The sequence below is a fragment of the Brevibacterium sanguinis genome, assembly GCF_039528855.1.
GTDB lineage: Bacteria > Actinomycetota > Actinomycetes > Actinomycetales > Brevibacteriaceae > Brevibacterium > Brevibacterium sanguinis.
Genome location: NZ_BAAAMB010000010.1, coordinates 256,262 through 313,932, shown reverse-complemented (window position 1 = coordinate 313,932; position 57,671 = coordinate 256,262). Strand labels below are relative to the sequence as shown.

Annotated in this window: 48 protein-coding genes and 1 tRNA gene (2 of these 49 running past the window's edge); 34 read left to right on the top strand and 15 right to left on the bottom strand. The window is 70.0% G+C overall.

Annotated features, from left to right (window positions below):
• Positions 1-769 carry the end of a transposase gene (locus tag ABD154_RS13375; protein ID WP_344251416.1) on the top strand. The gene continues 812 nt to the left of window position 1, outside the view, so the window shows 769 of its 1,581 coding nt (coding positions 813-1,581); its start codon lies off the left edge, out of view; its stop codon occupies positions 767-769.
• 20 nt (positions 770-789) lie between these two features.
• Here ABD154_RS13375 and mgtE read toward each other — a convergent pair whose 3' ends face one another.
• The gene (gene mgtE, locus ABD154_RS13370; protein WP_198500568.1) at positions 790-2,121 is read right to left on the bottom strand and encodes a magnesium transporter; all 1,332 of its coding nucleotides are present in this window, start codon (positions 2,119-2,121) and stop codon (positions 790-792) included.
• Positions 2,122-2,345: 224 nt separating this feature from the next.
• On the opposite strand from mgtE, the gene udk reads away from it, so the two are divergent.
• The 3 genes from udk (at position 2,346) to ABD154_RS13355 (ending at position 5,154) form a co-directional block, all read left to right on the top strand.
• Positions 2,346-2,954, top strand: coding sequence for a uridine kinase (udk, locus tag ABD154_RS13365; RefSeq protein WP_137825150.1), 609 nt, complete (start codon positions 2,346-2,348; stop codon positions 2,952-2,954).
• Positions 2,955-3,028: 74 nt separating this feature from the next.
• On the top strand, positions 3,029-4,516 hold the full coding sequence (locus ABD154_RS13360; protein ID WP_344251415.1) for an HNH endonuclease: 1,488 nt from the start codon (positions 3,029-3,031) through the stop codon (positions 4,514-4,516).
• A gap of 83 nt (positions 4,517-4,599) precedes the next feature.
• The gene (locus tag ABD154_RS13355) at positions 4,600-5,154 is read left to right on the top strand and encodes a hypothetical protein (protein ID WP_137825149.1); all 555 of its coding nucleotides are present in this window, start codon (positions 4,600-4,602) and stop codon (positions 5,152-5,154) included.
• A gap of 46 nt (positions 5,155-5,200) precedes the next feature.
• On the opposite strand, the gene ABD154_RS13350 is transcribed toward ABD154_RS13355, so the two are convergent.
• Both ABD154_RS13350 and ABD154_RS13345 read right to left on the bottom strand, forming a co-directional pair.
• Positions 5,201-5,671: an SRPBCC family protein gene (locus ABD154_RS13350; protein ID WP_211978103.1), complete on the bottom strand. Its 471-nt coding sequence runs from the start codon at positions 5,669-5,671 to the stop codon at positions 5,201-5,203.
• A gap of 79 nt (positions 5,672-5,750) precedes the next feature.
• The gene (locus ABD154_RS13345) at positions 5,751-7,673 is read right to left on the bottom strand and encodes an FAD-dependent monooxygenase (RefSeq protein WP_211978102.1); all 1,923 of its coding nucleotides are present in this window, start codon (positions 7,671-7,673) and stop codon (positions 5,751-5,753) included.
• 185 nt (positions 7,674-7,858) lie between these two features.
• On the opposite strand from ABD154_RS13345, the gene ABD154_RS13340 reads away from it, so the two are divergent.
• The 6 genes from ABD154_RS13340 to ABD154_RS13315 are packed head-to-tail and all read left to right on the top strand — an operon-like array spanning position 7,859 to position 14,211.
• Positions 7,859-9,328 (top strand): fumarylacetoacetate hydrolase family protein, encoded by a 1,470-nt coding sequence (locus tag ABD154_RS13340; protein WP_211978101.1) that lies wholly within the window; start codon positions 7,859-7,861, stop codon positions 9,326-9,328.
• Positions 9,310-10,014: a GntR family transcriptional regulator gene (locus ABD154_RS13335; RefSeq protein ID WP_249120911.1), complete on the top strand. Its 705-nt coding sequence runs from the start codon at positions 9,310-9,312 to the stop codon at positions 10,012-10,014. The genes ABD154_RS13340 and ABD154_RS13335 overlap by 19 nt, the downstream gene beginning before the upstream one ends.
• Positions 10,011-11,516 carry a 5-carboxymethyl-2-hydroxymuconate semialdehyde dehydrogenase gene (hpaE, locus tag ABD154_RS13330; RefSeq protein ID WP_198500571.1) on the top strand — a complete coding sequence of 502 codons (1,506 nt, stop codon included), beginning with the start codon at positions 10,011-10,013 and terminating at the stop codon, positions 11,514-11,516. Before ABD154_RS13335 ends, hpaE begins: the two co-directional genes overlap by 4 nt.
• Before the next feature lie 11 nt (positions 11,517-11,527).
• Positions 11,528-12,640 (top strand): 3,4-dihydroxyphenylacetate 2,3-dioxygenase, encoded by a 1,113-nt coding sequence (gene hpaD, locus ABD154_RS13325; RefSeq protein ID WP_211978100.1) that lies wholly within the window; start codon positions 11,528-11,530, stop codon positions 12,638-12,640.
• 9 nt (positions 12,641-12,649) lie between these two features.
• Positions 12,650-13,435: a fumarylacetoacetate hydrolase family protein gene (locus tag ABD154_RS13320; protein WP_211978099.1), complete on the top strand. Its 786-nt coding sequence runs from the start codon at positions 12,650-12,652 to the stop codon at positions 13,433-13,435.
• Complete coding sequence (locus tag ABD154_RS13315) at positions 13,420-14,211, top strand: HpcH/HpaI aldolase family protein (protein WP_211978098.1); 792 nt, start codon at positions 13,420-13,422, stop codon at positions 14,209-14,211. Before ABD154_RS13320 ends, ABD154_RS13315 begins: the two co-directional genes overlap by 16 nt.
• A 38-nt stretch (positions 14,212-14,249) precedes the next feature.
• On the opposite strand, the gene ABD154_RS13310 is transcribed toward ABD154_RS13315, so the two are convergent.
• The gene (locus tag ABD154_RS13310; protein WP_211978097.1) at positions 14,250-16,136 is read right to left on the bottom strand and encodes an LPXTG cell wall anchor domain-containing protein; all 1,887 of its coding nucleotides are present in this window, start codon (positions 16,134-16,136) and stop codon (positions 14,250-14,252) included.
• Positions 16,137-16,506: 370 nt separating this feature from the next.
• Between ABD154_RS13310 and ABD154_RS13305 the strand changes: the two genes are divergently transcribed.
• Positions 16,507-18,204: a PrsW family intramembrane metalloprotease gene (locus tag ABD154_RS13305; protein WP_249120910.1), complete on the top strand. Its 1,698-nt coding sequence runs from the start codon at positions 16,507-16,509 to the stop codon at positions 18,202-18,204.
• The gene (locus ABD154_RS13300) at positions 18,201-19,391 is read left to right on the top strand and encodes a MarP family serine protease (RefSeq protein ID WP_198500576.1); all 1,191 of its coding nucleotides are present in this window, start codon (positions 18,201-18,203) and stop codon (positions 19,389-19,391) included. The genes ABD154_RS13305 and ABD154_RS13300 overlap by 4 nt, the downstream gene beginning before the upstream one ends.
• 13 nt (positions 19,392-19,404) lie before the next feature.
• Here ABD154_RS13300 and ABD154_RS13295 read toward each other — a convergent pair whose 3' ends face one another.
• The 3 genes from ABD154_RS13295 to upp all read right to left on the bottom strand — a co-directional run bounded on the left by ABD154_RS13295 (position 19,405) and on the right by upp (position 22,085).
• Positions 19,405-20,346, bottom strand: a complete 942-nt coding sequence (locus ABD154_RS13295) for an endonuclease/exonuclease/phosphatase family protein (protein ID WP_344251414.1) — start codon at positions 20,344-20,346, stop codon at positions 19,405-19,407.
• 103 nt (positions 20,347-20,449) lie between these two features.
• Positions 20,450-21,211 (bottom strand): winged helix-turn-helix domain-containing protein, encoded by a 762-nt coding sequence (locus ABD154_RS13290; RefSeq protein ID WP_198500578.1) that lies wholly within the window; start codon positions 21,209-21,211, stop codon positions 20,450-20,452.
• Positions 21,212-21,446: 235 nt separating this feature from the next.
• Positions 21,447-22,085 carry a uracil phosphoribosyltransferase gene (upp, locus tag ABD154_RS13285; protein ID WP_198500579.1) on the bottom strand — a complete coding sequence of 213 codons (639 nt, stop codon included), beginning with the start codon at positions 22,083-22,085 and terminating at the stop codon, positions 21,447-21,449.
• 60 nt (positions 22,086-22,145) lie between these two features.
• Here upp and ABD154_RS13280 point away from each other — a divergent pair, with 60 nt between their 5' ends.
• The 12 genes from ABD154_RS13280 to allB all read left to right on the top strand — a co-directional run bounded on the left by ABD154_RS13280 (position 22,146) and on the right by allB (position 36,355).
• Entirely contained in the window at positions 22,146-22,703 is a 558-nt protein-coding gene (locus tag ABD154_RS13280) for a tRNA adenosine deaminase-associated protein (RefSeq protein ID WP_344251413.1), read from the top strand.
• A 59-nt stretch (positions 22,704-22,762) separates the two neighbouring features.
• Positions 22,763-23,200: a nucleoside deaminase gene (locus ABD154_RS13275; protein WP_344251412.1), complete on the top strand. Its 438-nt coding sequence runs from the start codon at positions 22,763-22,765 to the stop codon at positions 23,198-23,200.
• Between the two features lie 58 nt (positions 23,201-23,258).
• Positions 23,259-23,349 (top strand) — tRNA-Ser (locus tag ABD154_RS13270).
• 250 nt (positions 23,350-23,599) lie between these two features.
• Positions 23,600-25,081: an NCS2 family permease gene (locus tag ABD154_RS13265; RefSeq protein WP_232623839.1), complete on the top strand. Its 1,482-nt coding sequence runs from the start codon at positions 23,600-23,602 to the stop codon at positions 25,079-25,081.
• A gap of 193 nt (positions 25,082-25,274) precedes the next feature.
• Entirely contained in the window at positions 25,275-26,720 is a 1,446-nt protein-coding gene (locus ABD154_RS13260; protein WP_344251411.1) for a xanthine dehydrogenase small subunit, read from the top strand.
• Positions 26,717-29,062: a xanthine dehydrogenase molybdopterin binding subunit gene (gene xdhB / locus ABD154_RS13255; protein WP_344251410.1), complete on the top strand. Its 2,346-nt coding sequence runs from the start codon at positions 26,717-26,719 to the stop codon at positions 29,060-29,062. Before ABD154_RS13260 ends, xdhB begins: the two co-directional genes overlap by 4 nt.
• A complete protein-coding gene (gene xdhC / locus ABD154_RS13250; RefSeq protein WP_344251409.1) occupies positions 29,059-29,844 on the top strand; it encodes a xanthine dehydrogenase accessory protein XdhC in 786 nt (261 codons plus the stop codon). The genes xdhB and xdhC overlap by 4 nt, the downstream gene beginning before the upstream one ends.
• 40 nt (positions 29,845-29,884) lie before the next feature.
• Positions 29,885-31,171 (top strand): guanine deaminase, encoded by a 1,287-nt coding sequence (guaD, locus tag ABD154_RS13245; RefSeq protein WP_344251408.1) that lies wholly within the window; start codon positions 29,885-29,887, stop codon positions 31,169-31,171.
• An 80-nt stretch (positions 31,172-31,251) separates the two neighbouring features.
• Complete coding sequence (locus ABD154_RS13240; RefSeq protein WP_344251407.1) at positions 31,252-32,085, top strand: hydroxypyruvate isomerase family protein; 834 nt, start codon at positions 31,252-31,254, stop codon at positions 32,083-32,085.
• The gene (locus ABD154_RS13235) at positions 32,082-33,059 is read left to right on the top strand and encodes a 2-hydroxy-3-oxopropionate reductase (protein ID WP_282959878.1); all 978 of its coding nucleotides are present in this window, start codon (positions 32,082-32,084) and stop codon (positions 33,057-33,059) included. The genes ABD154_RS13240 and ABD154_RS13235 overlap by 4 nt, the downstream gene beginning before the upstream one ends.
• Positions 33,059-34,855, top strand: a complete 1,797-nt coding sequence (gcl, locus tag ABD154_RS13230; protein ID WP_211978088.1) for a glyoxylate carboligase — start codon at positions 33,059-33,061, stop codon at positions 34,853-34,855. Before ABD154_RS13235 ends, gcl begins: the two co-directional genes overlap by 1 nt.
• Positions 34,856-34,969: 114 nt before the next feature.
• Positions 34,970-36,355, top strand: coding sequence for an allantoinase AllB (gene allB / locus ABD154_RS13225; RefSeq protein WP_211978087.1), 1,386 nt, complete (start codon positions 34,970-34,972; stop codon positions 36,353-36,355).
• A gap of 89 nt (positions 36,356-36,444) precedes the next feature.
• Here allB and ABD154_RS13220 read toward each other — a convergent pair whose 3' ends face one another.
• Positions 36,445-36,912: a peroxiredoxin gene (locus ABD154_RS13220; RefSeq protein ID WP_211978086.1), complete on the bottom strand. Its 468-nt coding sequence runs from the start codon at positions 36,910-36,912 to the stop codon at positions 36,445-36,447.
• A 2-nt stretch (positions 36,913-36,914) separates the two neighbouring features.
• A complete protein-coding gene (locus ABD154_RS13215) occupies positions 36,915-38,054 on the bottom strand; it encodes a glycerate kinase (RefSeq protein WP_211978085.1) in 1,140 nt (379 codons plus the stop codon).
• Positions 38,055-38,254: 200 nt separating this feature from the next.
• Here ABD154_RS13215 and uraD point away from each other — a divergent pair, with 200 nt between their 5' ends.
• From uraD to aceE, 4 genes are all read left to right on the top strand, one after another.
• Positions 38,255-38,749, top strand: a complete 495-nt coding sequence (gene uraD / locus ABD154_RS13210) for a 2-oxo-4-hydroxy-4-carboxy-5-ureidoimidazoline decarboxylase (protein ID WP_249120909.1) — start codon at positions 38,255-38,257, stop codon at positions 38,747-38,749.
• Entirely contained in the window at positions 38,746-39,069 is a 324-nt protein-coding gene (gene uraH, locus ABD154_RS13205; protein ID WP_198500594.1) for a hydroxyisourate hydrolase, read from the top strand. The genes uraD and uraH overlap by 4 nt, the downstream gene beginning before the upstream one ends.
• Positions 39,070-39,215: 146 nt before the next feature.
• Positions 39,216-40,100: a factor-independent urate hydroxylase gene (pucL, locus tag ABD154_RS13200; protein WP_211978083.1), complete on the top strand. Its 885-nt coding sequence runs from the start codon at positions 39,216-39,218 to the stop codon at positions 40,098-40,100.
• Positions 40,101-40,212: 112 nt separating this feature from the next.
• Positions 40,213-42,978, top strand: a complete 2,766-nt coding sequence (aceE, locus tag ABD154_RS13195; protein WP_211978082.1) for a pyruvate dehydrogenase (acetyl-transferring), homodimeric type — start codon at positions 40,213-40,215, stop codon at positions 42,976-42,978.
• Positions 42,979-42,981: 3 nt separating this feature from the next.
• Here aceE and ABD154_RS13190 read toward each other — a convergent pair whose 3' ends face one another.
• Positions 42,982-43,767, bottom strand: a complete 786-nt coding sequence (locus ABD154_RS13190) for an IclR family transcriptional regulator (protein WP_211978081.1) — start codon at positions 43,765-43,767, stop codon at positions 42,982-42,984.
• A gap of 156 nt (positions 43,768-43,923) precedes the next feature.
• On the opposite strand from ABD154_RS13190, the gene ABD154_RS13185 reads away from it, so the two are divergent.
• The 3 genes from ABD154_RS13185 (at position 43,924) to ABD154_RS13175 (ending at position 47,550) form a co-directional block, all read left to right on the top strand.
• On the top strand, positions 43,924-45,303 hold the full coding sequence (locus ABD154_RS13185) for an NAD-dependent malic enzyme (protein WP_211978080.1): 1,380 nt from the start codon (positions 43,924-43,926) through the stop codon (positions 45,301-45,303).
• 91 nt (positions 45,304-45,394) lie between these two features.
• Positions 45,395-46,744: a DUF6986 family protein gene (locus tag ABD154_RS13180; RefSeq protein WP_211978079.1), complete on the top strand. Its 1,350-nt coding sequence runs from the start codon at positions 45,395-45,397 to the stop codon at positions 46,742-46,744.
• Complete coding sequence (locus ABD154_RS13175; RefSeq protein WP_211978078.1) at positions 46,741-47,550, top strand: bifunctional allantoicase/(S)-ureidoglycine aminohydrolase; 810 nt, start codon at positions 46,741-46,743, stop codon at positions 47,548-47,550. The genes ABD154_RS13180 and ABD154_RS13175 overlap by 4 nt, the downstream gene beginning before the upstream one ends.
• Positions 47,551-47,656: 106 nt before the next feature.
• Here the strand turns inward: ABD154_RS13175 and mqo are convergent, their stop codons facing one another.
• Both mqo and ABD154_RS13165 read right to left on the bottom strand, forming a co-directional pair.
• Entirely contained in the window at positions 47,657-49,132 is a 1,476-nt protein-coding gene (mqo, locus tag ABD154_RS13170; RefSeq protein WP_211978077.1) for a malate dehydrogenase (quinone), read from the bottom strand.
• Between the two features lie 116 nt (positions 49,133-49,248).
• Positions 49,249-51,036, bottom strand: a complete 1,788-nt coding sequence (locus tag ABD154_RS13165) for an RNA polymerase sigma factor (RefSeq protein WP_211978076.1) — start codon at positions 51,034-51,036, stop codon at positions 49,249-49,251.
• A 454-nt stretch (positions 51,037-51,490) separates the two neighbouring features.
• On the opposite strand from ABD154_RS13165, the gene ABD154_RS13160 reads away from it, so the two are divergent.
• A complete protein-coding gene (locus ABD154_RS13160; RefSeq protein WP_211978075.1) occupies positions 51,491-52,567 on the top strand; it encodes a histidinol-phosphate transaminase in 1,077 nt (358 codons plus the stop codon).
• The gene (locus ABD154_RS13155; RefSeq protein WP_344251406.1) at positions 52,567-53,949 is read left to right on the top strand and encodes an FAD-binding oxidoreductase; all 1,383 of its coding nucleotides are present in this window, start codon (positions 52,567-52,569) and stop codon (positions 53,947-53,949) included. Before ABD154_RS13160 ends, ABD154_RS13155 begins: the two co-directional genes overlap by 1 nt.
• On the opposite strand, the gene mmuM is transcribed toward ABD154_RS13155, so the two are convergent.
• Positions 53,927-54,886, bottom strand: a complete 960-nt coding sequence (gene mmuM / locus ABD154_RS13150; protein ID WP_211978073.1) for a homocysteine S-methyltransferase — start codon at positions 54,884-54,886, stop codon at positions 53,927-53,929. The two genes, ABD154_RS13155 and mmuM, sit on opposite strands and share 23 nt — an antisense overlap.
• A 21-nt stretch (positions 54,887-54,907) precedes the next feature.
• On the opposite strand from mmuM, the gene tgt reads away from it, so the two are divergent.
• Positions 54,908-56,158, top strand: a complete 1,251-nt coding sequence (gene tgt / locus ABD154_RS13145) for a tRNA guanosine(34) transglycosylase Tgt (protein ID WP_211978072.1) — start codon at positions 54,908-54,910, stop codon at positions 56,156-56,158.
• Here tgt and ABD154_RS13140 read toward each other — a convergent pair.
• Together ABD154_RS13140 and ABD154_RS13135 are read right to left on the bottom strand one after the other, a co-directional pair.
• The gene (locus ABD154_RS13140; protein WP_249120908.1) at positions 56,149-56,919 is read right to left on the bottom strand and encodes a queuosine precursor transporter; all 771 of its coding nucleotides are present in this window, start codon (positions 56,917-56,919) and stop codon (positions 56,149-56,151) included. The two genes, tgt and ABD154_RS13140, sit on opposite strands and share 10 nt — an antisense overlap.
• Positions 56,900-57,671: the end of a M3 family metallopeptidase gene (locus ABD154_RS13135; protein ID WP_211978071.1), read on the bottom strand. It continues 1,889 nt past the right edge of the window; only the last 772 of its 2,661 coding nucleotides appear in the window; its start codon lies beyond the right edge, outside the window; the stop codon is at positions 56,900-56,902. The genes ABD154_RS13140 and ABD154_RS13135 overlap by 20 nt, the downstream gene beginning before the upstream one ends.

Sequence of the window (57,671 nt, the reverse complement as noted above, 5' to 3'; positions counted from 1 at the left end):
GAACTGGCAGGCCGGACGGCAGACCGAGGCGCCGAAAACTTCCACGAGTTCTGACTCAATGGAGATCTCCTCGTGGCTGCCGAGCGCGACCCGCTCGATCACCGAGCACCTCGCGATCGCCTTGCGCGAGGAGATCATCGACTCCGGCTACGAGCCCGGGGACCGGATCAGCCCGAAGCTGCTCTCCCGCCGCATGGAGGTGCCGCGGTCCTCGGTCGACGCCGCGCTGAGGCGGATGGTCGATGACGGACTGCTCGACGGCACCCGCGGCGGGGCGAGGATCCCGCTCATCACGACCGTCGACGTCCTCGACCTCTATGCGGCGCGGATGGCCGTCGGCGAGGTGCTGCTGCGGTCCCTCGCTCTGCGCCCGCAGCGGTTCCTCGTCCCCGTCCAGCTCGCCCTCCGGCAGGTCGAGGCCTCGGCGGCGACGCGCAGCGGCATCGACGTCGAGGATGCTGACCTCCACTTCCAGCAGGAGCTCGCGCGCGCCTCGGGGCTGCGGCAGAGCGCGCGGGCCTTCGAATCGCTCACCCTGCGTCTGCGCCTCTTCATCTCCGTTTTGAGGCTCGACTACTCCCCGGCCAGCGACCGGATCCTCGCCGACGACCGCGGCATCTTCCGGGCACTCTCCCGCGGGGATGCGCGGGAGGCCATCGAGGTGTGGCGGGGCAAGGTCGACAACGCCGTGCGCCACATGTCCGGACTCCTCGCCCGCCGTCGCTTCGACCACGAGCTGTGGGCGCAGCTGACCCAGCACTTCGGCTGACCCGGCCTGTCGCGCAGCGCTCACAGGCCCATGATCGTGATGGCGATCGTGAAGTAGACGAGCAGTCCGCTGGCATCGCAGAACGTCGAGATGAACGGCGTCGACACGACCGCCGGATCGACGCGGCACGCCTTGGCGGCCAGCGGGATCGACCCGCCGACGAGGGCGGCGATCGGACAGTTGACGATGAGGGTGAGACCGATGATCGTTCCGATGTCGAGGCCGTAGAGCGGGGAGGCGATCGCGAACGCGGGGACGGCGAGGAGGACGCCGAGGGTCAGGCCCGTCGTGAACTCCTTGGCCGCGACCCGCGCGAAGTCCCGCAGCCCCACCTCGTCCATCGCCAGCGCCCGGGTCACGGTCGTCGCCGCCTGCGAGCCGGTGTTCCCGCCGATCCCGGTGAGCAGGGGGATGAAGAGGGCAAGGGCGACCACCTCGGCGAGTGTCGATTCGAAGATCTCGAGGACGTGGACGGTGAGCACGGCGGACACGGCGAGGACGAGGAGCCAGACGATGCGGGTGCGGGCGATCGTGAGGATCGGGGTCGGCAGGTACCGGCGGTAGAGCGGCTGGGTGCCGCCGGAGAGCGCGAAGTCGGCTTCGTCGGCCTCGGCGATGATCCGGGCCGCGTCGTCGATCGGCACGATCCCGACGAGGCGGTTCTCGCTGTCGCACACGGGCAGGACGGGCACGCCGTCGCGCAGGGCCGCCCGGGCTGCCGTCTCCTGGTCCTCGCTCGTGTGCGTGACCGTCTCGAGCGGGTCCATCGCCGAGGTGACCGGGGCGTGCGGGTCGCACCGGAGGAGTGCGAGCGCGTCGAGGGTCCCGATGAGGGTGCGGTCGGCGGTGAGGACGGGGAGGAGGCGGACGTCGGCGAGATCGACGTCGGCGGCGCGGATCCGGTCGGCCACCTCGGCGACGGTGTCGTCTGCCCAGGCCACGACGGCCGTCGGAGACATCCGGCGGGCGATCGAGTTCCGGTCGTAGCCGGCGACGGCCATGACCGCGTCGAGGTCGGCAGGGGCGACCGCGGAGAGCAGCTTCGTCGCGACACCGGCGGGGAGCTCGTCGACGAGGCGGCTCTGGTCCTCGGGGTCGAGGTCGGCGAAGATCGTCGTCAGCTCCGTGGTGCCGAGCGCGGTGATGAGGTCGGAGCGCGTGCCGCGGTCGAGGCGGTCGAAGACGTCGACGGAGACGGTCTTCGGCAGGAGTCGGAAGACGACAGCCGCCTCGGTGGCGGGCAGCTGTGCGATGAGGTCGGTGGTCGCCGATGAGCCGAGGCGGCGCACGGCTGCGGCCAGGCGCGGCAGGTCACGGTCAGCGGTCAGGGTGCGGATGGTGGACGCGTCCATATTCGTCTCCGGGCAGTCGTCGATCGACGCCTGCGGAGGAGAGATCGGACGGCAGGCGTCAGGGCATGGGGGAGGGGCGGCACAATCGAGAGTCGGAATCCATCGACGACCACCTCCTTGACGCGGCTCCGGCAGCTTTCCTCCACCCTATCGGAGGGGTCGGACACGAACCGCATCGGGTAGATTTGGGGAGACATTCGGCCGAGACGAGGGAATATGCGACCGTGGAGATTCTGACTGTGGGCGTGGCCGGGGGCACCGGCAGCGGGAAGACGACGCTGACCCGGGCGCTGCTCGCCGAATGCGTGGGCGTGTCCTCGGTGCTCTACCACGACAACTACTACCGCCGGCAGGACGATCTCACCTTCGCCGAGCGCGAGCGCGTCAACTACGACGACCTCGACGCCTTCGACAACGACCTCTTCGTCGACCATCTCCTCGCGCTGCGCAGCCAGCGGTCGGTCGAGAGCCCGATCTACGACTTCTCCAACCACAACCGGAGCACGGACACGACCGTCGTCCAGCCCTCCCCGGTCATCATCGTCGAGGGCATCCTCATCCTCGCCGAGCCGCGCATCTGCGAACTCCTCGACATCAAGCTCTTCGTCGACACCGATGCCGACGTCCGGCTCCTGCGGCGGATCAAACGCGACGTCATCGAACGCGGCCGGACGCTCGAATCCGTCGAGGAGCAGTACCTCGGCACCGTCAAGCCGATGCACGAGCTCTACGTCGAGCCCTCGAAGCGCAACGCCGATCTCATCGTCCCCGAGGGCGGCCACAACATCGTCGCGATGGACATGATCATGCGGAGGATCAAAGCCGGGGCGTGACGCCCGGGTGGAGTGTCGTCCCAGGTCACCGGGGTCGGCGATTCCATGTCAGGACCGTGTCCTAGGGTGCGGTCATGGACTTCGAACCTGCCCCCGCCGGTGGGGCGCCTGCCCCGGACGGGGCGTCGGACTACCTCGCCGAGGTGGCCCGGCTGGGCAGATTCCTGCGCGGTGCCGCGGTGGCGGAGTCCGAGGACGACGCGCTCGCGCGGATCACCGCGCTCGAGGAGCTCACCGCGACGATCGCCGCCGCCCAGTCGGCTGAGGCCGTCGCCTTCGCCGAGCTGCGCCGGGACCGGGATCGGCTGAACGGTCTGCCCGTCCAGGAGTGGGGTGTGCGCGCCGGGGACGAGGTGGGACTGGCCAAGCGGGTCTCGCCGGGGTCGGGGCGGAAATTCCTCACCGCCGCCCAGGCGCTCGTCACCGAACTGCCCGGCACCTATGCGGCGCTGGCGGCCGGGGAGATCTCCGCGGACCGGGCGCGGATCGTGGTCGAGGAGACGGCGACGCTCGACCCGGGGGACCGGCGCCGGGTGGATACGCGGATGCGGGAGAGCCTCGGCCAGTCGGGACCGCGCGGTCTGCGCACCGAGGTGCGGGCACTGGCGATGCAGGTCGACGCCGCGGATGCCGCGAAGAAGGCGGAGCGTGCCGCCGCTCACCGGCGGGTGTCGATGACAACGCTCGCCGACGGCATGGGGCGGGTGAGCGCGATCCTCCCGCTGCCGCAGGCCGTGGCCGTGTGGACGGGGCTGAAGGCCGGCGCGGATGCGGTGATCGCCGCCGGGGAGGCGCACGGTCGGAGGCACCCGCAGATCATGGCCGACGGGTTCGTCGAGCGGCTGACCGGGCAGACGAGGGCCGCGGCGGTGCCGACGGAGGTCCATGTCGTCATCGACGCCGAGTCGCTCTTCGCCGACGGGATGGTGCCTGCGTGGATGCCCGGATTCGGGCCGCTGCCGGCGGAGTCCGCGCGGACGTTCCTCGCCGCGAACGAGGCGGAGGTGTTCATCAGGCGGATGTTCACGAGGGTGACCGACGGTCAGCTCGTCGGCACCGAATCGCGCTCGCGGGCCTTCACCGGGCGGCTGCGGCAGATGGTGATCTTCCGCGACGATCGGTGCCGGACCCCGTGGTGCGATGCCCCGATCAAGCACGCCGATCATGCTCAGCCCTTCGCCGCCGGCGGTGACACCTCGTGGGAGAACGGCTCAGGACTGTGCGCCTCCTGCAACTACGCCAAGGAGCACCCCGGGTGGTCGCACGAGGCGACCGCGACGGGCCTGACGGTGACGACCCCGACCGGGCGGAGGTACGCGACGACGACCCCGCCGTTCCTCAAACGGATGAAGCATCCGCGGCGGTCGAACCGCGGGATGGCCGGCACCGGTCCTCCAGACGGCGGTGCGAGTGACTGGCGTCGGGTCTTCGCCGGTCTGCTCGAGCCGGACGCGGCCCCGGCGTGGTCGGTGAGAGACCCGGTGCGCCCGCCGCCGCGGCGACGCGCCCGCTCCCACGCCGAGGAGGTCCTCCGCACGCAGATCCGCGCTCGCGCCGGATGACGCGGCCGGGTGAGACGGCCGGGTGACAGTTCTGCAACATCCTCGTCACCGGCCGGCGGCAGGTGAAACCGAGGATGGTGGTCATGAACACCGTGGACCGCCCCGCACCCGTCGGCACGCAGCTGCTGCCGCGCGGTCGACGGTCGCGGTGGGTGGCGCGGTGGCTGCCGCTCGTCGCGCTCGCGTCCTGGGTGGCGATGATCTGGGTGCCCGTGCTCGACAGCGGGAACCATGAGGGTCCCCGCCTCGTCATCACCTCGCTCGGCGAGCAGCCGATCGCCCCGGAGACGAGCGATGTCGCGTTCCTGCTGCCGTGGATCGCGATCATCGCGTGCGCGGTCACCGCATGGATCTCACGCTCACTCGTCATGTGGTCCCCGGCGGCGGTGATCCTCGGGCTCGTGCTCCTCGTGGCGCTCACCCTCATGCTGCTCGACCCGCCGTTCTTCATGTGGGACGGGATGGACGAGCAGGGTCGCTGGGTCGGCGGGATGGAGATCGGCTATCCGGCGCCCGGGGCGGTGCTGTGGGCGCTCGGCAGCACGGCCCTCATCGTCGGCGGCATCTTCGGCCTCTACGGCAGCCGGCACTGCCGTCACCGCAGGCACGCCGAGAAGTACTCGGGCTCGCGCTTCTGAGGTCGACAGTCGGAGACGGCGGTGTCGCCTGCCGAAAGTGGCTGCGTCAGCTCCCGGAGACGGCGGCGGCCAAGCGGTTGAGCGACTCGTCGAGCTGGTCCTCGCTGACGACGGGGAACAGGGAGAGCAGCTTCGGGTCGTCGACCTTCGACCAGTCGTAGGTCAGCGTCACCTCGGTGCTGTCGGGGCCGACCGCATTGAGCTCGTAGACCCATTCCCAGCCGCCGGGCTCCTTCGGATTGTCCGACTGAGCCGGCTGCCACCCGACCATCTTGTTCGCGTCGTACGCGGTGACATGGTTGTGCATCCGGTAGTCGCCGCCCATCGCGTCGGCGAACATGTTCATGACGAAGACGTCGCCGACGCCCTGGATGCGCTGGGACTTCTCCGCCGCCCGCACCATCCCCGAACCGTCGAACTGCTCGTGGTTCTCCGGGAGGGTGAGGACGTCGAAGATCTCCTGTGTGGGGTGGTCGATGACACGGGTGACTGTGATGCTCTTCTCATTCGTAGCCATACGACCACCCTGCCACAGGCGCAGTGCCAATCCGAGGCCTTCGCCCCGGTCATCAGCCAGCTCTCAGACAGGCCGGCTCTCAGCTCTCGGGGAGGAAGACCCCGGCGAAGAACTTCCCGATCTCCTCACGGGCGCTCAGCGGGTAGATGCCGGCGACGTACTGGTCGGGCCGCACGACGACGACGGCACCGTCACGGCTGATCTCGCGGGTGTCGAAGATGTCGTCATCGGGCAGGGCCGCGTAGATGTTCTCGAGGTACTCGAGGCTGTACTTCCCGACGAAGGGGCGGAAGACCGGGGGCACGTCGGTGAAGTCGAACTCCGTGTGCGGCTGCTGGTAGATGACCTTGAGCTCGACGAGGGCGTCAACGTCCTCGCCGGTGCGGCGGTAGGCCACGAGCGGGGAGGCGGGATCGGATTCGAGCCAGTCGGCGAGGCCGGGAACTCCGTTGAGCGCCTCGGCGTCGGTCTCCTGACCCGGGGTCGCCCCGTCGGCGAAGACGTAGATCCGCCAGCGGCCGTCGGCCTTCGCCTCGTGCCCGAGGTGGAGGGGGTAGGAGTCGACGACGCGGTTGACGCGCGCGGACTTGAAGCGCTTGCCGACGGGGAAGCCCGCCGCGAGCTCCTGGTTGGCCGTCGAGGCAGTGATCATCGACTCCGTGTACTCGGTCATGAAGCCGGCGGGGAACTCCGCGGTCTTGACGTAGAAGTCCTCGAGGTAGGCCTTGTCCGGCAGCTGATCCTGCGGGGTGGCCATGAGCGTCGACCACTCCTTGTCGAAGTCGATGAGGTTCTTCGCGGTGACCTGGCGCTCAGCGGAGTAGGTCCGCAGCAGCTCGGACGACGACCGGCCGGTCGCGACCTGCCCGAGCTTCCAGGCGATGTTGAAGCCGTCCTGCATCGAGACGTTCATGCCCTGACCGGCCTTCGCCGAGTGCGTGTGGCAGGCGTCGCCGGTGATGAACACGCGCGGGCACGGGGAGTCCGGGACCGACTCGTCGGTGTCGTCGAAGGCGTCGGTGAGGCGGTGGCCGACCTCGTAGACGCTGTGCCACGCGACGTTCTTCACGTCGAGCGAGTAGGGGGCGATGATGGCGTTCGCCTTCGCGATGATCTCCTCGATGCTCGTCTGGCGCACCTTGCGCGCATCATCGACGGGCACCTCGCCGAGGTCGACGTACATCCGGAAGAGATGACCGCCCTCGCGGGGGATGTGGAGGATGTTGCCGTGCTTCGACGAGATCGCGCACTTCGTGCGGATGTCGGGGAAGTCGGTGTTGGCGAGAACGTCCATCACGCCCCACGCATGGTTGGCCTGGTCACCGGACATCGTCCGGCCGATCGCCGAGCGCACCCCGGAGCGGGCGCCGTCGCTGCCGATGACGAAGCCGGCGCGGATCGTGCGCTGCTGGCCGGCGCGCTCACCGGCGGTGTAGCGCACGGTCACCGACACCGGGTGCTGGGGATCGGCGGCGGTGGCGGGATCCTCGACGGAGAGGTCGACGAACTCGATGCCGTAGTCGGGTTCGATGCGGGCCGGGGACTGCTTGGCGAACTGCGCGAAGTAGTCGAGAACGCGGGCCTGATTGACGATGAGGTGCGGGAACTCGCTGACGCCGGTCTCGTCGTCCTTGGGACGGCCGGTGCGGATGATGTGATCGGGGTTCTCGGGATCCGGATTCCAGAAGGCCATCTCCGTGATGTGGTAGCCCTCGCGCATGATCTCCTCGGCGAAGCCGAACGCCTGGAACGTCTCGACCGAGCGCGCCTGGATGCCGTCGGCCTGGCCGATGACGAGGCGCCCGTCGCGCTTCTCGATGATCCGGGTGTTGACCTCGGGATATTGGGCGAGCTGTGCGGCGGCGACCATGCCCGCCGGTCCGCTGCCGACGATGAGGACGTCGACCTCGTCGGGCAGGGCTTCGGGTCGGTCGATGCCGTACCCCGCCGCCTCCTCGATCCGCGGATCCGCGGACACGTAGCCGTTCTGATGGAAGTGCATATCAGCCTCCGGTTTCTCACACACCCTCGTGCGTCTCGAGTGATCCATCACGCACACTGTGATTGAGATCGTATCAGTTCATATACGATCAAGCACGCGAATCCAGGAAATCACGACAAGCCCTTGTCCAGTGGCAAAGCATCGTATACGATTCAATCAATCAACGACGAGAGAACGAGGTTTCGATGTCGACTGCAGTGCCCTCCCGCCCCGGCAAGATCATCGCCGTCCACGTGGCGTACGAGTCCCGTTCGGCCCAGCGCGGCAAGCGCCCCGCCGCACCCTCGTACTTCCTCAAGGCCGCGAGCTCGGTCGCCCCGAGCGGAGCGACGATCGAGCGCCCCGCCGGCACGAAGCTGCTCGCGTTCGAAGGCGAGATCGCCGTCGTCATCGGCAGCCCCGCCCATCGGGTCACCGCGCATGAGGCGTGGGATCACGTCGCCGGCGTCACCGCGTCCAACGACTTCGGTCTCTACGACCTCAAGACCCCTGACAAGGGGTCGAACGTGCGCTCGAAGAGCCGCGACGGCTACACCCCGCTGGGTCCGAACCTCATCCCCGCCGCCGAGGTCGACCCGCAGGAGCTGACGATCCGGACGTGGGTCAACGGCTCCCTCGTCCAGGACGACGACACCGGCCCCGACCAGCTCATCTTCCCGCTCACCCAGATCATCGCCGACCTCAGCCAGCACTTCACGCTGGAATCCGGGGACGTCATCCTCACCGGCACCCCGGCCGGCTCGACCGTCGTCGCCCCCGGCGATGTCGTCGAGGTCGAGGTCACCGGCGCCTCCTCGGCGTCGGGGGAGCAGCTGAGCTCGGGACGCCTGCGCACCGAGGTCGTCGAGGGTCCCGGCGACTTCGACGCAGCGCTGGGCAGCACTCCGGCCGTCACCGAGGCGCTCGCCGCCGATGCGTGGGGCTCCCGCGAGGAGGCAGGCCTCCCGCCGGAGGACGACGGATCCCTGCCCGCTGGGCTGCGCGAGAAGCTGGAGAAGGCGCCGACCGCGGGTCTGTCCGCGCAGCTGCGCGCCCGCGGCCTCAACAACGTCGTCATCGACGGGGTCCGTCCGCTCAAGCCGGGCACGACGCTCGTCGGGGTCGCCAAGACCCTGCGCTTCGTCCCCAACCGGGAGGACCTCTTCAAGTCCCACGGGGGAGGCTACAACGCGCAGAAGCGCGCCTTCGACTCCCTCAAGCCCGGCGAGGTCATCGTCATCGAGGCCCGCGGCGAGTCCGGATCGGGCACGCTCGGTGACATCCTCGCCCTCCGCGCGAAGTCCCTCGGCGCCGCCGGGGTCGTCACCGACGGGGGCGTCCGCGATGCCGCCGAGGTGGCCGGCATCCTCCCCGTGTTCGCGACCGCGAAGAACCCCGCGGTGCTCGGTCGCAAGCATGTGCCGTGGGAGTCCGATGTCGCCGTGGCCTGCGGCAGCGCCACCGTCCTGCCCGGCGATGTGATCGTCGGCGACGACGACGGGGTCATCGTCATCCCGCGTGACCTCGCCGAGGAGGTCGTCGACGCAGCGCTGGAGAAGGAGACCGAGGACGGCTGGGTCGCCGATCAGGTCGCCGCCGGCAATCCCGTCGACGGTCTCTTCCCGCCGACCGGTGAGTGGAAGGCGAAGTTCGAGGAATGGAAGAGCTCACGATGACCGCCGAGGCCGCCCCGCTCGGCCAGCGCCTGAGCAAGGCCGAGCTCGCGTACAACTGGATCCGCGAGCGCATCGGGGACCACACGTTCGACGCCGGCGACAAGCTCGTGCTCTCGCAGATCGCCGTCGACCTCGACACCTCCGTCGTGCCCGTGCGGGAGGCGATCCGCAGGCTCGAAGCCGACGGTCTCGTCACCTTCGAGCGCAATGTCGGAGCGCGGGTGGCGATGGTCGACCACGGGTCGTACGTCCAGTCGATGGAGGCCGTCGCGATCCTCGAGGGCGCGGCGACGGCGCAGGCGCTCACCCACATCACCGATACTGACCTCGCCGCCGCCGAGGCGCTCAACGAGCAGATGCTCGCCCTGCTCGACGACTTCGACCCGGTCGAGTTCACGCGGCTCAACCACGAGTTCCATGCCGCGCTCTTCGCCCGCTGCCCCAACGATCGCCTCCGCACGCTCGTCGGCGTCGAATGGGACCGGCTCGCCCACCTGCGCAACTCGACGTTCTCCTTCGTTCCCGAACGCGCCCGGGAATCCGTCGACGAGCACTCCCGGATCATCGCACTCATCCGAGCGGCCGCCTCGGCGGATGAGGTCGAACGCGTCGTCCGCGCCCACCGCACCGCCACCCTGCACAGCTACCAAGAAGCCACCACAGCAACAGAGAGGGACAAGTCATGACTGCGTCCACCACTGCTCCCGCCAACCTGCCGGAGAAGATCCGCCACTACATCGACGGCGAGTTCGTCGACTCCCTCGACGGCGACGAGTTCGACGTCATCAACCCCGTGACGAACCAGCCCTACATCAAGGCCGCCTCGGGGAAGAAGGCCGACATCGATCGCGCCGTCGCCGCGGCGAAGAAGGCCTTCGAAGAGGGTCCGTGGCCGACGATGCTCCCGCGCGAGCGGGCCCGCGTGCTCAACCGCATCGCCGACATCGTCGAATCCCGCGAGGACGAGCTCGCGGCCATGGAGTCCTACGACTCCGGGCTGCCGATCACCCAGGCCAAGGGCCAGGCCCGCCGGGCCGCGGAGAACTTCCGCTTCTTCGCCGACCTCATCGTCGCCCAGACCGACGACGCCTACAAGGTGCCCGGACGGCAGGCCAACTACGTCAACCGCAAGCCCAAGGGCGTGGCCGGGCTCATCACCCCGTGGAACACCCCGTTCATGCTCGAATCGTGGAAGCTCGGCCCGGCGCTGGCGACCGGAAACACCGTCGTGCTCAAGCCCGCCGAGTTCACCCCGCTCTCGGCGTCCCTGTGGCCGGGCATCTTCGAAGAGGCCGGCCTGCCCACAGGCGTGTTCAACATGGTCAACGGCTTCGGCGAAGAGGGCTTCGCGGGCGATTCCCTCGTCAAGCACCCCGACGTGCCGCTCATCTCCTTCACCGGTGAGTCCTCGACCGGCCAGGCGATCTTCGCCAACGCCGCCCCGTGGCTCAAGGGCCTGTCGATGGAGCTCGGCGGGAAGTCCCCGGCCGTCGTCTTCGCCGACGCGGACCTCGACGCCGCCGTCAACGCGACGATCTTCGGGGTCTTCTCCCTCAACGGTGAGCGCTGCACCGCCGGGTCGCGCATCCTCGTCGAGGACTCGATCTACGACGAGTTCGTCGAGCGCTATGCCGCCCAGGCGAAGCGGGTCAAGGTCGGTCTGCCCTCGGATCCCGACACCGAGGTGGCCGCTCTCGTCCACCCCGAGCACTACGAGAAGGTCATGTCCTACGTCGAGCTCGGCAAGGAGGAGGGCCGCCTCGTCGCCGGCGGCGGACGCCCCGAGGGCTTCGAGGACGGCAACTTCGTCCAGCCCACCGTCTTCGCCGACGTCACCCCCGACGCGCGCATCTACCAGGAGGAGATCTTCGGCCCCGTCGTCGCGATCACGAAGTTCTCCTCCGACGAGGAGGCGCTCGAGCTCGCCAACGACACGAAGTACGGGCTCGCCGCGTACATCTGGACCTCGGACCTCAAGCGCGCCCACAACTTCGCGCAGGCCGTCGAATCCGGCATGGTGTGGCTGAACTCGAACAACGTCCGCGACCTGCGCACCCCCTTTGGCGGCGTCAAGGCCTCGGGCCTCGGCCACGAGGGCGGATACCGCTCGATCGACTTCTACACCGACCAGCAGGCCGTGCACATCAACCTCGGCGAGGTCCACAATCCCGTCTTCGGGAAGCAGTGAGAGGAAAACCCATGTCCGACCCCATCACCACCCCCACCGTCCCCGCGCCCGACGTCGTGCGCTGTGCGTACATGGAGATCGTCGTCACCGACCTCCAGCGCTCCCGCGACTTCTACGTCGACGTCCTCGACCTGCAGGTCACCTGGGAGGACGAGAACTCCGTCTACCTGCGGTCGATGGAGGAGTTCATCCACCACAACCTCGTCCTCCGCAAGGGTCCCGTGCCCGCGGTCGCCGCGTTCTCCTTCCGGGTCCGCAGCCCGGAGGAGGTCGACGCCGCCGAGGCGTTCTACCGTGAGCTCGGCTGCCCCGTCGAGCGGCGCAAGGACGGCTTCGTCCGCGGCATCGGCGACTCCGTGCGCGTGCAGGATCCGCTCGGCTTCCCCTACGAGTTCTTCTACGACGTCGACCACGTCGAGCGGCTCGCATGGCGCTACGACCTCTACTCGCCCGGTGCGCTCGTCCGCCTCGACCACTTCAACCAGGTCACCCCGGACGTGCCGCGCGCCGTGAACTACATGGAGGACCTCGGCTTCCGCGTCACCGAGGACATCCAGGACGATGAGGGCACCGTCTACGCGGCGTGGATGCGCCGCAAGCCCACCGTCCACGACACCGCGATGACCGGCGGCGACGGACCGCGCATGCACCACGTCGCGTTCGCCACCCACGAGAAGCACAACATCCTCGCGATCTGCGACAAGCTCGGCGCGCTGCGGATGTCCGACTCGATCGAGCGGGGACCCGGCCGGCACGGGGTGTCGAACGCCTTCTACCTCTATCTCCGCGATCCCGACGGGCACCGCATCGAGATCTACACGCAGGACTACTACACCGGCGACCCCGACAACCCGCGGGTGACGTGGGACGTCCATGACAACCAGCGCCGTGACTGGTGGGGCAACCCGGTCGTGCCCTCGTGGTACACCGACGCCTCGACGGTCCTCGACCTCGAGGGCAACCCCGTGCCGCTCACCGCCCGCACCGACGACTCCGAGCTGGAGGTGACGATCGGCGCCGACGGGTTCTCCTACACGCGCCGGGAGGACGCCGAATCCGACTTCGGAGCCCACTCGGGCGCCGAGGACGGCGAAGAGGAATTCAAGCTCGGCCACCAGCTCTGAGGAGGGGACATGCTCGAAGACGCCGTCATCGCGGGCATCGCCGATGAGCTCGCGGAAGCGGAGAGGACGCGGTCGAAGATCGGTCTGCTCACCGCCGCCCACCCGGACATGACCGTCGAGGACTCGTACGCGGTCCAGCGGGAGTGGCGCCGGCGCGGCGAAGCCGCGGGACGGCGGATGGTCGGGCACAAGATCGGTCTGACGTCGAAGCCGATGCAGCAGGCCACCGGCATCACCGAACCCGACTACGGGACGATCTTCGCCGACCAGGTCTATGAGACCGGCGCGGTCATCGACCACGCGCAGTACTCGGGAGTCCGCATCGAGGTCGAACTCGCGTTCGTCCTCGGTGCCGACCTCACCGGCCCCGACGTCACGCTCGTCGACGTGCTGCGGGCCACGGAGTACGTCGTCCCGGCGCTCGAGGTCCTCTCCTCGCGCATCGAGATGGAGGGGCGCACGATCGTCGACACGATCTCCGACAACGCGGCCCTCGGCGCGATGGTCCTCGGCGGGCGGCCGGTGGCCGTCGACGCCGTCGACCTGCGCTGGGTCGCAGCCCTGCTCTACCGCAACGAGACGATCGAGGACTCCGGTGTCGCCGCCGCCGTCCTCGACCATCCGGGCCGCGGCATCGCGTGGCTGGCGAACAAGCTCGCCGACCACGGGGACAGCCTGCGGGCGGGCGAGACCGTGCTCGCCGGCTCATTCACGCGACCGATGTGGGTCCACCCCGGCGACACCGTCCACGCCGATTACGGAGATCTGGGAGCCATCACATGTCGTTTCGAGTAGACCTGCCGCCGACGTTCGCCGACCGGATCCGCGGGCTCGCCGACGGCGACCACCTCGCGGGGATGTGGGTGAGCTCGGGGTCGCCCGTGGCCGCCGAGATCGCCGCGTCCTCCGGGCTCGACTGGGTCCTCATCGACGGTGAGCACTCGCCGATCGGCCTCGAGACGACGACCCGGCTCCTCCAGGCGATGAACGGCTATCCGGCCACCCCCGTCGTCCGCGTCCCCGTGTGCGATCGGGTCCTCATCAAGCAGCACCTCGACCTCGGCGCCCAGAACCTCCTCGTGCCGATGGTCGACACCGTTGCCGACGCCGAGGAGGCCGCCCGGGCCGTGCGCTACCCGCCTGCCGGGGTCCGCGGGGTCGGGTCCGCGCTGGCGCGGGCCTCACGCTGGAACACCGTGCCCGACTACCTCACCCGGGCGGCCGACCTCGTGTCCCTGACCGTGCAGATCGAGTCGGCGACGGCCGTGGAGAACGCCGCGGAGATCGCCGCCGTCGACGGTGTCGATGCCGTCTTCGTCGGGCCCTCCGACCTCGCCGCCTCGATGGGGCTGCTCGGTCAGCAGACGCACCCCGATGTCACCGCGGCGGTGCGCGCGACTTTCGAGGCGGTGCGGGCCGCGGGCAAACCCGTCGGCGTCAACGCCTTCGACCCGGTGCAGGCGCGGGCCTACCTCGATGCAGGGGCGTCGTTCGTCCTCGTCGGCGCCGATGTCAGCCTGCTCGTCGCCGGTGCCCGCCGCTGGGCCGAGGAGTGGTCCGGTCGGGACTGAGTCAGCGGCGCTCCGCGACCTCTTCCGCGCCGGTGGCCTCATCGTCTCCGCCGACCGGTGACGAGCAGCGTCGCCGCTCCCACCCCGATGAGGACGATGCCGGCGCCGATGAGCAAGCCATGGCCGGTCGCTCCCGTTCGCGGCAGCTCTGAGACAGGGCCCGGGGCCTGAGGCCGGTCCGCGACCGGAGTCGTCGGGGGAGAGCTCGGCGGCACAGGTTCCTCCGAGGGCACAGGTTCCTCCGGTGGCGCCGGCTGCTCCGGGGGCGAGGGCGCGGTCGGGGGAGGACTCGCGGTGCCCTCCGCCACCCGTTCCACGGTCTCGGCGGGGATGCCCCATTCGCTCGTCCAGCCGCGGTGGACGTCGTCCTCGGCAATCGTCGTCACGAACGTCACCCAGCCGACGGGCATATCGATCGGCTCCGTGCTCACCGTCGCGCTGCCCTCCTGATCGGCGACGACGGTGATGTCCTGGGCGGCGATCTCGGTGCCCGACGGTGTCGCCGACTGCTCCGGTTCCTCGTCGGTGCGATAGGCCGTGACCGTGAGCCTCGCCTCGGCGCCGGGCCGCAGCCCGGTCACCGCGACCTCGTCGGTCACGGTGTCGCCGTCGAGCCGGGCCTGGGTCTGCGCTGTCGGGGTCCACGGGGTGAAGCCCGTCTCCTTCGGCTGGCCGTGGATGCCCGTCCACTCCCTCGTCGAGTCGTCGGCGGCGATGGTCTCGGTGAAGTAGACCCAGCCGCGGAAGTCCGCGGGGATCCGAATGCCGGGGGACTCGTGGGTGCCGTTGCCGACGTCCGCCGACGTCACGGATCCGACCACCTCGGCGTCGTCGTTCCTCTTCCCCACCTCCGGCTTCGACGTCGTCGCCCACAGCTCGTGGACGACGTCGACGGTGTGGTCGCCGATGAGACCGGACACGGTGAACGTGTCGGTGACCGTGTCCCCGGGGGAGGGGTTCGCCTCCGAGATCTCCGTGACCACCCGCGGCTGCGAGGTCAGGTCGACCTCGGCGGAGTCGGTGAGCGTGATGGGTTCGCCCGGGGTGATGACCCGCTGCACCCGGGTGCCCGACGTCGGCTCGTAGAGGGCGACGGTGTCCGGGGCGACGCTCGCCGAGGCGCTCACCCTCACCGTGCCCGGACCCTCGGCGGTCAGCGTCGTCGTCGCCGGAGCCGTCCCGCTCGTCAGACTCGCCGGGCCGTCGGCGCCGGTGACCTCGAGCGTGATCGGCACATCGGGCACCGCGGTCCCCGACGCCGTCGTCAGGGCGGCGGTGAGCGTGACCCGGTTCGTCGTCGGGAACGACGGCGTCGGGTCTGCGGGGGCGCGAGCGAAGTCCCCCTCGCCCGCGGCATAGGGTTCGAGGATGGGGATGTCGAGGACCGGTTCGAGCGCGATGGTCAGCGTGTAAGGTCCTGCCATCCGCTTCGCCTCGGCCATGATCGTCTCGTACTGCTGCGCGGCCCCCTCGAACTCCGCACCGAGGTCGCCCGGCTCCTGCGGCGGGACCGTGTGATCGTGGTCGATGCGCTCATCGGTCCGGGCGATCGCGCTCAGCGCCGCCTGCACATCGGGATCCGGTGAATCCGCGTACGTCGCCAGCGCCCACGCCGTGACCGGCGCCGTGACCTCCTGCGCCGTCGCGTCGGCGAAGAACTCCGGCAGCGGCGACTGCTTCCCCGCGTCGATGCAGTACGCGAACGTGTCCGGGAACGTCCGATACGCCCCGTACCAGGTCTTTCCCTCGGGCGCTTCGTGCCAGATCCCGGGACCGTAGGCGTCGGCGCTGCTGAGCATCGGCACCTCGCCGAGCTCGGCACTCGCCCCGTGCGCGGGCCCGGGGGAGAGCCCGGCGCAGGAGAGGACGGCGACGATGAGGAGGACGAGGACGGACAGGGGCGTGGGTCGTCTGCGAGTTTTCATGCCCCGATTGGACGCCCCACGACAGAGTCCTGACCAGACCCCGACAACCCCCTGTGGAAACCGGTGCCGGCGTCCACAGGAGAATGAGCGCGAGTCGACAAGGCAGGTTCACGGCTGGGGACGCGAGTCGGCGGCGCGGCCGGGCGCGGCCGGCGGGCTCCTCAGCCCTGCAGAATCGGGCAGCGACGACGGCACGGCCCTCCCGCCTCGGTGCCGGGAATCCACAGTCAGATGCACGCAAGTGACCGGTGCCGGCTGTTGCTGAACGGACACGTCGCTTTAGGGTGCGTGTCAGTGTTCGACCGTAGACTGATGGGGCAGTCAACGCTCTGAACAGCGGCTTCGAGCGCCCCATGGAGAAGGACGGACTATGTCGGAACAGGTCGGCCCAGGACAGGCGGGCTCGAACCAGGGCCCCGGCCCGCACGGGAACGGCCCGCACGGGAACCGCCCGCACGGGAATCCGCAGCCCGGACCGCGGCAGGCGATGGGCCCGCAGCAGTTCCCGGGACGACCGCCGATGGCAGGCCCGCCGATGGCAGGCCCGCCCGTGGTCGGGCCGCCGATGGCAGGACCGCCCGGTTTCGTCCGGCCGCCCCAGGTCGACCCGCGGCGCAGCGATGAGCGCTTCCGCCCGCGCCCGCAGGAGGAGCAGCGCCCGCAGGAGGAGCAGGCCCGACGCCCGCAGCAGCGCCGCGGCGATCCCGCCGGTCGACCCGTCTATCCCGGCCCCCCGGTCCACCACAGGCAGCCGGTCGGCTCGCAGCCGGGGATTCCGCACCCGGGGCAGGGACCCCGCCGAGTCTACGAACAGCCGCGCTTCGCCCCGACCGTGACACAGGAGATGCGGGTGCGCGCGTCGATGCAGACCCCCGATCACCGGGTGTCGGAGACCCCGTGGACGGGAGCGGTGCGCCGCACCCAGCCGCCCGAGGAGCCCGGTTCGACGACGAACGTCGTCCGGCTCGCGATCGCGATCCTCGCGCTGTGCGCCCTCGTCTTCGGCCTCCTCGTCATGGCCGTCGCCGGCGGCTTCCAGTTCGGGGCCAGGCTCTTCGCCCTCATCGGGCTCTCGGCGATCCCGCTCGTCGGGATCATCGCCTACGTCCTGTGGCTCGACAGGTGGAAGCCGCAGCCGAAGATCCTCCTCGGCCTCTGCCTCCTCTGGGGCGCGGTCGCCTCGGTCATCCTCACCCTCTTCGTCTCCCTCGTCGGCGAGGTCGCCCTCTTCCTCGTCGGGGTCGGCGAGATGCCCGACGTCTTCGCCACCGTCGTGCAGGCCCCGATCGTCGAGGAGACGATGAAGACCTCCCTCCTCGTCGTCCTCGTCCTCGCCGCCCGCCGGCACTTCGAAGGCCCCCTCGACGGCCTCGTCTACGGTGCCCTCATCGGCGCGGGCTTCGCCTTCACGGAGAACATCCTCTACCTCGGCACCGCATGGCAGGAGAGCACCTCGGGGCTGTGGGTCACCTTCGTCCTCCGCTGCCTGTGCTCGCCGCTGCTCCACACCGCGTTCTCGAGCTGGGCGGGGGTGACGATCGGCTTCGCCGCCCGCAAGTGGCCGTGGTGGGCCGTCGTCCTCATGTGGCTGCCCGGACTCTTCATCGGCATGTGCCTCCACGCGATCTGGAACGGGTCGATGACCGGCCTCCAGCTCATCAGTCCGATCGCCCAGATCGTCGGACTCATCGTCCTGAGCTTCATCCTCACGACCTGCTGGGTCGTTCTCGGGCTGCTGCTGCGCCGCAGCGAGCGCCTCCACACGCTCAACATGCTCGGCGACTACGCGAACTCCGGGTGGCTCTCCCACGCCGAGGCGGACATGCTCGGCACGTGGAAGGGCCGGAAGTCCGGCCGCCGGTGGGCCAAGTCGTTCCCCGGCGGCAAGGCGGAGATGGCTGAGATGATCCGGCTCGCCGGGAAGCTGTCGACGACGCGCATGCGCCTGCTCGCCGGCATCGGCGGCGGTCGTGAGAAGGAGATCGAGAACTTCGAGCTCCGCGAATTCGCCGGAGCCCGCGACCGGCTGCTCGCCGCCTCCCGCGGCGAGGCGAAGGCCGTGTCATGATCATCGTCGACATCATCATCGTCCTCCTCGGCATCGGCGCCCTCTTCGCCGGATTCCGGCAGGGCTTCGTCGTCGGACTGTGCACGGTCGTCGGCTTCGTCGTCGGGTGGATCGCCGGACGGCTGCTCTCCCCGCTCGTCGAGAACCTCTCCGCCGGCACCTCGGCGATGGAGAATCCCGGCGTCGTCGCGCTGCTCGCGGCGATGCCGCTCGTGCTCAGCGTCCTCTTCGCCTTCGCCGGCAACGGGATCGGCACGTGGATCAAACGCGCGATGGACTCCGAGCTCGGGCAGGGCATCGACGCGATCGGGGGCACCGTGACCGCTGGCGTCGTCTACGTCCTCGTCATCTGGCTCGCCGCCGGCTTCATCCGCGCCACCCCGCTCGTGGGGCCCAACCAGTGGGTCGCCGACTCCGGCGTCATCGCCGCGATCGACCGGACGATCCCGTACTCCTCGCAGAGCGCGCTCGGCGATCTCGCCTCGACCCTGCGGGCCACGGGCTTCCCGCAGGTCTTCTCCGGGCAGACCGAGGAGATCCGCGGGGTCGGCGAACCCGACGCCGACATGGTCGAGGTCGGACGCAGCGTCGAGGAGTCGGTCGTGAAGATCACGACCACCACGACGACGTGCCGGGCCGGCTCCGAGGGCTCCGGCTTCGTCTACGACGACGGGCTCGTGGCGACGAACGCCCACGTCATCGCCGGATCGACGAGCCTCGCCGTGCAGGTCGGCGGGACCGGGCGCCCCTATTCCGCCGAGGTCGTCGAATTCGATCCGGAAGCCGACGTCGCCGTCCTCCGGGTCCCCGAGCTCGACGCTCCCGCCCTCGAGTTCGGCAGTCCGCTCGGACCCGGGGACGACTCCGTCGTCGTCGGCTTCCCCGCCAACGGCCCCTACACGATCTCCCCGACGCGGGTGCGCGAGCAGATCAACGCCCGCGGCCTCGACATCTACGACCAGAGCAGCGTCGTGCGCGACGTCTACTCGCTGCGCGGCATCGTCCGCGAGGGCAATTCCGGGGGACCGCTCATCGACTCCGGCGGCAATGTCGTCGGCATGGTCTTCGCCCGCTCGGCCACCGACGAGGAGACCGGCTACGCGCTCACCCGCGCCGAGATCCGCGACGAACTCCAGGCCGGCGCGGCGAACACGACCCCGGTGCCGACGGGACAGTGCACGAGCTGAGCCCGCGCGCAGCTCAGGCGAGATCGAGCCCGGCGATGACCGCGCGGTGGTCGCTCGTGCCCTCCCCGAGGACCCTGTCCGAGGTCGCGGTGAACCCGCGGTAGAGGATGTGGTCGAGGCGGGTGACGGGGAACTGCGCCGGCCACGTGAAGCCGAAGCCCCCGCGCGCCTCGACGCGGGTGTCCTGAAGCGGCGGGACGAGCTCGTCGAAGTTCCGATCCGTCGACGCGGTGTTGAAGTCGCCGGCGACGATGATCTGCTCCGCGTCATCGCCCTCGATGACGGTCGAGAGCCGGCGCAGAGCGGCGTTGCGCATTCCCTCCTGGCCCGGCCGCACCGAGGGCATGTGGACGGCGTAGAACCGGATGTCGCCGTGATCGGTGGCGATCGTCGTCGCGAAGGCGCGCGGCCACTGCAGTCCGAGGTCGATCTCCTCCGGCGTCGACATCGGCCACTTCGACCACACGCCGAGGGTGTCGATGACCTCCGAGTGGGCGAACGAGGCATTGAGCTCGTCCTGGATGATCTGCCCGGACAGTGACGCGAGCTCCTGCATCGTGACAATGTCGGGATCGGCGGCGACGATGTTCTGCGCCGTGGCCGTCGGCTCCGGCAGGCGGGCCCCGACGTTCTGCGTGGCGACGGTGAGGTCCGGGGTGCCGGCATCGCGCGCCGGCAGGAGCGGACCGCCGAACATCACGCCCCACACGAGCGCGGGGACGAGCACGCCGATGACCGAGAGCACGGAGAACCGGAAGAGCATCATGAGCAGGACGAGCCCGATGATGATCCCCGTCCACGGCAGGATGCTCTCGACGAGCAGGGCGATGCCGCCGCGGGCGGGCAGCAGCTCGTGGAGGACGAGGAACGCGGAGTAGAGCAGGCCGACGACGAGTGCGGTGATGCCCTTCGCGGACTTCCGTGCGCGCGCGGGCCTGGGGTATGGCTGATTCATCGATTAGGAATCTTAACCGCGAACCCTGGCCTCCTGCTGGACGGGCCGTGCGACGTGCGTCTCAGTGCTGGTTCACCGATGGGCTGGATCACCGATGGCCGGGTCACCGATGTGCTGTGGCCGACCACACGGTGACGTCGGGATGCGTGTCGTAGCGGTAGCCGGCGCCGCGCATCGTGCGGATGACCGAGGAGTGCTCGCCGAGGCGGCGGCGCAGTCGGCGGATGTGGACGTCGACGGTGCGCTCGTCCGGTTCCTCGGCCCCCGACCACACGGCGGCGATGAGGGCCTCGCGCGGCAGCGTCTCATCGGCATGGGAGACGAGGGTGGCGAGGAGGTCGAACTCCTTCGTCGTGACATCGACGAGATCGCCGTCGATGCGGACCTCGCGGCGCGGGATGTCGATGCGCAGGCGCTCGGCGGGTCCGGCCTCGGTCTCGCGCAGGGTCGGCGGATGGATGCGGTTGGGAATCCGGGAGCGCACCGGGCCGTGGCTGCCGGCCGGGGTTCCCGACGCGGCGGGGGAGCCGTTGGCGACGGCGCGCACGGCGTCGATGTCGCTGCCGCGGCCCTCGGGGGCCAGGGCGATGACGGCCTGGGTCTCGGCCTGGGAGGCGAGCTCCTTCGCGTACGCCTGGAGCTCACCGGCGATCGCGGAGAGGTTCGTGCCGTCCGCGGCGGCCTTCGACTCGTCGAGGCCGATGTAGACGATGATGCCGCGCGCCGCCTTCGGCGAGGGCACGACCCCGGAGGGGCCGTAGGTGTGCGGCGGGTTCTGCGGGTCCACGGCGCTCAGCCTGGCACCGGCGCGGCGCACCGCGACAGCGCTGCGGGGGTGGACGTAGTTCGGTTCGGGATTCGGCATGTCTGTCCTCTGGGTGATGCGATGGAGTCCGCTGCGCGACGTGTCTGCACTCGTTCGCAGCCGGACAGCGGAAGGGCGATCACCGACGACGAACGCAGGGCATACACATCGATGCCGCGCGCATTCGCGCTTCGTGATTCGCAGAGGTCATGCCTTCATTATTCGTCACATGCGCGCACCCGGGCAAAGGATCGCCGGGTTCTGAGACGAGTGTGAAGTTTTGTGACGAGATCGTTCAGTCGACGATGCCGTACATCCGGTCGCCGGCGTCGCCGAGGCCGGGCACGATGTAGCCGAGCTCGTTGAGGCGCTCGTCGAGGGCGGCGGTGTAGATCTCGACGTTCGCCGAGGCCCCGTAGTCGCGTTCGATGCGCTCGACGCCCTCCGGTGCGGAGACGAGGCAGACGGCGGTGACGTCGCGGGCGCCGCGGGCGAGCAGGAAGTCGATGGCCATCGCCAGGGTCCCGCCGGTGGCAAGCATCGGGTCGACGACGAAGATCTGACGTCCGCTGAGGTCGTCGGGCAGGCGATCGGCGTACGCGGTCGGCTCGAAGGTCTCCTCGTCGCGGACCATCCCGAGGAAGCCCACCTCGGCGGTGGGGAGGATGCGCAGCATCCCGTCGAGCATGCCGAGGCCCGCGCGCAGGATCGGGACGACGACGGGACGGGGTTCGGCCATCCGAGTCCCGGTGAACGTCGCCACCGGTGTCGTGACCTCCCGGTCCTCAACGGCCAGGGACCTGGTCGCCTCGTAGGCGAGCAGCATGACGAGCTCCTCGGTGAGCTGCCGGAAGCGCGCGGAATCGGTGTTCTCATCTCGGAGAACGCTGAGCTTGTGGGCGATGAGGGGGTGGTCGGCTACGTGAAGGCGCATACTCAGATGGTACGGGAATCGGCTGTGGTGAAAGCCGGGGGAAGAGTCCACAATGGAGTCATGTCCTACTTCACTGAGATCCTTGCCGAGTCGAGCGACGGATTCCGCGCTCTCGATGTCGACGTCCGCGACGCCACGGACCTCGACAGCCTTGTCGACATGATGCGGAGTGCGGGAACCGATGACGGGGAGGCCGTCGCCGTCATCGAACACGAGGACGAATGGTTCGGTCTCGTCCGCCTCGCCGCGGACAACGAGGTCAAGGTCTTCATCTCGGATCTCGGCGCCGCCGAGCTCAGCCCGTTCGCGGAGATCTTCGCCGACTACCTCGACTCCCCGGACGACGCGTACGAGGCCGAACCCGAGGAGGAGTTCGGGCTCGATGCGGAGGAGCCGGACGCCGATGACGAGGACGACGACGTCGAGGACGAGGTCGAGATGCTCGACTTCGACGGCGACGGCGAATGGGGCGGCGACGCCGACATCTTCGCCGACCGCGGTCTGACTCCCGCCGACCTCATCGAGCAGGTCGAGAAGTACCCCTCGGATCCGGCGCGCGTCGTCGCCCACGTCGGGGAGACCGTCGGCTTCGCCGATCAGCTCGAGGCCGCCCGCTGAGCCACGACACCCGTGCCGATGAGCTCGGCTTCGGCGGGCATGCGCACTTCTCCGCGTGGATGGCCCTCGCCCTCGCCGAGGCGGCCCGGGCACCCGCGCACGACGACGTTCCCGTCGGGGCCGTCGTCCTCGACCGCGAGGGTCGGGTCATCGGGACCGGCCACAACCGGCGGGAGGTCGACGAGGATCCGCTCGGCCATGCCGAGCTGCTGGCCCTGCGGCAGGCCGCCGCGACGACCGGGCGGTGGCGCCTCGACGGGTGCACCCTCGTCGTCACCCTCGAGCCGTGCGCGATGTGCGCCGGAGCGCTCATCGGCGCCCGGGTCGCCCGCCTCGTCTTCGGCGCCTTCGACGAGAAGGCCGGAGCCGTCGGGTCGGTGTGGGATCTGCCGCGCGATCGGGCGGCGCTCCACCACCCCGAGGTCTACTCCGGGGTGCAGGAGAGCGCGGCGGCGGCCCTGCTCAGCGACTTCTTCACGGCCAAGCGGGGGACGTGACCGCACTCACCCCGATCCGATTTGGCCCGCTCCCGGCACCGACTGTATTGTTGTCGGCGGTGGCGTGTCCGAGCGGCCGAAGGTGCAACACTCGAAATGTTGTGTACGGTAACCCCGTACCGTGGGTTCAAATCCCACCGCCACCGCCAATGAAAACCCCTGGTCAGCCGGGGGTTTTCGTGTGTCCGGGCCCGTCGCGGCCAGGGTCTCGAATGGGTTGCACTTCGCCTGTGACGATTGACACACCGACCGTGAGACGCGAGACTGTCGGGATGAAATAGAAATATTTTTCCGCATCATGGAAGGATACTTCTCTTTCGTTGCGCATGTTCAAGGCGCAGGGCTGCGACGACGATGTCACAGCCGACCAAATCGAACAGTTTGAGGTGGTCCATGACAATGGCAGACAAAGAAGTGTCGAACGACGACCAGCGGCAGGACACGGACGCCGCCGCCCGCAGTTCGGGCGCACTGGACAGATTCTTCGAGATAACCAAGCGCGGTTCCTCGGTCAAGCAGGAGATCCGCGGGGGCATCGTCGCCTTCGTCGCGATGGCCTACATCGTCGTGCTCAACCCGCTCATCCTCGGCGGCTCCGCCGACGTCGCCGGCGGCACGCTCGACTTCGCTCAGCTCACGGCCGTCACCGGACTCGTCGCGGGACTCATCACGATCCTCTTCGGCGTCATCGCCAAACTGCCGTTCGCGCTCGCCGCCGGCCTGGGGATGAACAGCTTCCTCGCCGTCTCCGTCGTCCAGGAGGTGACCTGGGCCGAGGCGATGGGACTCGTCATCATCAACGGCATCATCATCGTCCTCCTCGGCGCCACCGGCATCCGCACGGCGATCTTCAACGCGGTTCCCCACGCGCTCAAGATCGCCATCACGGTCGGCATCGGCCTCTTCATCGCATTCATCGGGTTCGTCAACTCCGGCTTCGTCACCCGGACCCCGGCCGGTCCGCCCGTGCAGCTGGGACAGGACGGGTCGATCACGTCGCTGCCGACGCTCGTGTTCATCGGCGCCCTCATCCTCATCGGCGTCCTCGTCGCGCGGAAGGTGCCCGGCGGCATCCTCATCGGCATGATCGTCGCGACGATCGCCGCGATCATCATCCAGGCGTTCGCGAAGCTCGGCACCGTCGGCGACCCGGTCAACCCCGACCCGGCCGGCTGGAACCTCAGCGCACCGCAGCTGCCCGACCAGATCGTCGCGCTGCCCGACTTCGGGCTCATCGGCGCGTTCGACCTCTTCGGAGCCTTCGAGCGCATCGGCGTGCTCGCCGCGACGATGCTCGTCTTCACCCTCGTGTTCACGAACTTCTTCGACGCGATGGGCACGATGACGGGTCTGGCCCGCAGCGCGGGACTCCAGACGAAGGACGGCATGTTCCCCCGCATCCGCAGCGCCTTCGTCATCGAGGGCCTCGGCGCCGTCGCCGGCGGTGGCGCGTCCGCCTCGTCGAACACGGTGTTCGTCGACTCCGCTGCCGGCATCGCCGAAGGCGCGAGAACCGGACTGGCCGCGATCGTCACCGGTGTGCTCTTCCTCCTCTCGATGTTCTTCGCCCCGCTCATCGGCGTCATCCCGATGGAGGCCGGCGCCGCCGCCCTCGTCGTCGTCGGCGCCATGATGGTCACGCAGATCCGCGAGATCGACCTCAGCGACTTCCGCACCTCGCTGCCGGTCTTCCTCACCATGGTGACGATGCCGCTGACCTACTCGATCGCCAACGGCATCGGCGTCGGCTTCATCTCGTGGGCGCTCATCCACGCGTTCAGCCGTCGCGGACAGCACGTCCACTGGCTGCTGTGGATCGTCTCCGCCGGATTCGTCCTCTACTTCGTTCGCGGCCCCATTTCGGCTATCTTGGGAGGATGAGCATTGTGACGGAGCACACCGCGTGGGGGAAGGGGCAGATCGCCCACGGCGACTGACGCCCGCGGGGCGATGACGCCCCGCCGACCGCTCTCCGCTGCTGTTCGCATGGATAACCAGAAGTCTCGGAGAGCCAGCGCAACTGTTCCAACCATGCACTGTGCGCCTCCTCGCTGAGGCGCAGGAGGTGAGTGCGATGTCAGCGTCGACCACAGAACGCTCGGCCTGTCGGATCTCGGTCAACGGCACCGATCGCGACTTCGACGGTCCCACCCATACCAATGCCCTCGACTTCCTCCGCGGCGAGGGCCTGACCGCAGCCAAGGAAGGCTGCGCGGAAGGCGAATGCGGAGCCTGCGCGATCCTCATCGCGCGACCCGACGGCGACGGCACGACCCGCTGGACGTCGGTGAATTCCTGTCTCCTGCCGGCCGCGGCCCTCGACGGCCAGGAGGTCATCACGGCCGAGGGACTCTCGGCCGGTGACCACATCCACCCCGTCGCCGAGGAGATGGCCGTGCGCGGGGGATCCCAGTGCGGCTACTGCACACCCGGCTTCATCTGCTCGATGGCCGCCGAATACTACCGCCCCGGGCGGGAGGAGTTCGATCTCCACGCGCTCTCGGGCAACCTCTGCCGCTGCACCGGATACCGTCCGATCAAGGACGCCGCACAGGCACTCGGCACCCCAGAGGCCACCGACGCCCTGGCCGCCCGGATGGCCGACCCCGCCCCCGCCTCGGCGCCCACCGATCTCCACCGCCCCGACACCCCGACCGGGGACCTGGGCCGCTATCGCCGCCCTGCCGACCTCGCCGAGGCGCTCGGCATCCTCGCCGACGACCCCGACGTCCTCCTCGTCGCCGGCGCCACCGACTGGGGTGTCGAGGTCAACATCAAGGGCGTGCGCGCGAAGTCGCTGCTCGCCATCGACCGGTTGCCCGAGCTGCGCGGCATCCGGCGCACCGCCGACCACATCGAGATCGGCGCCGCCCTGACCCTGAGCGAGGTCGAACGCGGACTCGCCGGCAGCGTGCCGCTGCTCGGCAAGCTCTTCCCGCAGTTCGCCTCCCGTCTCATCCGCAACGGGGCGACGATCGGCGGCAACCTCGGCACCGGGTCGCCGATCGGGGACACCCCGCCGGCCCTCCTCGCCCTCGAAGCCGAGCTCGTGCTCGCCTCGCGCGACGGTGAGCGCACCGTGCCGCTCGCCGACTACTTCACCGGCTACCGGCAGACCGTGCGGAAGCCCGGCGAACTCATCTCCGCGGTGCGGATCCCCCTGCCGCTGGCACCCCTGACGTCGTTCCAGAAGATCGCGAAGCGGCGCTTCGACGACATCTCCTCCGTCGCGATCGGCTACGCCGTCGACGTCGTCGACGGGGTGGTGGTCAAGGCCCGCATCGGCCTCGGCGGAGTGGCCGCGACACCGCTGCGGGCCCGGGCGACGGAAGCCGAGCTCGAAGGCCGGCCCTGGACGCTCGAGACCGTCCACGCGGCGGCGGAGACGCTCGCCGCGGAGGGCACGCCGATGGACGACCACCGGGCGAGCGCGCAGTACCGCACGGCGATGCTCCGCTCCTCCCTCGAGCGGTTCTACGCCGAACAGCTCGCCGCGATGACCGAGGAGGCCGGACGATGAGCCAGCTGTCCCAGCGCCCCGCCGACCCCGTCGTCGGCGAGAGCCACCACCACGAAAGCGCGTTCGGCCACGTCACCGGCGCCGCCCTCTACACCGACGACCTCGTCGGGCGCCTGACCGGCGTCCTCCACGCGTTCCCGGTGAGGTCCGAGCACGCGCACGCGCGCCTCGACTCCCTCGACACCGCCCCCGCCCTCGCGGTGCCCGGGGTCGTGCGGGTCATCACCGCCGCGGACATCCCCGGCGTCAACGACCAGGGCGTCAAACACGACGAGCCGATGCTGCCCGTCGACGAGATCATGTACTTCGGCCAGCCCCTGGCCTGGGTCCTCGGCGAGGACCTCGAAGCCGCGAAGGCCGGAGCGCAGGCGGTCACCGCGGAGGTCACACCGCTGCCGTCGCTCGTCACCGTCCCCGAGGCGATCGCCGCCGGCAGCTTCCACGGCATCCAGCCGACGATCGACAAGGGGGACGTCGACGGGGCCTTCGCCGACGCCGCACACGTCTTCGAAGGGGAGTTCGAGTTCGCCGGCCAGGAGCACTTCTACCTCGAGACCCAGGCCTCGCTCGCCCACGTCGACGAGAACGGCCAGGTCTTCATCCAGTGCTCGACCCAGCATCCGACGGAGACCCAGGACATCGTCTCCCATGTCCTCGGGATCCCCGCCAACGAGGTGACCGTCCAGTGCCTGCGGATGGGCGGAGGATTCGGCGGCAAGGAGATGCAGCCCCACGGCTACGCCGCCCTCGCCGCCCTCGGCGCGAAGCTCACCGGCCGCCCCGTGCGGCTGCGGCTGAGCCGCACCCTCGACATCACGATGACCGGCAAGCGCCACGGCTTCCACTCGACCTGGCGGATCGGGTTCGACGACGACGGGCGGATCCTCGCCCTCGAGGCGACGCTCACCGCCGACGGCGGGTGGAGCCTCGACCTCTCCGAACCCGTGCTCACCCGCGCGATGTGCCACATCGACAACGCGTACTGGGTGCCCAACATCCGCGTCCACGGGCGCATCGCGAAATGCCACAAGACCTCGCAGACGGCGTTCCGCGGGTTCGGCGGACCGCAGGGGATGCTCGTCATGGAGGACATCCTCGGCCGCGTCGCCCCGCAGCTGGGCATCGACGCCGCCGAGCTGCGCCGCCGCAACTTCTACCAGGCCGGACAGGACACCCCGTACTACCAGCCCGTGCGCCATCCCGACCGGATGGAGGCGTGCTGGGATCAGGTGCTCGCCGCCGGCGACGTCGAGACCCGACGGGCGGAGATCGCCGAGTTCAACGCCGCCCACGACGACGTCAAGCGGGGGCTGGCGATCACGCCGGTGAAGTTCGGGATCTCCTTCAACCTCACCGCCTTCAACCAGGGCGGGGCCCTCGTCCTCGTCTACAAGGACGGCTCCGTCCTCGTCACCCACGGCGGCACGGAGATGGGTCAGGGCCTGCACATGAAGATGCTCCAGGTCGCGGCGACGAGTCTCGGGGTCCCGCTGTCGACGGTGCGGCTCGCGCCCACGCGCACGGACAAGGTCCCCAACACCTCGGCGACGGCGGCGAGCTCCGGCTCCGACCTCAACGGGGGAGCCGTCAAGGACGCGTGCGAGCAGATCCTCGGTCGGCTCAGGCACGTCGCCGCGGGCCTCCTCGGGGCGCCCGCCCACGAGGTCGAGATCAGCCGCGGCATCGTCAGCGCTCTCTCGTCGGCGAAGACGATCACGTGGGAGGAGCTCATCAACACCGCGTACTTCCAGCGGATCCAGCTCTCGGCCTCCGGCTTCTACCGCACCGAGGGACTCCACTGGAACCTCTCGGAGATGCGCGGGGAGCCGTTCAAGTACTTCGCGTACGGGGCGGCCGTCAGCGAGGTCGAGGTCAGCCGCTTCGACGGCTCGTACACGCTGCGCCGCGTCGACATCGTCCACGACGTCGGGGATTCGCTCTCCCCGCTCATCGACCTCGGCCAGATCGAGGGCGGCTTCGTCCAGGGCGCCGGGTGGCTCACGCTCGAGGACCTGCGCTGGGACGACAGCGACAAGCCCAGCCGCGGACGGCTGGCGACGCAGGCCGCGAGCACGTACAAGATCCCGAGCTTCTCCGAGATGCCCGAGGTCTTCAACGTCGCGCTGCTGGAGAAGGCCCACGAGGAGGGCGCGGTCTACGGCTCGAAGGCCGTCGGCGAACCCCCGCTCATGCTCGCGTTCTCCGTCCGCGAGGCCCTGCGGGAGGCCGTCGGCGCCTTCGGGGCCCCGGGCACCGTCGTCGAACTCGCGTCCCCGGCGACCCCGGAGGCCGTGTTCTGGGCACTCGAGGCCGTCCGCTCCCGGGAGCCCGTGCCGTCATGACCTGGATGGACACCGCAGCCGAGCTTCGCAGCGCTCGGGTGCCGGCCGTCCTCGTCACCCTCGCCTCGGTCCGGGGGCACGCTCCCCGGGAAGCCGGTGCGAAGATGATCGTCTCCGCCGATGACCTCTTCGGGACCATCGGCGGGGGCAATCTCGAGATGACGGCCGTCACCCGTGCCCGCGCACTCCTCGACGGCGGGGAGAGCGAACCCGAGATGCTCAGCCTGCGGCTCAACGACAAGGCCCCGGCGCAGTACGGGCGGCAGTGCTGCGGGGGAGAGGTCACCCTCCTCCTCGAACCGCTGCCCGTGCCCGCCGTCGTCGCGATCTTCGGGATCGGCAACATCGGGCTCGAACTCACCCGCATTCTCTCCCGCCACGACATCGACCTCCATGTGTCCGATTCGCGGCCCGAGCAGCTGAGCGAACTCGACCATCTCGAAGCCCCGGTGGCCGCCGTGACCCGCCACTTCGCCGTCGTCGGCGAAGAGGTGCTGATGAGCCTGCCCGCCGGCGCGCACGTGCTCATCATGACCCACGACCACGCCGAGGACCTCCACCTCTGCGCCGCCGCGCTCACGCGCGGAGACTTAGGCTCCATCGGCCTCATCGGCTCGAGCGCGAAATGGCAGCGCTTCCGCCGGGCCCTCCAGACCGAAGGGCATGCGCCCGAGGCCGTCGACACGATCATGTGCCCGATCGGCCTGCCCGCAGTCAGCGGCAAGCGCCCGGCGACGATCGCCGTGAGCGTCGCCGGCGACCTGCTCAGCCGCCTGCCCTGACCCGATCCATTCCACCTTCCAGACTTCAGGAGTCCACCCCATGCAGATCTTCCGTGCCCGCATCCTCGACACCCCGACCGATCCGTTCACCGGCGGCACCCTGCGCAGCGACGCCGATGTCGCGCTCGTCGTCGACGCCGGCCGCATCGTCGCCCGCACCGACTTCGCGACCGCGCGGGAGCGCCACCCCTACGCCGAGGTCGTCGACCTCCGCTCAGGGGTCCTCCTGCCCGGGTTCGTCGACACCCACGTCCACTACCCGCAGGTCCGGGCGATCGGCCACCTCGGCAAGCCGCTCCTCGACTGGCTCGACGAGGCGGCCCTGCCCGAGGAGTCGAAGCTCGGCGACGACGCCTACGCCCGTGCCGTGGCCCACGAGTTCCTCACCGGCCTGACCTCGGCGGGGACCACCTCGGCGATGGTCTTCGGATCGCACTTCGCCTCCGCCGTCGACATCCTCTTCGCCTCCGCCGCCGAGGTGGGGCTGAGGATGACGACGGGACTGGTCACCAGCGACCGCAACCTCCCCGAGGTCCTCCTCACCGACGTCGACCGCTCGGTGGCCGAGAGCCAGGAGCTCATCGACCGCTGGCACGGGAGAGGACGGCTGCGCTTCGCGGTGACCCCGCGGTTCTCCTTCTCCGCCGGACCCGAGCTGCTCGCCGCCGGCGGCGGTCTCGTCAGGGACAACCCGGGCATCTGGGTGACCTCCCACCTCAACGAGAACCGCGACGAGATCACCGGGGTCGCAGAGATCCATCCCGAGTCCCGCGACTACCTCGACACCTACGATCGGGCCGGGCTGCTCGGCGCGCAGACGATCCTCGCCCACAACGTCCACCCCACCGACCGGGAGCTGACGCGGATGGCCGAGGTCGGGGCTGCGGCCGCGCACTGCCCGACGTCGAATTCCGCCCTCGCGAGCGGATTCTTCCCGCTGCGCCGCCACCTCGACGCCGGGGTTCCGGTCGCGCTCGGCTCCGACGTCGGCGCCGGCATCGGGTTCTCCCTGCTCAAGGAGGGCGTGCAGGCGTACTTCATGCAGCAGCTCGACCCGGCCGGAGGCGTCCCGCTGACGTCGACGCACCTCCTTCACCTTGCGACGACGGCCGGGGCCGCAGCGCTCGGGCTGGACGCCGAGGTCGGCGACCTGTCGGTGGGCAAGCGCTTCGACGCCGTGTGGATCGACCCGGCGGCCGGGCAGCCGCTCGACGTCGGCATCGCGCATGCGGGCTCCGATGAGGATGCGCTGGCGAAGATCTTCGCCCTCGGCACCCCCGCCGACGTCTCCCGCGTGTGGATCGACGGCGAGCTCGTCAAGGGCTGAGTCTCCGGTGCAGGGGTCTTGACTCTCCGCGCCGACGATGCGTATGCTGATTTCATCCAACGGAAACTAACTTCCGTAATATGGAAACTCGCAGAGTCGCGAAGGAGACCCCGATGTCGTTCGACTTCACTCAGGCAGACAGCTACATCCTCAACTGCTCCACCCTGCTCACCGAACTCCCGGTGCTCGAGCGCGCCCAGGCGGCGAAGGACGCAGGCTTCGACAAGGTCGAGTTCTGGTGGCCCTTCGACGGCAACCCGACCCCGAGCCAGGACGAGGTCGACGCCTTCGTCGCCTCGCTCGAGAACGCCGGAGTCGAGCTCAAGGGGCTGAACTTCTGGGCCGGCGACATGGCCGGCGGCGACCGCGGGATGATCTCGATCCCCGGCGCGCAGGCCGACGTCGCCGCGAACGCGGCCATCGTCGCCGAGATCAGCCGCCGCACCGGCTGCCGGGCGTTCAACGCCCTCTACGGCCTCAGGCTCGCAGACTCGACCCCGGAGGAGCAGGACGCCGTGGCACTGGAGAACCTCGCCGTCGTCGCCGCCGCGGTCGAGGGCACCGTCCTCGTCGAGCCGATCTCCGGGGCCGAGGCCTACCCGCTCAAGACCGCGGCCGAGGCCGCCGCCGTCGTCGACCAGGTGCGGGCCGCGGGGACGGAGAACATCGCCGTCCTCGCCGACTTCTACCACCTCGCCGTCAACGGCGACGACGTCGCCGCGGCCATCGAGACCGGGGCCGCGAGCTTCGGACACATCCAGATCGCCGACGCCGAGGGCCGCGGGGCTCCGGGCACCGGGCAGCTCCCGCTCGAGGCCTGGATCGCCCGCTCGCTCGAGCTCGGCTACTCCGGCGGCATCGCCCTCGAGTACAAGCAGGACCGCGACACCGCCTTCGCGTGGCTCGCCCGCTGACCCATCGACTACGACCAGTAAGGACTTCCATCATGAGCACAACAATCGGATTCATCGGACTCGGCATCATGGGACTGCCGATGGCGAAGAACCTCGTCAAGGCCGGCTTCACCGTGCGCGGCTACAATCGCACCCCGGCGAAGGCGCAGGAGCTCGCCGCCGCCGGCGGTGAGGCCGCGGACTCGATCGCCGAGGCGGTCGCCGGCGCCCAGTTCATCATCACGATGGTCCCCGACTCACCCGATGTCGAGGCCGTGCTCACCGGCGACGACGGCATCCTCGCCGCCGCTGACGCCGGTGCGACGTGGATCGACTTCTCGACGATCCGCCCCGATGTCGCCAAGGATCTCGCCGCCCAGGCGAAGGAGGCCGGCCTCAAACCGCTCGACGCACCCGTCTCCGGCGGCGAGCCCGGCGCGATCGACGGCGTGCTCTCGATCATGGTCGGCGGCGAGGAAGCCGACTTCGACGCCGCCGCGGATGTCTTCGACGCCGTCGGCAAGACGATCGTCCGCGTCGGACCCTCGGGCTCGGGGCAGACCGTCAAGGCCGCGAACCAGCTCATCGTCGCCGGCAACATCGGACTCCTCGCCGAGGCGGTCGTCTTCCTCGAGGCCTACGGCGTCGAGACCGCCTCCGCGCTCCAGGTCCTCGGCGGCGGTCTCGCCGGATCGAAGGTGCTCGAGCAGAAGGGGCAGAAGATGCTCGACCGCGAGTTCGCCCCCGGCTTCCGCCTCGCGCTGCACCACAAGGACATGGGCATCGTCACCGCCGCCGCCCGCGAGGCCGGCGTGGCGATCCCGCTCGGCGCCGCCGTCGCCCAGCTCGTCGCCGCCACCGTCGCCCAGGGCAACGGCGGCCTCGACCACTCGGGTCTCCTCACCGTCGTCGAACAGCTCTCGGGTTCGGGCGACACCGCCGCGGACGACACCGCCGCGGCGCAGGAGACCACGGCTCAGGAAGGGGCGGCGTGATGACGAGAATGCGCGCAGTCGACGCGATCGTCCTCATCCTCGAAAAGGAGGGCGCGACCGAGACCTTCGGCCTGCCCGGTGCCGCGATCAACCCGCTCTACTCGGCGATGCGGGCCCACGGCGGCATCCGCCACACGCTGGCCCGCCACGTCGAGGGCGCCTCGCACATGGCCGACGGCTACACCCGGGCAGCGGCCGGCAACATCGGCGTGTGCCTGGGCACCTCGGGCCCGGCCGGCACGGACATGATCACCGGACTCTACGCCGCGGCCGCTGACTCCCAGCCGATCCTCTGCATCACCGGGCAGGCGCCGGTGGCCGTGCTCGACAAGGAGGACTTCCAGGCCGTCGACATCGCCGCGATCGCCGCACCGGTGACGAAGATGGCGAAGACCGTCCTCGAAGCCGGTCAGGTGCCCGGCGTGTTCCAGAAGGCGTTCCAGCTCATGCGCTCGGCCCGCCCCGGACCCGTCCTCATCGACCTGCCGATCGACGTCCAGCAGACGGAGATCGACTTCGACATCGACACCTACGAACCGCTCGGGGTCGACAAGCCGGCAGCCACCTCGGCGCAGGCGGAGAAGATCCTCGATCTCATCGCCGCGGCGAAGCACCCGCTCATCATCGCCGGCGGCGGGATCATCAATGCCGATGCCGCGGATCGCCTCGTCGAATTCGCCGAGCTCACCTCGATCCCCGTCTCGCCGACGCTCATGGGCTGGGGGACGATCCCCGACAGCCACCCGCTGGCCGCCGGCATGGTCGGCATCCAGACGCATGTGCGCTACGGCAACGCCTCGTTCCTCGACTCCGACCTCGTCATCGGCATCGGCAACCGGTGGGCCAACCGCCACACCGGCGACCTCGCCGTCTACCGCAAGGGTCGGACGTTCGTCCACATCGACATCGAGCCGACGCAGATCGGGCGCGTCTTCGCGCCGGACTACGGCGTCGTCTCCGACGCCGGTGCCGCCCTCGACGCCCTGCTCGCGGCCGCGCGGGCACGCACGGGCGCCGCGGCGCTGCCGGACTTCACGGAGTGGGCCGGCCAGTGCACGGCGCGGAAGGCGACGGAGCACCGGAAGACGAACTACACGGAGAAGCCGATCAAGCCGCAGCGCGTCTACCAGGAGATGAACGCGGCCTTCGGCGAGGACGTCACGTACGTCTCGACGATCGGGCTCAGCCAGATCGCGGGCGCGCAGATGCTCCACGTCTACCGGCCCCGGCACTGGATCAACGCCGGCCAGGCGGGTCCGCTCGGCTGGACGGGACCGGCGGCGCTCGGCGTCGCGAAGGGCAAACCGGGGGAGACGGTCGTCGCGCTCTCCGGCGACTACGACTTCCAGTTCATGATCGAGGAGCTCGCCGTCGGGGCGCAGCACAAGATCCCCTACGTCCACGTCGTCGTCAACAACTCCTACCTCGGCCTCATCCGGCAGTCGCAGCGCGGATTCGAGATGGACTATCAGGTCTCGCTCGCCTTCGACAACATCAACGCCTCCGGGGAGTCCGCGGGCTACGGCGTCGACCACGTCGCCGTCGCGCAGGGGCTCGGCTGCAAGGCGCTGCGCGTCGAGGACCCCGAGCTCATCGGCGAGGGTCTGCGGGTGGCCAAGGAGCTCATGGAGGAGCACCAGGTGCCCGTCGTCGTCGAGATCATCCTCGAGCGCGTCACGAACATCTCGATGGGTCTCGCGCTCGACGCGATCAACGAGTTCGACGTCCTCGCGCAGACCCCGGCCGATGCCCCGACGGCGCTCACCCCGCTGAGCGAGCTCGTCGCGGCGAAGTGAGGAGCACCGCACCGGTGCTTCGGTATACCATGGCCCCGTGAGCGGGGCAGCCGACGGTCGGCGGGACACTGAGTCGCCGGGACACTGAGTCGTCGGGACACTGAGGAGGAATCCATGAGCACACCCACCACTGCGACCGATGCCGGGACCGGCACCGAGGCGGTCGATCTCATCATCCGCGCCCGCCGGGCGATCCTGCCCGCAGGCGTCGGACCCGCCGAGGTGGCGGTCAGGGACGGCGTCATCGTCGCGGTCGCCGCCGACGGCGAGGACCTTGCGGCGACCGCCTCGGCGGACACGCGGATCGTCGAGGTCGACGACACCCGCGTGCTCCTGCCCGGGCTCGTCGACACCCACGTCCACGTCAACGACCCCGGCCGCAGCGAGTGGGAGGGATTCGCCTCGGCGACCCGGGCCGCGGCCGCCGGCGGGGTGACGACGATCGTCGACATGCCGCTCAACTCCCTGCCGCCGACCGTCGACGTCGCGGCGCTGGAGACGAAGCGGGCCGTCGCCGGTCCCAAGGCCTTCGTCGACGTCGGCTTCTGGGGTGGGGCGATCCCCGGCAACCGCGACGATCTGCGCCCCCTCCACGACGCCGGAGTCTACGGGTTCAAGTGCTTCCTCGAGGACTCCGGAGTCGAGGAGTTCCCGCCGCTGACGCCTGCGGAGATGACGGCCGACCTCGCCGAGATCGCGAGCTTCGACGGTCTCCTCATCGTCCACGCCGAGGACCACGGAGTCATGGCCACGGCGCCGACGGCGCACGGCCAGAAGTTCGCCGACTTCCTCGCCTCGCGTCCGCGCGAGGCCGAGAACGTCGCGATCGCCCACGTCATCGAGGCGGCGCGGGAGACCGGCGGGCGGGCCCACATCCTCCACCTGTCCTCGGCCGACGCCCTGCCGCAGATCGCCGCGGCGAAGGCCGAGGGGGTGAGGCTCACCGTCGAGACGTGCCCGCACTACCTCGTCCTCACCGCCGAGGAGATCCCCGACGGGGCGACGACCCACAAGTGCTGCCCGCCGATCCGGGAGGAGTCCAACCGCGAGGCGCTGTGGCAGGGACTCATCGACGGGACCATCGACTGCATCGTCTCCGACCACTCGCCGTCGACGGCCGAGCTCAAACTCCTCGACTCCGGTGACTTCGGTGCCGCGTGGGGCGGGATCTCGTCCCTGCAGCTCGGCCTCTCGCTCGTGTGGACGGAGGCGGCGCGGCGCGGCATCGATCTCGCCGAGGTGGTCCGCTGGATGTCCGCGGCCCCGGCCGCCGTCGCCCGTGTCACGGGCAAGGGCGCGATCGCCGTGGGCGGCGACGCCGACTTCGCCGTCTTCGCTCCCGACGAGGAGTGGACGGTGTCGGCGACCGAGCTCTACCACCGCAACCAGATCACCGCGTACGATCAGCGCGTCGTCCGCGGCCGGGTCACCGACACGCTGCTCGGCGGTGCTCCCGTCGACTTCACTGTCCCGCACGGCAGGCTCCTCACCGCTCGCTGAGCGCCGAGCGATCCCGCCTGAACAGCCCTCCGGGCGCTCAGTCACGCGGCTGAGCGCCCGGAGGGCTGTCTCGGGTCAGACGTCTCGGGTCAGACGTCGAGGGTCTCGCGGAGGCGGCGGACGTGGCCGTCGGCGGAGACGTTGTACTCGGCGAGGCTGAGCGCACCCGACTCGTCGACGACGAAGGTCGAGCGCAGCGTGCCCTCGACGGTCCGATCGCCGATGGTCTTCTCCCCGTAGCTGCCGTAGGCCTTCGCGACGGCCGCATCCGGGTCGGAGAGCAGCGGGAAGGTCAGCGATTCGTCTGCGGCGAAGGCCTGGAGCGCCTCGGGGCCGTCGGGGGAGACCCCGAGCACCTCGAAGCCCGCCGCGGTCAGCGACGCGAGGTTGTCGCGGAAGTCGCACGCCTCGGTCGTGCAGCCCGGCGTCGCCGCCTTCGGGTAGAAGTAGAGGATGAAGCGCTTGCCGCTCAGGTCCGCCTTCGAATGGGTCCGTCCGTTCGCATCCTGCAGGGAGAAGTCCGGTGCCTGCTGTCCGACAGTGAGTGTGTTCGCCATGATCAGTGCCCTTTCTGTTGGTGTCCGGCCGCCACGAGCGCACACGCGTGCGCGGCGGTCGCTTCGATGAGCTCCTCGGCGCGTGCCGAGAGTTCGGGGAGGTCCGCCGGTCCGGGCGCGATCGAGAGCGCGGCGGTGATGCCGGCCTCCCGGCACTCGGCGGGGGTGAGTCCGACGCGTCCGGCGACGACGATGATGCTCGCCGAGGCAGGGCTGTGGTCCCGCACGGCCGCGACGACCTTGCCCCCGAGAGACTGGGAGTCGAACGATCCCTCGCCGGTGAGGACGAGGTCGGCGCCGGCGAGGGCCTCGGTGAGCCCGACCGCCTCGGCGACCATGCGCGAGCCCGGGACGACCTCGGCGCCGAGGAGCGCGGTGAGCGCCAGCGGGATCCCCCCGGCCGCCCCGAACCCGGGGGTCGCGGCATGCTCGCTGCCGAGCACCTCGGCGAAATGGGCGAGGTTGTCATCGAGGCGCGTCACGGTCGCGGCGTCGGCGCCCTTCTGCGGGCCGAAGACGGCCGCTGCCCCGCGCGGGCCGGTGAGCGGATTGTCGACGTCGACGGCGATGCGCCACGACACGGTGCGGGCGCGCGGGTCGAGACCGGAGGCGTCGACGGCGGCGAGTCCGGAGAGTCCGCCGCCGCCGGGGGCGATCGGCTCCCCGGCGGAGTCGGTGAGGGCGGCGCCGAGGGCCGCGACGATCCCGGCGCCGCCGTCGGTGCTCGCCGAGCCGCCGATGCACAGGAGGATCTCGTCGACGCCGTCGTTAAGCACCTGGGCGGCGATGAGGCCGACGCCGTACGTGCCGGCGCGTTCGGGGTCGAGGGGGACGTCGGAGACCTGGGGGAGGCCGTTGGCCTGGGCGGCTTCGATGACCGCGGTCCTGCCATCGGCGGAGAGCCCGTAGCGGGCGGTCGTCGGACGGCCGAGGGCGTCGACGACGTCGACGGTGCGCGCCGGCGTTCCCCACACCGCGAGGAGGGCCTCGAGGGTGCCCTCGCCGCCGTCGGCGAAGGGCAGCTCGGTGATCGTCGCGGCCGGGAAGGCCTGCCGGGCCCCGCGCGCGAGCGCCGCCGCGGCCGCGGGTGCGCCGGCGGAGCCCTTGAAGGAATCGGGGGCGCAGACGATCGTCGGAGTCATAGCCACATTCAACCTCACCGATTCTCTCGACACCACTGTCGATGGCACCGCGATCGGCGCCGTCGCTGTTCATGATACGGAAGAAACTTTCCGAAATCGACTGCGCGGTGCGGAAAAAGGATTTGACATCCCGGCGAGAGGCAGGCCACACTCGTGGAAACGAATGGAAGAGAACTTCCGAGATGCGAAACGAGGTCGATGTGGACCTGATCGAATTCGATCGGCTGCCGGCGGGCGAGGCCCGCGACGTGGTGCGCCCGTGCCTCGACGTCGACCGCTGGATCGACACCGTCGTCGCCGGTCGCCCCTTCGAGTCGGTCGCGGCGGCCGCCGAGTTCGCCCGCACCGCCGCCTCGCCCCTGCAGCCGCAGGAGATCGAGGCCGCGCTGGCCCATCATCCCCGGATCGGGGAGAAGGCCGAAGGCGACTCCGCCGAGGCGGCCCATTCCTCCCGTGAGCAGGCGGGCCTCGGCGCGCTCGAGACCGACGTCGAAGAGCGTCTGCGCGCCGGCAACGCCGCGTACGAGGAGCGCTTCGACCGGGTCTTCCTCATCCGCGCCGCGGGCCGCACGCCTGCGGAGATCCTCTCCGAACTCGACCGCCGGATGGCCAATTCCGATGACGAGGAGATCGCCGAGGTGGGCGCTCAGCTCATCGAGATCGCCGTCATCCGACTGGAAGGAATCCTCTCGTGAGCTTCATCTCCGCCCACGCCCTCGACTCGACCGCCGGCACCCCCGCCGCCGACCTCGCCGTGACGCTGCTCAGCGGTGAGGAGACGCTCGCGCAGGCGCGCACGGACGCCGGCGGGCGGGTCTCCGAACTCGGCCCCGAGACCCTCGATCCCGGCACGTACCGGATCGTCTTCGGCACCGGCGAGTACTTCACCGCCCGCGGCCAGGACCACTTCCACCCGCAGGTGACGATCGACTTCACCGTCGCCCCGGGCGAGACCCACTACCACATCCCGCTTCTGCTCAGCCCCTTCGCCTACAGCACGTATCGGGGCAGCTGAGGCCCGCACATCGTCATCAGGGGAAGCAGGCCCCCTGCAGGATCTCCATCCTCAACAAACCGCCGAAGCCGACCGGGAGACAACCGGCGGCCTCGTCAGATATCCGGGCTGTCGCGCACGCGCGGCGGCACTACGAGGAGTACGCAATGAGCACTGTGAAACTGACGACGAACCAGTACGGCAAGGCGGAGAACCGACTCATGCGGGTCTACCGCGACTCGGACCGCCATGAGATCCGCGACCTCAATGTCACCTCCCAGCTGTGGGGCGACTTCGAGACCGCGCACACCGAGGGCGACAACGAGCACGTCGTCGCCACCGACACCCAGAAGAACACGATCTTCGCGAAGGCCAAGGAGCTCGGCGTGTCCTCGCCCGAGCAGTTCCTCCTCGGGCTCGCCGACCACTTCACCGGCAGCTTCGACTGGGTGAGCGGCGGACGCTGGGAGGCCGAGGAGTTCGGCTGGGACCGCATCAACGACCACGACCACTCGTTCTACCGGGCGGCCCCGGAGATCCGCACGGTCGTGCTCACCCGCGACGGCGACACGGACACGCTGATCTCCGGCTTCCGCGACCTCACGGTGCTCAAGACGACGGAGTCGGGCTTCGTCGGCTACCCGAAGGACAAGTACACGTCCCTGCCGGAGACCGAGGACCGGATCCTGGCGACCGACATCGCCACCCGGTGGATCTACAACACCACGGACCTCGACTTCGACCAGACGTATGAGAAGGTCAAGGGCATCATCCTCGAGGCGTTCACCGACCACTACTCGAAGGCCCTCCAGCAGACCCTCTACATGATGGGCGAGAGGGTCATCAGCGAGGTCCCGGAGATCGACGAGATCCGCTTCTCGTGCCCGAACAAGCACCACTTCCTCTACGACATCGAGCGCTTCGGCCTCGAGAACCCGAACGAGGTCTTCATCGTCGCCGACCGTCCCTACGGCCTCATCGAGGCGACCTTCACCCGTGACGGGGTGGAGGAGTCGAAGAGCGCCTGGACGAACATCGCCGGGTTCTGCTGACCCGTTCCCATCACCGCCGAGGCGGGACGGCCGAACCTGCGCCGTCCCGCCTCGGTGCCGCACCCTTCGGACCCGCCCCTTTACGCGGTGGGCCACTGAGAGGCAAACCCCTATGACCGCACTGTCATCACGCCCTGATGCCGCCCTGTCCACGAGTCCCGCCGACGAGGAGGTCGACGAATGGCTCGAGTCCTGGGAGGGACTCGTCGCCGCCCGCGGCACCGCGCGGGCCGGAGAGATCATGGAGGCGCTGCGCCGCCGCGCGGCGACGAACTCCGTGGCCGCGCCCAAGGTCACGACGACCGACTACGTCAACACGATTCCCGCCGACCAGGAGCCGGCCTACCCCGGTGACGAGAGGCTCGAGCGCCGCTACCGGAAGTGGCTGCGCTGGAACGCCGCGATGCTCGTCCACCGCGCGCAGCGCCCCGACGTCTCCGTCGGCGGCCACATCTCGACGTATGCCGGGGCCGCGACCCTCTACGAGATCGGGCTCAACAACTTCTTCCGCGGCCAGGACCATCCCGGCGGCGGCGACCAGGTCTTCTTCCAGGGCCACGCATCCCCGGGGATGTACTCCCGGGCGTTCCTCGAGGGCAGGCTCACGGAGGCCCAGCTCGACGGCTTCCGACAGGAGGCGTCCCGGGCTCCGAACGGCCTGAGCTCGTATCCGCATCCGCGGCTCATGCCCGAGTTCTGGCAGTTCCCGACCGTGTCGATGGGCCTCGGCCCGATCAACGCGATCTACCAGGCGCAGATGAACCGCTACCTCCACCACCGGGGCATCGCCGACACGAGCGACCAGCGGGTGTGGGCCTTCCTCGGCGACGGGGAGATGGACGAGCCCGAATCGCGCGGGGCCCTCCAGCTCGCGGCGAACGAGGGGCTCGACAACCTCACCTTCGTCGTCAACTGCAACCTCCAGCGCCTCGACGGGCCGGTGCGCGGCAACGGCAAGATCGTCCAGGAGCTCGAGGCGACCTTCACCGGGGCCGGCTGGGACGTCATCAAGGTCCTCTGGGGCCGCGAATGGGACGAGCTGCTCGCCGCCGATCGCACGGGAGAGCTCGTGCGCATCATGAACGAGACCCTCGACGGGGACTACCAGACGTTCAAGGCCGAGTCCGGCGGGTTCATCCGCGACAACTTCTTCGGCCGCTCACCGGTGACGAAGAGCCTCGTCGAGCACCTGAGCGACGACGACATCTGGAACCTCAAGCGCGGCGGCCACGACTACCAGAAGGTCTACGCCGCCTACGATCGGGCAGTCGCGGTGACCGGCAGGCCGACGGTCATCCTCGTCCAGACGGTCAAGGGCTACGGGCTGGGCACGAGCTTCGAGTCGCGCAATGCCACGCACCAGATGAAGAAGTTCACCGCCGCCGACATCAAGGTCTTCCGCGACCGGATGGACATCCCGATCAGCGACAAGGTCATCGACGACGATCCCTGCGCCGTGCCCTACTATCATCCGGGCGCGGGCGACGAGGCGATCGAGTACCTTCTCGAGAAGCGGCGGAGCCTCGGCGGCTTCGTCCCCGAACGGCGGCGCTCCCGCTCGCAGATCGCCCTGCCCGCGGTCAGCGACAAGGCGTTCGCGCAGGCTAAGAAGGGCTCGGGCCACCAGCAGGCGGCGACGACGATGGCCTTCGTCCGCCTCCTCAAGGACCTCATGCGCGAGAAGGGCGTCGGCGAGCGGATCGTGCCGATCATCCCCGACGAGGCCCGCACCTTCGGCATCGACGCGTTCTTCCCGACGGCGAAGATCTACAACCCCAACGGCCAGAACTACCTCGCCGTCGACCGGGAGCTCTTCCTCTCCTACAAGGAGGCCCCGACCGGGCAGCTCCTCCACGTCGGCATCAACGAGGCGGGGGCGGCGGCCGGGTTCACCGCGGCGGGCACCGCGTATTCGACGCATGGGCAGCCGATGATCCCGATCTACGTCTTCTACTCGATGTTCGGCTTCCAGCGCACCGGCGACGCGTTCTGGGCGGCGGCGGACCAGATGACCCGCGGGTTCATCATCGGCGCGACCGCGGGGCGGACGACCCTGACCGGGGAGGGGCTCCAGCACGCCGACGGGCACTCGCCGGTGCTCGCGGCGACGAACCCGGCGCTGCGGATCTACGATCCCGCGTACGGCTACGAGATCGCCCACATCGTCCGCGACGGCCTCCACCGGATGTACGGCGAGCACGACCTCGGCGACGACGAGCGCAACGTCATGTACTACCTCACCGTCTACAACGAGCCGATGCTCCAGCCGGCCGAGCCCGAAGGCGTCGACGTCGAGGGGATCCTCGCCGGCATCCACCGCATCGCCGAGGCGGGGGCCGGTGAGCCGTCCGACGCCGACACTGGGCGGCCGCAGGCTCAGCTGCTCGCCTCGGGCGTGGCCGTGCCGTGGGCGCTCGAGGCCCGCGAGCTGCTCGCCGCCGACTGGGGCGTCGACGCGGCCGTGTGGTCGGTGACGTCGTGGGCGCAGCTGCGCCGTGAGGCGCTCGACTGCGAGGCGCAGCGTCTCGTCGACGTCGCGGCGGAGCCGCGCGTGCCGTATGTGCGCCGGCGCCTCGGGTCGGAGCCGGGGCCGATCATCGCGACGAGCGACTTCGATTCGACCCAGCCCGATCTCCTCCGGCCGTTCCTCACCCAGGACTTCGCGACGCTCGGCGCCGACGGCTTCGGCTTCTCCGACACCCGGGCCGCGGCGCGCAGGCACTTCAGGATCGACGCGCACTCGATGGTCGTGCGCACCCTGCAGCTCCTCGCCGACCGCGGCGAGGTCGACCGGGGAGCACCGGTCGAGGCCGCGGCGAAGTACCGCCTCAGCGAGGTCACAGCGGGCACCTCGGGCACCGCCGGCGGGGACTCCTGAGGCTCAGGCCCCGGGCTGCATGTCCGCGGCGATCTGCTCGGCGACCGAGCGCAGGAGCGGGATCGCGCGGGCGGCGAAGTCGTCGTCGACGCGGCTGATCGGACCGGACACGGAGATCGCGAGCGGCGAGGGGGCGCCGGGCACCGACATCGCGAAGCAGCGGACGCCGAGCTCCTGCTCCTGCTCGTCGATCGAGTACCCGCGCTCCCGGATCCGGTCGAGTTCGGCCTCGAGCTCCTCCAGGGTGCCGATGCTGTGCTCGGTCGGCGTCGGCATCCCGGCGGTCGCGACGATGCTGCGGACCTGCGCGGGGTCGAGCTGCGCGAGGATCGCCTTGCCGACTCCTGTGTCGTGCATGTGCGTGCGGCGGCCCACCTCGGTGAACATCCGCATCTGCCGCTCCGAGGCGACCTGATCGACGTAGACGACCATGTCGCCGTCGAGGGTCGCGACGTTCGCCGACTCCCCGAGTTCGGCGACGAGGGTGCGCAGGTGGGGGCGGGCGATCGCGCCGAGCTGCGCGCCGGCGAGGTTGCCGAGGCGGACGAGTCCGGGGCCGAGCGCGTACCCGCGGTTGGGCAGCTGCCGGACGATGCCGAGGCTGACGAGCGTGCCGAGCAGACGGTGGATCGTCGGCAGCGGCAGGTTGACGTCGGCGGCGATGTGGCTGAGCGTCGCCGAGCCGGCGGAGTTCGCGATGCACTCGAGGAGGCCGAATGCGCGTTCGACGGATTGGACTCCGCCCTTGGTCTGGCGGACCGCAGGGGTCTCGGCGTCGTTCGTGGTCATCCGTTGTCCTCTTCCTTGAAGTGGGCGACACTTCCGCACAGTCTAGCGTCGAATGGAAGAAAGTTTCCGTTCGCCGCCGCCGCCCGCTAGATATTCCGCAATACAGAAGCTAACATCCATAATACGGAAATGATTCCATCAGAGAGGATGACAGTCATGGCTGTTCCCAGTCCCGGATACTCCATCACCCTGCGCGTCGCCACCGCCGTCGGCCAGTCGTCGACGTCCGACCTCGTCGCGGCCGCGGCGAAGACGGGAGCCGGCATCACCGCGCTCGACGTCGTCGAATCCACCCCCGACACCGTCGTCATCGACGTCAGCGCCGACACCCGCGACGTCCCCCACGCCGAGGAGGTCGCGAGCGAACTCGGGTCCCTGCCCGGCGTCGACGTCAGGAAGGTCTCCGACCGCACCTTCCTCCTCCACCTCGGCGGGAAGCTCGAATCGACCCCGAAGGTCCCGCTGCGCAACCGCGACGACCTCTCCCGCGCCTACACCCCCGGGGTCGCCCGCGTGTGCAAGGCGATCGCGGAGAACAAGGACGACGCGAGGCGCCTGACGATCAAGCGCAACACCGTCGCCGTCGTCACCGACGGCACGGCCGTCCTCGGCCTCGGCGACATCGGCCCCGAGGCCGCGATGCCGGTCATGGAGGGCAAAGCCGTGCTCTTCAAGCAGTTCGCCGGGGTTGACGCGTGGCCGGTCGCCCTCGACACGAAGGACACCGAGGAGATCATCGCGATCTGCAAGGCGATCGCCCCGGCCTACGGGGGGATCAACCTCGAGGACATCTCCGCGCCCCGCTGCTTCGAGATCGAACGGCGCCTGCGCGAGGAACTCGACATCCCCGTCTTCCACGACGACCAGCACGGCACGGGCATCGTCACGCTCGCGGCGCTGAAGAACGCGCTCACCGTCGTCGGCAAGGACATCGGCGACGTCCGCATCGTCGTCTCCGGCGTCGGCGCCGCCGGCCACGCCATCATCCGCCTCCTCCAGGTCGCCGGCGCCCGGACGATCATCGCGTGCGGACGCGACGGGGCGATCGGCCCGAACTCGACGGTCGACACCGAGCACAAGCGGTGGCTGCAGGAGAACACCAACCCCGAGGGGTTCACCGGAACGCTCAAGGAGGCGGTCGTCGGCGCGGACGTCTTCATCGGCGTCTCCGCCCCGAACATCCTCGACGGCGCCGACATCGCGGCGATGAACGAGGGCGCCCTCGTCTTCGCGATGGCCAACCCCGATCCGGAGGTCGACCCCGCCGAGGCGCTCAAGCACGCCGCGGTCGTCGCCACCGGGCGCAGCGACTACCCCAACCAGATCAACAACGTCCTCGCGTTCCCCGGCATCTTCCGCGGCCTCCTCGACGCCGAGGCCACCGATGTCGACGAGAACATCATGGTCGCCGCCGCCGACGCGATCGCCTCGTGCATCGCACCCGAGGACCTCCACCCCGGCTACGTCATCCCCTCCGTCTTCGACCCGGAGGTCGCGAGCAGGGTCGCCGAGGCGGTCGCCTCGGTGTCGAAGTGAGCGGGAGGGCGCAGAGATCAGACATGAGCGACAATGGGGTGGTCCCGGCATCGTGGCCGGGCTCGCACCGACAGACAGGGAAAGAGGAACAGTGAAGCAATCCACGCTCGATGACATCGATGCTCTCCTCACGGACACCGACGAGGTGCTGAGCACGCGTTATCCGGGCGATCGGGACGTCCGCCAGCCCATCCACACGGTCTACGTCCCAGGTCACCAGGTCACCCCGACGCTGCCGCGGGAGTGGAGTGAGCAGGCGCTGGCGGCCGTCGAGGCCGGCGGCGGCATGGTCCAATTGGCCGAACGCGTCATCGTCGCCTCCCGCAAGGAGATGGGGGAGAGCTTCGGGGCCGTCCCGCCGAGCCTCCACCAGGTCGCCCGGGAGGCCGAGCAGCTCGCCGAGGCGGTGACGACGAAGCTTGCGACCGAGCCGATCGAGGATCTGCGCATCGACTTCGAGGACGGCTTCGGCAGCCAGGGCGACGCCGCCGAGGACGCGGCCGTCATCGCCGCCGCGCGCACCGCGGTGGCCGGTCGCGCCGAGGCCGGGGCGCCGGCCTTCGTCGGCATCCGGTTCAAATCGCTCGAGGCAGCGACCCGGGCGCGCGGACTGCGCACGCTCGACCTCTTCGTCACCGAGGTGCTCGCCGCGAACGGGGGAGCACTGCCGACCGGGCTCGTGCTCACCCTGCCGAAGGTGAGCACCGTCGACCAGGTCAGCGCCATGGTGCTCGCGGTGCGCAGCCTCGAGGAGGAGCACGGCCTGCCCGCCGGATCGATCACCTTCGAGGTCCAGGTCGAGACCCCGCAGATCGTCCTCGGCGCCGACGGCACGGTGCCGCTGACCCGGACGCTCGACGCCGGGCAGGGCCGGATCACCTCCCTCCACTACGGGACGTACGACTACTCGGCGTCGCTCGGCATCGCCGCAGCCTACCAGTCGATGGAGCACCCGGTCGCGGACTTCGCGAAGAACCAGATGCTCCTCGCCGTCGCCGGGACCGGGGTCCACCTCTCCGACGGGTCGACGAACATCCTCCCGGTCGGCGACCCCGAGGCGATGCACCAGGCGTGGAGCCTCCACGCCCGCCTCGTCCGCCGCCACCTGCGCCGCGGCATCTACCAGGGCTGGGACATGCACCCGCACCAGCTGCCGACCCGGTTCCTCGCGACCTTCCGGTTCTACCGGGAGGGCCTCGAACTCGCCGCCGCCCGCCTGCGCAACTACGTCCACGCGACGGATTCGGCGGTCCTCGACGAACCCGCGACGGCGAAGGCGCTCGCCCGCTACCTCAGCCGCGGCCTCACCTGCGGCGCCCACACCCCCGACGACATCGCCGAGCGCACCGATCTGTCGGCCGGCGACCTCGAGCTGCTGGCCCGGACGGGAACGCTGACCGGTGAGCCGCTGTCCACGACGACGAAGGAGACGCACGCATGACCACCTACTGGGCCCCGACCGGGGGACACCCGCCGCAGACCGATCTGCTCACCGACCGGGCGATCGTCACCGAGGCCTACACCGTCATCCCGCGCGGCGTCCTGCGCGACATCGTCACCTCGGCGCTGCCGGAGTGGACGGACACGCGCTCATGGGTGCTCTCGAAGCCGGTGGCCGGGGGTGCGGTGACGTTCTCGCAGACGATCCTCGAGGTCGCTCCCGGCGGCGGGTCGGAGGCCCCGGAGCCGCAGCCCGAGGTTGAGGGCTTCCTCTTCCTCATGGCCGGCGAGCTCACCGTCACCCACGAGGGCACCGAGCACGTGCTCACCCCCGGCGGGTTCGCGTACCTGCCGGCCGCCTCGGCGTGGAGTGCGCGCTCGACCGGCACCGAGGCGGCCCGCTTCCACTGGGTGCGCAAGCGCTACCAGCCGGTTGCGGGGCTGACCCCGGAGGCGGCCTTCGGCAACGAGGCCGACGTCGAGCCCGCGGCGATGCCGGGCACCGACAACCGGTGGCGGACGACGCGGCCGCTCGATCCGGCGAACCTCGCCTACGACATGCACGTCAACATCGTGACGTTCGAACCCGGCGCGGTCATCCCGTTCGCGGAGACGCACGAGATGGAGCACGGGCTCTACGTCCTCGAGGGCAAGGCCGTCTACCGCCTCAACGGCGACTGGGTCGAGGTCCAGGAGGGCGACTTCATCTCGATGCGCGCGTTCTGCCCCCAGGCCTGCTACGCCGGTGGTCCCGGACCCTTCCGCTACCTGCTCTACAAGGACGTCAACCGGCAGGTCGAGCTGTAGGGCTCTCGGACTCACAGACGACTGCCGCCCTGCGGCTCGGACGAGCGGCAGGGCGGCAGAGGAGCTGCGCAGAGGAGCTGCAGAGTCTCCGATGAGGCGCAGGGCCTCAGATGAGCTGCAGGGTGCGGGCGGTGTACTCGGAGAGCTCGGTGAGCAGGGTCTCGTCGTCGGCGAGGTCACGGCCGAGCGAGGGCACCATGTCCTTGAGCGCCGGCTCCCAGCCGTCGTACTGACGCGGGAAGCACGTCTTGAGCAGACCGAGCATGATCGCCACGGCCGTCGACGCTCCGGGAGAGGCGCCGAGGAGGGCGGCGATCGAGCCGTCGGCCGAGGACACGAGCTCCGTGCCGAAGCCGAGGACGCCGCCCTTGCCCGGGACGTTCTTCATCACCTGGACGCGCTGACCGGCCTGGATGAACTCCCAGTCCGAGGGGTCGATGGAGGGGATGAACTCGTTCATCGACTCGAAGCGGGCCTTCTTCGAGGACGCGAGCTCCGAGAGGAGGTAGGTGACGAGGTCGGTGTTGTCCTTCGCGACGCCGAGCATCGTGCCGAGGTTGTTGCCGCGCACGGAGAACGGCAGGTCGGTGAAGCGGCCCTGCTTGAGGAACTTCGGGGAGAACCCGGCGTAGGGGCCGAAGAGCAGGTACTCATCGCCGTCGACGACGCGGGTGTCGAGGTGGGGCACCGACATCGCCGGGGCGCCGAAGGACGCCTGGCCGTAGACCTTCGCCTGGTGGCGGGCGACGAGGTCGGGGTTGGCGGTGCGGAGGAAGATGCCGGAGACGGGGAAGCCGCCGTAGCCGCGACCCTCGGGGATGCCGGACTTCTGGAGCAGCGGGAGGGCGCCGCCGCCGGCGCCGATGAAGACGAACTTCGCCCCGATCCTGTGGGTCTCCCGCGAGAGGAGGTCGCGCACGGTGACGGTCCAGCCGTCGGAGGAGCGGTCGAGGTCGGTGACCTGGTGGCTCGTGCGGATCGTCGCGCCCTTGTCGGCCATGTAGCGCAGCAGCTGGCGGGAGAGCGATCCGAAGTCGACGTCGGTGCCGATCTGGGTGCGGGAGATGCCGTTGACCTGCCCGGGGCCGCGGCCGTCGAACATCAGCGGCAGCCATTCGGCCTGCGTGGCCGGGTCGTCGGTGAACTCCATCTCGGCGAACAGCGGGTTGCGCACCATCTGCTCACGACGGTTCTTGATGTAGTCCCGTCCCTTCTCACCGCGTCCGTAGCTGATGTGCGGGACCTGGTTGATGAAGTTCTTCGGTTCGGGCAGGACGCCGTTGTCGACGAGGTGCGACCAGTACTGGCGTGAGTGGTGGAACTGCTCGTTGATCTGCGCGGCCTTCGTCAGGTCGATGTGGCCGTTCGCGTCCTCGGGGGTGTAGTTGAGTTCGCAGAGAGCGGCGTGGCCGGTGCCGGCGTTGTTCCACGGGTCGGAGCTCTCCTTCGCGACATAGTCGAGCTTCTCGTAGACCCGGATGTCCCATTCGGGCTGGAGTTCGGTCAGCATCGCGCCGAGGGTGGCGCTCATGATGCCGCTGCCGATGAGGACAACGTCGACCTTTTCCTGCGTTGAGGGCATTTCCACTCGCAATCTTCGTCAGAGGCGTGAAGTATCGACCTTCAGACTACTCCGAGCACAGGTTCAACCCGAAGTCGGGGGACGCGCGCACCGGTGTCAGGAGACGAGGATCACTCTCAGTGGCAGTGCCATCCCCATCCGAGGTCGTGGCAGCGGCCGCCCGGGTCCGTCGGCGTCGGCGTCGGCGTGGGCGTCGTCGGCGGCGGAGACGTTGGCGGCGGAGACGTTGGGGGAGGAGACGTCGGTGGCGGCGAGGTCGGGGGCGGCGAGGTCGGCGGTGGGCTCGTCGGCGGCTCCGTGGTCGGCGGATCTGACGGTGAGGGCGGAGGCTGAGTCGGCGGCTGGGTCGGCGAGGGCGGCTGCGGGGGATCGGTCGGCGGAGCCGGGGGAGGCGCAGGCTCCCCGGGGCCTGGGTCGCCGGGGCCGGGATCGCCGGGTCCCGGGTCGCCGGGCCCGGGATTGTCGGGACCGGGGTTGCCGGGGTCGCGCGGTGCCGGCGGTTCGGCGTTCGGCCCGCCGGGATCTCCCGGGGCCGGGGGTGCCGGGATACGCGGCTGCGCAGGAACCGGCGCCTCGTTCCGGGGTCCCTCGTCCTCGGGCCCTGCGGGGTTTTCCGCGTCGGGAGACCCGGCCTCCGGCGGTGCCGCCGGTGAACGCACATCGTCACCGAGGTCGTCGTCGGTCAGGCCGGTCTCCGGCTGCACCGGAGACGACGTCGGCCCTTCGGCCTCCGGAGTGCCCCGGTTCGGGTTGAGCGCCCAGACGCCGGCGGCGATCGCCACTGTCGCGATGAGGATGCCCGCGGCGATCTTGAGGCCGAGAGCGAACCCCGAATGCGACCCGGCCGACCCGCTGCCGGAATCGGGACTGAAGAACACGGCCTCGGAGTTCTCTGCGACAGGCGCCTCCACGTCAGGTGCCTCGGCGGCCGGAGACTCAGTGCCGCCGGGTGTCTCAGTGCCGCCGGCGCCCCCAGCAATGATCTCCGGGACGGCGGGGAACTGCTCGGACTCGATGAGGGCGGCGGCGAGGACGGAGGGGGTCAGCCACGCGCCGAGCTTCGTGTTGATCTTCGTCAGCAGCACGGACTGGCGGCGACAGTAGCGGCAGTGGCGCAGGTGCGTCTCGACCGACTTGCCGCGTTTGATGCCGAGCTGATTGCGGACGTAGCGCGCGAGCTCCGAGGAGTACTCCGCACACGACGGCTTCGCCGGTTCGACGTGCTCCTGCAGGTACGCCGTCCGCAGACCCTCCCGGGCACGGTGGAGGAGCGAATGGAACGAGTTGACCGACAGTCCCAGTGCCTCCGCGGCGGCAGCGGTAGGGGTGCCGTCGATGTCGATCATTGTGATTGCCGTCTGCCACGTCGCCGGCAGAGTCCGGAAGGCGCGGCCCAGCTGGTCGCGTTCGGAGACCTCGCTCGCATGGTCCCGGCTCGTGCCGCCGGCGAGGAACGCGAGGACATCGGGTTCGACGGTCGTCGTCGCCCCCGTCATCGCGGTGAGCCGGAACGACTCCGACCGCACCGCGGTCATGAGGTAGGACTTGAAGGACTCCTGCGGGCCGGCGCCGTTGCCCCACGCGCGCCAGATCTTCGCGAACGCCTCGGCCACGGCATCCTCGGCGCGGGTGTAGTCGCCCGTCAGCCGCAGAGCGAAGTGGAGGGCCGGCAGGCGGTGGCGGGCGTAGAGCTGCGCAAACGCGCGACGGCCGGCGTCGGAATCGGGGCCGCGGTCGACGATGACGGCGCAGAGCTCCGCGTCGGCGGCCTCGCGCTCCGCGGTGTCGGGGTCGCACGTGACGGATGCGGAGGATTCTGAGTCGTGTTCGGCGTCGTGTTCGGCCGCGCGCGCCGATGATTCCGGGTCGTCGGAAGCAGGGTCGGGGATCCTGGGATCGGACATCGGTTCTCTGCCTCGGGTGGGGATCAGGGCGTCGCTGCTCACGGGGAGGACGCAGCGTCGGCGGCGGGCGCGGATAGCGGGGAAGCGCTGATTGAATATTCTAGTTTCCCCACTGCCATCCCACAATCGCCTGAACCCGATCGCCGGCAGGAGGCCAGGGATCGTCGGCAGGAGGGCAGGGATCGCCGGCAGGAGGGCAGGGATCGTCGCAAGGGACGTGACTGTGACGAAGAATTCACCCGATCTCGCGAACGAACGTCGCCTCCCGCGGGTCTACTTCAGCAGAAGGGGCCGCCACCCACGGTCGCTTCGCATCCGGCGGCGACCATCCACCGAGTCCGGATGCCCCTCGAGTCCGCGACTCATCCCCGGTGGCCCTGCAGAATCACGTGACTGCAGGGCCATCTTCGTCCCCGCCGTGCCGCGCGTCTGTTGTGTGTGTCACGATAAGACCATGTCGAAACGATTCCTCCTTCGTGATGCGCTGTCCCAGTTCCCGCCGTACAAGCCGGGCAAGCCCCCGGCGGACGCCCCGGGACTGACCCCGTACAAGCTGTCGTCGAACGAGAATCACCTCGCACCGCTGCCGGGCGTCCATGAGGCCGTCGTCGCGGCCACGCAGACTCCGGCGGCCTACCCCGATCCGAAGTCGACGGGTCTCGTCGCCGATCTCGCCGCCCACCTCGACGTCGACCCCTCCGAGGTCGTCACCGGGGCCGGGGCCTCGGAGATCCTCTCGGCCCTGACGAACATCACCCTCGAGGCCGGCACCTCCGTCGTCTACCCGTGGCCGTCGTTCGAGATGTACCCGATCCTCGCCGCCGCCCGCGGGGCGGAGAAGCGGGCGGTGCCGCTCCTGCCCGACGGTCGGCACGACTTCGCCGGGATGCTCGCGGAGATCGACGAGACGACCCGCCTCGTCCTCCTCTGCTCGCCGAACAACCCCACCGGTCCGTCCGTGCGCACCGCGGAGCTCGAGGGCTTCATGGCCGAGGTTCCCGCTGACGTCATCGTCGCCCTCGACGAGGCGTACTGGGAGTTCGCCACCGACGCCGAGGCGGTCGACGGGCTCGCGGCCTTCCGCGAGTACCCCAACCTCGTCCTCGCCCGCACGTTCTCGAAGGCGCACGGGCTCGCGGGCCTGCGCGTCGGCTATGGGGTCGCCGACCCGGAGATCGCGACCGCGCTGCGCCAGGTCGTCGCCCCGTTCAGCGTCACCGCCGCCGCCCAGGCCGCGGCCGCGGAGTCGCTGGCCCGCACCGATGAGGTCCTCGTCCGGGCCAAGGAGGTCGCGGCCACACGTGACCAGTTCGCCGCCGACCTGCGCGCCCTCGGGTTCGACGTCCCCGACGCGCAGGGCAACTACGTGTGGATCGCGCTCAGCGATGAGGACGCCGAGGCCTTCGAAGAGGCATGCGGTGCTCAGGCCGTGGCGATCCGCCGGCTGGCCGGCGGGGTGCGCGTGAGCATCGGCGCCGACGAGGCGCTCGACCGGGTGCGCGCCGTCGCCGCGGACTTCGCTGCCCGCTGATGGCCGAGCTCGCCGACCTCGCCGCGCAGCTGAGCCCCGGGGCACTCGTCACCGACCGTGATGTCGTCGACGGCTACCGCTTCGACCGGGCCCTCTTCTGTCCGGCGGGGGAGGCGCTCGCCCTCGTCCGCGCCCGCACCGTCGACGACGTCGTCGCGGTCATGCGCTTCGCCACCGCGCACCGCATCCCGGTCGTCACCCAGGGCGCGCGGACGGGACTGTCCGGCGGTGCCAACGCCGTCGACGGGGCGCTCCTGCTCAATGTGGCGGGGCTGACGGAGATCCTCGAGATCGATTCTGTCAACCAGCTCTGCCGCGTCCAGCCCGGGGTCATCAACGCTGACCTCAAGCAGGCGCTCGCCGCCGAAGGGCTAGCCTACCCGCCGGATCCCGGGTCGGTGGCGATCTCGACGATCGGCGGCAACGTCGCGACGAACGCCGGGGGCATGTGCTGCGTCAAGTACGGGGTGACGAAGGACTACGTGCGCGCGCTCACCGTCGTCCTCGCCGACGGCACGCTCACCCGGCTCGGCCGGGAGACGGCGAAGGGGGTCGCCGGCCTCGACCTCGCCGCGCTCTTCACCGGATCCGAGGGCAGCCTCGGCGTCATCGTCGAGATCACCCTCGGACTCACCCCGGCTCTGCCCGCACCGGTGACGGGGGTCGGGATCTTCCCCGACACCGAGGCGGCCGGGGCCACGGTCTCGGCGTTCATGGCGGCCGGGGCCGCACCGTCGATGCTCGAGTTCCTCGACGGGGCGACGATGGCGATGATCAACGCCTACGGCGACTTCGGTCTGCCCGCCGATGCCGGTGCGCTCCTCCTCGTCCAATCCGATGCCCCCGGCGACGACGGCCGGGCCGAGCTCGCCCGGTTCGCGGAGATCGCGACCGCGCACGGGGCCACCGAGGTCGTCGTCTCCGACGATCCCGCCGACAGCGACCTCCTCGTCGCCGCCCGGCGGGCCGTGGCGCCGGCGATGGAGCAGTACGCGACCGGGATCGGCGGCGGGGAGCTCATCGACGACGTCTGCGTGCCCCGGTCCCGCCTCGGCGAGTTCTTCCGGCGGCTGCGGCTCATCGACGAGAAGTACGACGTCGAGGTCGCCACGGCCGGTCATGCCGGGGACGGGAACATGCATCCCAGCGTCGTCTTCGACGCCCGGGACGAGGCGATGGTCGCGCAGGCGCAGGCGGCGTTCGCCGAGATCATGGAGCTCGGCCTCGACCTCGGTGGGACGATCACCGGCGAGCACGGGGTCGGCTACCTCAAACGCGAGTGGCTGGGCCAGGAGCTCGATGCGGGGGCGGCGCGGATGCACCGGGCGATCAAGGACGCGCTCGACCCGCAGGGCATCCTCAATCGGGGGAAGATGCTCTGAGCCGACGGGCAAGGACGGCGATGTCGTCCGGGGTCGTCCGGCAGCAGCCGCCGATGAGGCGGGCGCCGAGGTCGGTCCACGTCTGAACGGGCCACGCGGCCGGAGTCGCGGTGCCGGTCCTCCACGTCATCGTTGCGGCGTCGTAGGTCTCACCCGAGTTCGGGTAGGCGACGAGCGGCAGGTCGGTGGCCCGGCCGAGCGCCTTAAGCGCGGGGGCGACGAGGGACGGGCGGACGCAGTTGACGCCGAGGCCCCGGATCAGCGGGGTGCCCGCGACCGCCTCGGCGACGGTCGACAGCGGGGTGCCGTCGGGCAGGTGGGTCCCGTCATCGGAGAGGGTGACCGTGAGCCAGGCCGGCACGGCGTGGGCGTCGACGAGCTCGGCGAGGACCCGGATCTCCGGCAGGCACGGCTGCGTCTCGAGCGCGAGGAGGTCGACCCCGGAGTCGACGAGAGCTGCGATGCGGGGACGGTGGAAGGCGGCGAACTCCGCGGCGGTGAGCCGGTAGGCGCCGGTGTACTCCGAGCCGTCGCCGAGGGCGGCGCCGTACGGTCCGACCGAGCCGGCGATGAGTGCGGCACCGGCCCCGGCCTCCTTCGCCGCTGCCTCCCTGGCCGCTGCCTCCCTCGCCGCTGCCTCCCTGGCCACAGCGACGCTGTCGGTGATGAGCGCCCGCCCCGCGGCCGGTGAGAGACCGGCGCGGGCAAGACCGAGCGGGCTGATCTGATAGCTCGCGGTCGTCAGCACCCGGGCACCGGCGGCGGCGAAGGCGGCGTGCACCTCGGCGAGGATCTCCGGTCGGTCACGCACCAGCGCCGCCGACCACAGGTCGTGGTCGAGGTCGAGCCCGCGCGCCTCGAGCGCGGTGCCGAGCCCGCCGTCGAGGACGGTGGGGCGGGAGGAGGCGTCGAGGACGGCGCTGACGGTCGGAGCCATTCACCCAGTTAAACTTGGCGGGTGACCGAAATCGAATCGCCCGCAGCATCTGAGACAGCGCCCATCAACGACCGTTCGCAGTTCGGCTTCGAGGTCGGCACACGGCTCGAGACGGGCGGACGCACCGGCGTCATCACGACCCCGCACGGGCAGATCCGCACCCCCGCGTTCATCCCGGTCGGCACGAAGGCCACGGTCAAGGCCGTCAAGCCCGAGGACGTCGCGGCCCTCGGCGGGCAGGCCGTCCTCGCCAATGCCTACCATCTCTACCTCCAGCCGGGTTCGGACATCGTCGACGAAGCCGGCGGTCTCGGCCGGTTCATGAACTGGCCCGGCCCGACGTTCACGGATTCCGGCGGATTCCAGGTGATGAGCCTCGGTGCGGGGTTCAAGAAGGTCATCTCGATGGAGGTCACCGGCGAGCAGAACGACGATGCGATCGCCGTGGGCAAGGAGCGGCTGTCGAACGTCGACGACGACGGGGTGACGTTCAAGTCGCACCTCGACGGGACGATGCACCGCTTCACCCCGGAGGTCTCGATGCGCGTCCAGCATGAGCTCGGCGCCGACATCATGTTCGCCTTCGACGAGCTGACGACGCTCGTCAACACCCGCGGCTACCAGGAGACCTCGCTCGAGCGGACCCGGCTGTGGGCGATCCGCTGCATCGAGGAGCACCGGAGGCTCACCGCCGAGCGGACCCACCGGCCGTATCAGGCGCTCTTCGGGGTGCTCCAGGGGGCGCAGTACGAGGATCTGCGGCGCAAGGCCGCACGTGACCTCGGTGCGATGGACTTCGACGGGTTCGGCATCGGCGGGGCCCTGGAGAAGGAGAACCTCGGCACGATCATCCGCTGGGTGTGCGAGGAGCTGCCGGAGGACAAGCCGCGGCACCTGCTCGGCATCTCGGAGCCCGATGACCTCTTCGAAGCGATCCGCACCGGTGCGGACACCTTCGACTGCGTCTCGCCGTCACGGGTGGCGCGCAACGCCGCGATCTACACCCGCGACGGACGCTACAACCTCACAGGGGCGAAGTACCGCCGGGACTTCGGGCCGCTCGATCCCGAGTGCACGTGCTACACGTGCGAGAACTACTCCCGCGCGTATCTTCGGCATCTCTACAAGGCCAAGGAGATGCTCTTCTCGACGCTGTGCACGATCCACAACGAGCACTTCGTCGTCAGCCTCGTCGCCGAGATCCGGCAGGCGATCGAGGACGGCCGCTTCGCCGAGCTCGAGGCCGAGGTGCTCGGCCGGTACTACGCGTGACCCGGTGACGCGGGGCCCGGCTGCTCGTGGCTCTGCTGCCCGGGGCCCGGCTGCGCGGGGTCGGGTGACCCGTAGCTCGGTTCGTGGCGCTTGACGACCGTGATCACCCGGTAGGTCACCGGCAGGAGGATGACCTCGACGGCGACCTTGTAGACGAAGCCGACGACGACGTAGTTGACGAAGTCCCAGCCGGGGATGACCCCGGCGAAGGCGATCGTGCAGAAGATGAGCGTGTCGACGAACTCGCCGACGCCGGTCGAGGTGAGCAGCCGGACCCACAGCTTCGACTCGCCCATCCGCTTCTTCACCGCGACGAGGACGTAGGAGTTGAGCAGCTGGCCGACGAAGTACCCGGCGAGTGAGGCTGCGACGATGCGCGGATAGAAGCCGAGGACGGCGGCGAAGGCGTCCTGGTTCTCATAGCCGGGTCCCGGCGGGGAGATGAGGACGAGCCAGAAGACGAAGGTGGCGAGGATCTGCAGAGCGAAACCGGTGATGACGGCCTTCCGGGCGGCCCTGAAGCCGTAGACCTCGCTGATGACGTCGCCGAGGATGTAGGCGATCGGGAAGAGGAACGCCCCGCCGTCGGTGACGATGGGGCCGAAGCCGATGACCTTCGTCGCCGAGATGTTCGAGATGATGAGGACCGCGCAGAAGATCGCGAGGAAGATCGCGTAGTAGCGACCCCGGGACGAGGCGAAGGCGGCGAGGCGGTGGCTCGGCTGGTCGAGATGATCCTGCTCAGGATTCGTCTGCGACAACGTCGATCTCCTTCCCGTCGGTGAGGTCGACGAGCTGGGCGTAGGTGAGGGGCATCATCGAGTTCGGGGTGCCGGCGGCGGCCCAGAGCTCCGGGTAGCCGCGCAGTGCGACGTCGATGTACGTGGGAATCGGGGCGGGGTGGCCGACCGGGGCGACGCCGCCGATGACCTGGCCGGTGGCGGCCCGGACGAGGTCCTTGTCCGCCCGGTCGAGCGCGTCGACGCCGATGAGGCGGGCGACGTGGTCGGTGTCGACGCGGTGCGCGCCCGAGGTCATGATGAGCACCGGGTCGCCCCCGGCGGAGAAGATCAGGCTGTTGGCGATCGCCCCGACCTCGACCCCGACCTTCTCCGCCGCCGAGGCGGCCGTGGGCGTGGCCTCATCGAAGAGTCGGACACGGGGGACGATGCCGTGGGTCTCGAGGATCTCGGCGATGCGGGTGTTGTTCGCGTGGTGCTTCAGGTCGGGGGTCGCAGGGGTGTCGGCTGCGTCCGCGTTTGTGACTTTCGCGGCTGCGGCCGGGTCAGCAGCGTCCGCCTCAGAGCCGGCTGCATCCGCCTCAGTATCCTCAGCCTCCCCCTCGGCGCTTGCTGCATCGCCGGCGACCGGTTCGGCGAGTCCGCGGCGGCGCAGGAGCGGGGCGACGTCGGGGCGGACGCCGAAGAACTGCTCGATCGCCGTCATCGGGTCGACCGAGTAGCCGGGGGCGAGGATCGCCTCGCGGAACGCCTCACCGGCCTCCTGGTTGAGT

Coding starts and splice junctions, on each gene's coding strand:
- mgtE (WP_198500568.1), bottom strand. CDS start 2,121: ATGGACGCGTCCACCATCCGCACCCTGACCGCTGACCGTGACCTGCCG.
- ABD154_RS13360 (WP_344251415.1), top strand. CDS start 3,029: ATGGACTTCGAACCTGCCCCCGCCGGTGGGGCGCCTGCCCCGGACGGG.
- ABD154_RS13355 (WP_137825149.1), top strand. CDS start 4,600: ATGAACACCGTGGACCGCCCCGCACCCGTCGGCACGCAGCTGCTGCCG.
- ABD154_RS13350 (WP_211978103.1), bottom strand. CDS start 5,671: ATGGCTACGAATGAGAAGAGCATCACAGTCACCCGTGTCATCGACCAC.
- ABD154_RS13345 (WP_211978102.1), bottom strand. CDS start 7,673: ATGCACTTCCATCAGAACGGCTACGTGTCCGCGGATCCGCGGATCGAG.
- ABD154_RS13340 (WP_211978101.1), top strand. CDS start 7,859: ATGTCGACTGCAGTGCCCTCCCGCCCCGGCAAGATCATCGCCGTCCAC.
- ABD154_RS13335 (WP_249120911.1), top strand. CDS start 9,310: ATGGAAGAGCTCACGATGACCGCCGAGGCCGCCCCGCTCGGCCAGCGC.
- hpaE (WP_198500571.1), top strand. CDS start 10,011: ATGACTGCGTCCACCACTGCTCCCGCCAACCTGCCGGAGAAGATCCGC.
- hpaD (WP_211978100.1), top strand. CDS start 11,528: ATGTCCGACCCCATCACCACCCCCACCGTCCCCGCGCCCGACGTCGTG.
- ABD154_RS13320 (WP_211978099.1), top strand. CDS start 12,650: ATGCTCGAAGACGCCGTCATCGCGGGCATCGCCGATGAGCTCGCGGAA.
- ABD154_RS13315 (WP_211978098.1), top strand. CDS start 13,420: ATGTCGTTTCGAGTAGACCTGCCGCCGACGTTCGCCGACCGGATCCGC.
- ABD154_RS13310 (WP_211978097.1), bottom strand. CDS start 16,136: ATGAAAACTCGCAGACGACCCACGCCCCTGTCCGTCCTCGTCCTCCTC.
- ABD154_RS13305 (WP_249120910.1), top strand. CDS start 16,507: ATGTCGGAACAGGTCGGCCCAGGACAGGCGGGCTCGAACCAGGGCCCC.
- ABD154_RS13300 (WP_198500576.1), top strand. CDS start 18,201: ATGATCATCGTCGACATCATCATCGTCCTCCTCGGCATCGGCGCCCTC.
- ABD154_RS13295 (WP_344251414.1), bottom strand. CDS start 20,346: ATGAATCAGCCATACCCCAGGCCCGCGCGCGCACGGAAGTCCGCGAAG.
- ABD154_RS13290 (WP_198500578.1), bottom strand. CDS start 21,211: ATGCCGAATCCCGAACCGAACTACGTCCACCCCCGCAGCGCTGTCGCG.
- upp (WP_198500579.1), bottom strand. CDS start 22,085: ATGCGCCTTCACGTAGCCGACCACCCCCTCATCGCCCACAAGCTCAGC.
- ABD154_RS13280 (WP_344251413.1), top strand. CDS start 22,146: ATGTCCTACTTCACTGAGATCCTTGCCGAGTCGAGCGACGGATTCCGC.
- ABD154_RS13275 (WP_344251412.1), top strand. CDS start 22,763: ATGGCCCTCGCCCTCGCCGAGGCGGCCCGGGCACCCGCGCACGACGAC.
- ABD154_RS13265 (WP_232623839.1), top strand. CDS start 23,600: ATGGCAGACAAAGAAGTGTCGAACGACGACCAGCGGCAGGACACGGAC.
- ABD154_RS13260 (WP_344251411.1), top strand. CDS start 25,275: ATGTCAGCGTCGACCACAGAACGCTCGGCCTGTCGGATCTCGGTCAAC.
- xdhB (WP_344251410.1), top strand. CDS start 26,717: ATGAGCCAGCTGTCCCAGCGCCCCGCCGACCCCGTCGTCGGCGAGAGC.
- xdhC (WP_344251409.1), top strand. CDS start 29,059: ATGACCTGGATGGACACCGCAGCCGAGCTTCGCAGCGCTCGGGTGCCG.
- guaD (WP_344251408.1), top strand. CDS start 29,885: ATGCAGATCTTCCGTGCCCGCATCCTCGACACCCCGACCGATCCGTTC.
- ABD154_RS13240 (WP_344251407.1), top strand. CDS start 31,252: ATGGAAACTCGCAGAGTCGCGAAGGAGACCCCGATGTCGTTCGACTTC.
- gcl (WP_211978088.1), top strand. CDS start 33,059: ATGACGAGAATGCGCGCAGTCGACGCGATCGTCCTCATCCTCGAAAAG.
- allB (WP_211978087.1), top strand. CDS start 34,970: ATGAGCACACCCACCACTGCGACCGATGCCGGGACCGGCACCGAGGCG.
- ABD154_RS13220 (WP_211978086.1), bottom strand. CDS start 36,912: ATGGCGAACACACTCACTGTCGGACAGCAGGCACCGGACTTCTCCCTG.
- ABD154_RS13215 (WP_211978085.1), bottom strand. CDS start 38,054: ATGACTCCGACGATCGTCTGCGCCCCCGATTCCTTCAAGGGCTCCGCC.
- pucL (WP_211978083.1), top strand. CDS start 39,216: ATGAGCACTGTGAAACTGACGACGAACCAGTACGGCAAGGCGGAGAAC.
- aceE (WP_211978082.1), top strand. CDS start 40,213: ATGACCGCACTGTCATCACGCCCTGATGCCGCCCTGTCCACGAGTCCC.
- ABD154_RS13190 (WP_211978081.1), bottom strand. CDS start 43,767: ATGACCACGAACGACGCCGAGACCCCTGCGGTCCGCCAGACCAAGGGC.
- ABD154_RS13185 (WP_211978080.1), top strand. CDS start 43,924: ATGGCTGTTCCCAGTCCCGGATACTCCATCACCCTGCGCGTCGCCACC.
- ABD154_RS13175 (WP_211978078.1), top strand. CDS start 46,741: ATGACCACCTACTGGGCCCCGACCGGGGGACACCCGCCGCAGACCGAT.
- mqo (WP_211978077.1), bottom strand. CDS start 49,132: ATGCCCTCAACGCAGGAAAAGGTCGACGTTGTCCTCATCGGCAGCGGC.
- ABD154_RS13165 (WP_211978076.1), bottom strand. CDS start 51,036: ATGTCCGATCCCAGGATCCCCGACCCTGCTTCCGACGACCCGGAATCA.
- ABD154_RS13160 (WP_211978075.1), top strand. CDS start 51,491: ATGTCGAAACGATTCCTCCTTCGTGATGCGCTGTCCCAGTTCCCGCCG.
- ABD154_RS13155 (WP_344251406.1), top strand. CDS start 52,567: ATGGCCGAGCTCGCCGACCTCGCCGCGCAGCTGAGCCCCGGGGCACTC.
- mmuM (WP_211978073.1), bottom strand. CDS start 54,886: ATGGCTCCGACCGTCAGCGCCGTCCTCGACGCCTCCTCCCGCCCCACC.